The 57,671-nt window shown below is 39.8% G+C and carries 47 protein-coding genes, 1 other RNA gene and 6 pseudogenes (2 of these 54 only partly in view); 17 read left to right on the top strand and 37 right to left on the bottom strand.

Features of this window, described 5'->3' with window-relative positions; all coding sequences use genetic code 11:
* On the bottom strand, nucleotides 1-442 hold the 5' portion of the coding sequence (gene pdhR, locus AAFX60_011875; GenBank protein ID XDF77349.1) for a pyruvate dehydrogenase complex transcriptional repressor PdhR. The gene continues 329 nt to the left of window position 1, outside the view; the window shows 442 of its 771 coding nt (coding positions 1-442); its start codon is at nucleotides 440-442; its stop codon lies off the left edge, out of view.
* A 286-nt stretch (nucleotides 443-728) separates the two neighbouring features.
* A pseudogene (gene ampD / locus AAFX60_011880) lies at nucleotides 729-1,279 on the bottom strand (1,6-anhydro-N-acetylmuramyl-L-alanine amidase AmpD).
* A 113-nt stretch (nucleotides 1,280-1,392) separates the two neighbouring features.
* On the opposite strand from ampD, the gene nadC reads away from it, so the two are divergent.
* From nadC to yacG, 8 genes and pseudogenes are all read left to right on the top strand, one after another.
* Nucleotides 1,393-2,280, top strand: a complete 888-nt coding sequence (nadC, locus tag AAFX60_011885) for a carboxylating nicotinate-nucleotide diphosphorylase (protein XDF77350.1) — start codon at nucleotides 1,393-1,395, stop codon at nucleotides 2,278-2,280.
* A 341-nt stretch (nucleotides 2,281-2,621) separates the two neighbouring features.
* Nucleotides 2,622-3,020 (top strand): pilin, encoded by a 399-nt coding sequence (locus tag AAFX60_011890; protein XDF77351.1) that lies wholly within the window; start codon nucleotides 2,622-2,624, stop codon nucleotides 3,018-3,020.
* Between the two features lie 3 nt (nucleotides 3,021-3,023).
* Complete coding sequence (gene pilB / locus AAFX60_011895; GenBank protein XDF77352.1) at nucleotides 3,024-4,712, top strand: type IV-A pilus assembly ATPase PilB; 1,689 nt, start codon at nucleotides 3,024-3,026, stop codon at nucleotides 4,710-4,712.
* A gap of 19 nt (nucleotides 4,713-4,731) precedes the next feature.
* Complete coding sequence (locus AAFX60_011900; GenBank protein XDF77353.1) at nucleotides 4,732-5,970, top strand: type II secretion system F family protein; 1,239 nt, start codon at nucleotides 4,732-4,734, stop codon at nucleotides 5,968-5,970.
* Nucleotides 5,971-6,074: 104 nt separating this feature from the next.
* On the top strand, nucleotides 6,075-6,962 hold the full coding sequence (locus tag AAFX60_011905; protein ID XDF77354.1) for an A24 family peptidase: 888 nt from the start codon (nucleotides 6,075-6,077) through the stop codon (nucleotides 6,960-6,962).
* Nucleotides 6,959-7,582, top strand: a complete 624-nt coding sequence (gene coaE / locus AAFX60_011910) for a dephospho-CoA kinase (GenBank protein ID XDF77355.1) — start codon at nucleotides 6,959-6,961, stop codon at nucleotides 7,580-7,582. Before AAFX60_011905 ends, coaE begins: the two co-directional genes overlap by 4 nt.
* Nucleotides 7,583-7,587: 5 nt before the next feature.
* A pseudogene (zapD, locus tag AAFX60_011915) lies at nucleotides 7,588-8,333 on the top strand (cell division protein ZapD).
* 7 nt (nucleotides 8,334-8,340) lie between these two features.
* Nucleotides 8,341-8,550: a DNA gyrase inhibitor YacG gene (gene yacG, locus AAFX60_011920; GenBank protein XDF77356.1), complete on the top strand. Its 210-nt coding sequence runs from the start codon at nucleotides 8,341-8,343 to the stop codon at nucleotides 8,548-8,550.
* 69 nt (nucleotides 8,551-8,619) lie between these two features.
* On the opposite strand, the gene mutT is transcribed toward yacG, so the two are convergent.
* Both mutT and secA read right to left on the bottom strand, forming a co-directional pair.
* Nucleotides 8,620-9,021, bottom strand: coding sequence for an 8-oxo-dGTP diphosphatase MutT (mutT, locus tag AAFX60_011925; protein ID XDF77357.1), 402 nt, complete (start codon nucleotides 9,019-9,021; stop codon nucleotides 8,620-8,622).
* A gap of 90 nt (nucleotides 9,022-9,111) precedes the next feature.
* Complete coding sequence (gene secA / locus AAFX60_011930; protein ID XDF77358.1) at nucleotides 9,112-11,835, bottom strand: preprotein translocase subunit SecA; 2,724 nt, start codon at nucleotides 11,833-11,835, stop codon at nucleotides 9,112-9,114.
* A gap of 335 nt (nucleotides 11,836-12,170) precedes the next feature.
* Between secA and AAFX60_011935 the strand changes: the two genes are divergently transcribed.
* Nucleotides 12,171-12,638 (top strand): DciA family protein, encoded by a 468-nt coding sequence (locus tag AAFX60_011935; protein XDF77359.1) that lies wholly within the window; start codon nucleotides 12,171-12,173, stop codon nucleotides 12,636-12,638.
* A 69-nt stretch (nucleotides 12,639-12,707) separates the two neighbouring features.
* Here the strand turns inward: AAFX60_011935 and lpxC are convergent, their stop codons facing one another.
* The 16 genes and pseudogenes from lpxC to rsmI form a co-directional block, all read right to left on the bottom strand.
* Nucleotides 12,708-13,625 (bottom strand): UDP-3-O-acyl-N-acetylglucosamine deacetylase, encoded by a 918-nt coding sequence (lpxC, locus tag AAFX60_011940; protein XDF77360.1) that lies wholly within the window; start codon nucleotides 13,623-13,625, stop codon nucleotides 12,708-12,710.
* A 105-nt stretch (nucleotides 13,626-13,730) separates the two neighbouring features.
* Nucleotides 13,731-14,981, bottom strand: coding sequence for a cell division protein FtsZ (ftsZ, locus tag AAFX60_011945; protein XDF77361.1), 1,251 nt, complete (start codon nucleotides 14,979-14,981; stop codon nucleotides 13,731-13,733).
* A 32-nt stretch (nucleotides 14,982-15,013) separates the two neighbouring features.
* On the bottom strand, nucleotides 15,014-16,276 hold the full coding sequence (gene ftsA, locus AAFX60_011950; GenBank protein XDF77362.1) for a cell division protein FtsA: 1,263 nt from the start codon (nucleotides 16,274-16,276) through the stop codon (nucleotides 15,014-15,016).
* Between the two features lies 1 nt (nucleotide 16,277).
* Nucleotides 16,278-17,030: a cell division protein FtsQ/DivIB gene (locus AAFX60_011955; protein XDF77363.1), complete on the bottom strand. Its 753-nt coding sequence runs from the start codon at nucleotides 17,028-17,030 to the stop codon at nucleotides 16,278-16,280.
* Nucleotides 17,031-17,254: 224 nt separating this feature from the next.
* Nucleotides 17,255-18,718, bottom strand: a complete 1,464-nt coding sequence (gene murC, locus AAFX60_011960) for a UDP-N-acetylmuramate--L-alanine ligase (protein ID XDF77364.1) — start codon at nucleotides 18,716-18,718, stop codon at nucleotides 17,255-17,257.
* A 15-nt stretch (nucleotides 18,719-18,733) separates the two neighbouring features.
* The gene (gene murG, locus AAFX60_011965; protein ID XDF77365.1) at nucleotides 18,734-19,798 is read right to left on the bottom strand and encodes an undecaprenyldiphospho-muramoylpentapeptide beta-N-acetylglucosaminyltransferase; all 1,065 of its coding nucleotides are present in this window, start codon (nucleotides 19,796-19,798) and stop codon (nucleotides 18,734-18,736) included.
* Nucleotides 19,782-20,912 carry a cell division protein FtsW gene (ftsW, locus tag AAFX60_011970; protein XDF78943.1) on the bottom strand — a complete coding sequence of 377 codons (1,131 nt, stop codon included), beginning with the start codon at nucleotides 20,910-20,912 and terminating at the stop codon, nucleotides 19,782-19,784. The genes murG and ftsW overlap by 17 nt, the downstream gene beginning before the upstream one ends.
* Before the next feature lie 74 nt (nucleotides 20,913-20,986).
* A complete protein-coding gene (gene murD, locus AAFX60_011975) occupies nucleotides 20,987-22,309 on the bottom strand; it encodes a UDP-N-acetylmuramoyl-L-alanine--D-glutamate ligase (GenBank protein ID XDF77366.1) in 1,323 nt (440 codons plus the stop codon).
* A 1-nt stretch (nucleotide 22,310) separates the two neighbouring features.
* On the bottom strand, nucleotides 22,311-23,393 hold the full coding sequence (gene mraY / locus AAFX60_011980) for a phospho-N-acetylmuramoyl-pentapeptide-transferase (GenBank protein XDF77367.1): 1,083 nt from the start codon (nucleotides 23,391-23,393) through the stop codon (nucleotides 22,311-22,313).
* Nucleotides 23,393-24,751 carry a UDP-N-acetylmuramoyl-tripeptide--D-alanyl-D-alanine ligase gene (gene murF / locus AAFX60_011985; protein ID XDF77368.1) on the bottom strand — a complete coding sequence of 453 codons (1,359 nt, stop codon included), beginning with the start codon at nucleotides 24,749-24,751 and terminating at the stop codon, nucleotides 23,393-23,395. The genes mraY and murF overlap by 1 nt, the downstream gene beginning before the upstream one ends.
* Nucleotides 24,748-26,229 carry a UDP-N-acetylmuramoyl-L-alanyl-D-glutamate--2,6-diaminopimelate ligase gene (gene murE, locus AAFX60_011990; protein ID XDF77369.1) on the bottom strand — a complete coding sequence of 494 codons (1,482 nt, stop codon included), beginning with the start codon at nucleotides 26,227-26,229 and terminating at the stop codon, nucleotides 24,748-24,750. Before murE ends, murF begins: the two co-directional genes overlap by 4 nt.
* A 7-nt stretch (nucleotides 26,230-26,236) precedes the next feature.
* Nucleotides 26,237-27,975: pseudogene (locus AAFX60_011995) on the bottom strand (penicillin-binding transpeptidase domain-containing protein).
* On the bottom strand, nucleotides 27,972-28,298 hold the full coding sequence (gene ftsL / locus AAFX60_012000; protein XDF77370.1) for a cell division protein FtsL: 327 nt from the start codon (nucleotides 28,296-28,298) through the stop codon (nucleotides 27,972-27,974). Before ftsL ends, AAFX60_011995 begins: the two are co-directional and overlap by 4 nt.
* Nucleotides 28,295-29,245, bottom strand: a complete 951-nt coding sequence (gene rsmH / locus AAFX60_012005) for a 16S rRNA (cytosine(1402)-N(4))-methyltransferase RsmH (GenBank protein ID XDF77371.1) — start codon at nucleotides 29,243-29,245, stop codon at nucleotides 28,295-28,297. The genes ftsL and rsmH overlap by 4 nt, the downstream gene beginning before the upstream one ends.
* Nucleotides 29,246-29,410: 165 nt before the next feature.
* Nucleotides 29,411-29,818: RNase P RNA component class A (gene rnpB / locus AAFX60_012010), an RNA gene on the bottom strand.
* A gap of 54 nt (nucleotides 29,819-29,872) precedes the next feature.
* A complete protein-coding gene (gene rsmI / locus AAFX60_012015) occupies nucleotides 29,873-30,736 on the bottom strand; it encodes a 16S rRNA (cytidine(1402)-2'-O)-methyltransferase (GenBank protein XDF77372.1) in 864 nt (287 codons plus the stop codon).
* 178 nt (nucleotides 30,737-30,914) lie between these two features.
* Between rsmI and AAFX60_012020 the strand changes: the two genes are divergently transcribed.
* The 4 genes and pseudogenes from AAFX60_012020 (at nucleotide 30,915) to AAFX60_012035 (ending at nucleotide 34,260) form a co-directional block, all read left to right on the top strand.
* A complete protein-coding gene (locus AAFX60_012020; protein XDF77373.1) occupies nucleotides 30,915-32,726 on the top strand; it encodes a penicillin-binding protein activator in 1,812 nt (603 codons plus the stop codon).
* The gene (locus AAFX60_012025; GenBank protein XDF77374.1) at nucleotides 32,707-33,078 is read left to right on the top strand and encodes a YraN family protein; all 372 of its coding nucleotides are present in this window, start codon (nucleotides 32,707-32,709) and stop codon (nucleotides 33,076-33,078) included. The genes AAFX60_012020 and AAFX60_012025 overlap by 20 nt, the downstream gene beginning before the upstream one ends.
* Nucleotides 33,079-33,081: 3 nt before the next feature.
* Nucleotides 33,082-33,672: a phosphoheptose isomerase gene (locus AAFX60_012030; protein ID XDF77375.1), complete on the top strand. Its 591-nt coding sequence runs from the start codon at nucleotides 33,082-33,084 to the stop codon at nucleotides 33,670-33,672.
* 4 nt (nucleotides 33,673-33,676) lie between these two features.
* Nucleotides 33,677-34,260 (top strand): annotated as a pseudogene (locus AAFX60_012035) (BON domain-containing protein).
* Nucleotides 34,261-34,333: 73 nt separating this feature from the next.
* On the opposite strand, the gene sspB reads toward AAFX60_012035, so the two are convergent.
* The 8 genes and pseudogenes from sspB to zapE all read right to left on the bottom strand — a co-directional run bounded on the left by sspB (nucleotide 34,334) and on the right by zapE (nucleotide 40,788).
* Nucleotides 34,334-34,798, bottom strand: coding sequence for a ClpXP protease specificity-enhancing factor (gene sspB, locus AAFX60_012040; GenBank protein ID XDF77376.1), 465 nt, complete (start codon nucleotides 34,796-34,798; stop codon nucleotides 34,334-34,336).
* Nucleotides 34,799-35,434 (bottom strand): stringent starvation protein SspA, encoded by a 636-nt coding sequence (sspA, locus tag AAFX60_012045; GenBank protein ID XDF77377.1) that lies wholly within the window; start codon nucleotides 35,432-35,434, stop codon nucleotides 34,799-34,801.
* 143 nt (nucleotides 35,435-35,577) lie between these two features.
* Nucleotides 35,578-36,315 carry a cytochrome c1 gene (locus AAFX60_012050; GenBank protein XDF77378.1) on the bottom strand — a complete coding sequence of 246 codons (738 nt, stop codon included), beginning with the start codon at nucleotides 36,313-36,315 and terminating at the stop codon, nucleotides 35,578-35,580.
* Complete coding sequence (locus tag AAFX60_012055; GenBank protein ID XDF77379.1) at nucleotides 36,312-37,580, bottom strand: cytochrome bc complex cytochrome b subunit; 1,269 nt, start codon at nucleotides 37,578-37,580, stop codon at nucleotides 36,312-36,314. Before AAFX60_012055 ends, AAFX60_012050 begins: the two co-directional genes overlap by 4 nt.
* A complete protein-coding gene (gene petA, locus AAFX60_012060) occupies nucleotides 37,580-38,173 on the bottom strand; it encodes a ubiquinol-cytochrome c reductase iron-sulfur subunit (GenBank protein XDF77380.1) in 594 nt (197 codons plus the stop codon). The genes AAFX60_012055 and petA overlap by 1 nt, the downstream gene beginning before the upstream one ends.
* 394 nt (nucleotides 38,174-38,567) lie before the next feature.
* Nucleotides 38,568-38,960: a 30S ribosomal protein S9 gene (gene rpsI, locus AAFX60_012065; protein ID XDF77381.1), complete on the bottom strand. Its 393-nt coding sequence runs from the start codon at nucleotides 38,958-38,960 to the stop codon at nucleotides 38,568-38,570.
* Between the two features lie 15 nt (nucleotides 38,961-38,975).
* Nucleotides 38,976-39,404: a 50S ribosomal protein L13 gene (rplM, locus tag AAFX60_012070; protein XDF77382.1), complete on the bottom strand. Its 429-nt coding sequence runs from the start codon at nucleotides 39,402-39,404 to the stop codon at nucleotides 38,976-38,978.
* A gap of 279 nt (nucleotides 39,405-39,683) precedes the next feature.
* Nucleotides 39,684-40,788, bottom strand: a pseudogene (gene zapE / locus AAFX60_012075) (cell division protein ZapE).
* A 150-nt stretch (nucleotides 40,789-40,938) separates the two neighbouring features.
* Here zapE and zapG point away from each other — a divergent pair.
* From zapG to degS, 3 genes are all read left to right on the top strand, one after another.
* Nucleotides 40,939-41,394, top strand: coding sequence for a Z-ring associated protein ZapG (gene zapG, locus AAFX60_012080; GenBank protein ID XDF77383.1), 456 nt, complete (start codon nucleotides 40,939-40,941; stop codon nucleotides 41,392-41,394).
* Between the two features lie 79 nt (nucleotides 41,395-41,473).
* Complete coding sequence (locus AAFX60_012085) at nucleotides 41,474-42,841, top strand: Do family serine endopeptidase (protein XDF77384.1); 1,368 nt, start codon at nucleotides 41,474-41,476, stop codon at nucleotides 42,839-42,841.
* Nucleotides 42,842-42,955: 114 nt separating this feature from the next.
* Nucleotides 42,956-44,020, top strand: a complete 1,065-nt coding sequence (gene degS / locus AAFX60_012090; protein ID XDF77385.1) for an outer membrane-stress sensor serine endopeptidase DegS — start codon at nucleotides 42,956-42,958, stop codon at nucleotides 44,018-44,020.
* A gap of 62 nt (nucleotides 44,021-44,082) precedes the next feature.
* Here the strand turns inward: degS and parC are convergent, their stop codons facing one another.
* The 6 genes from parC to nudF form a co-directional block, all read right to left on the bottom strand.
* Complete coding sequence (parC, locus tag AAFX60_012095; protein ID XDF77386.1) at nucleotides 44,083-46,359, bottom strand: DNA topoisomerase IV subunit A; 2,277 nt, start codon at nucleotides 46,357-46,359, stop codon at nucleotides 44,083-44,085.
* A gap of 2 nt (nucleotides 46,360-46,361) precedes the next feature.
* Nucleotides 46,362-48,242: a DNA topoisomerase IV subunit B gene (parE, locus tag AAFX60_012100; protein XDF77387.1), complete on the bottom strand. Its 1,881-nt coding sequence runs from the start codon at nucleotides 48,240-48,242 to the stop codon at nucleotides 46,362-46,364.
* A gap of 144 nt (nucleotides 48,243-48,386) precedes the next feature.
* On the bottom strand, nucleotides 48,387-48,971 hold the full coding sequence (gene yqiA / locus AAFX60_012105) for an esterase YqiA (GenBank protein ID XDF77388.1): 585 nt from the start codon (nucleotides 48,969-48,971) through the stop codon (nucleotides 48,387-48,389).
* Entirely contained in the window at nucleotides 48,971-49,795 is an 825-nt protein-coding gene (cpdA, locus tag AAFX60_012110; GenBank protein ID XDF77389.1) for a 3',5'-cyclic-AMP phosphodiesterase, read from the bottom strand. Before cpdA ends, yqiA begins: the two co-directional genes overlap by 1 nt.
* Nucleotides 49,796-49,810: 15 nt before the next feature.
* A complete protein-coding gene (locus AAFX60_012115; GenBank protein ID XDF77390.1) occupies nucleotides 49,811-50,242 on the bottom strand; it encodes a DUF1249 family protein in 432 nt (143 codons plus the stop codon).
* Between the two features lies 1 nt (nucleotide 50,243).
* Nucleotides 50,244-50,882: an ADP-ribose diphosphatase gene (nudF, locus tag AAFX60_012120; GenBank protein ID XDF77391.1), complete on the bottom strand. Its 639-nt coding sequence runs from the start codon at nucleotides 50,880-50,882 to the stop codon at nucleotides 50,244-50,246.
* A gap of 232 nt (nucleotides 50,883-51,114) precedes the next feature.
* Here nudF and tolC point away from each other — a divergent pair, with 232 nt between their 5' ends.
* Nucleotides 51,115-52,440, top strand: coding sequence for an outer membrane channel protein TolC (gene tolC / locus AAFX60_012125; protein XDF77392.1), 1,326 nt, complete (start codon nucleotides 51,115-51,117; stop codon nucleotides 52,438-52,440).
* A 93-nt stretch (nucleotides 52,441-52,533) separates the two neighbouring features.
* Here the strand turns inward: tolC and hldE are convergent, their stop codons facing one another.
* From hldE to AAFX60_012140, 3 genes and pseudogenes are all read right to left on the bottom strand, one after another.
* Complete coding sequence (gene hldE, locus AAFX60_012130) at nucleotides 52,534-53,964, bottom strand: bifunctional D-glycero-beta-D-manno-heptose-7-phosphate kinase/D-glycero-beta-D-manno-heptose 1-phosphate adenylyltransferase HldE (GenBank protein ID XDF77393.1); 1,431 nt, start codon at nucleotides 53,962-53,964, stop codon at nucleotides 52,534-52,536.
* Between the two features lie 135 nt (nucleotides 53,965-54,099).
* Nucleotides 54,100-56,956, bottom strand: a pseudogene (gene glnE / locus AAFX60_012135) (bifunctional [glutamate--ammonia ligase]-adenylyl-L-tyrosine phosphorylase/[glutamate--ammonia-ligase] adenylyltransferase).
* Nucleotides 56,957-57,161: 205 nt separating this feature from the next.
* A protein-coding gene (locus AAFX60_012140) for a methyl-accepting chemotaxis protein (protein XDF77394.1) crosses the window boundary here: on the bottom strand, nucleotides 57,162-57,671 show its 3' portion. Its footprint extends 1,092 nt past the window's final position; the window shows 510 of its 1,602 coding nt (coding positions 1,093-1,602); its start codon lies off the right edge, out of view; it ends in the stop codon at nucleotides 57,162-57,164.

The raw sequence follows: 57,671 nt of genomic DNA on the forward strand, positions 1-57,671 counted from the left end.
AAGCTTCCGCTTCAAGATCACCATTTTTTTGTGCTTGTTGGATCAAACGATGTGACTCTTTGATCCGTTTAAAATCTTCTTCGTTACCACGTAAAGCGGCATAGTAGGCTGAAATACCTTCTAATGCGTGGCGTGACTCAAGTAAATCAAATTGCGTTTCAGGGTGAGTGGCTAATAAATCCAACAAAGGCTCAGAAAAACTTTGCCATAACCCTTTATTTACAAAGGTTCCGCCCCCTTGACGCCGAGTCAATAAATGCTTCGCTTCTAAACGTTGTATCGCCTCTCGAACTGACGGCCGAGAAACATCAAACTGTTTTGCTAACTCTCTTTCTGCCGGTAACTTCTGGCCAGGAGAAAGGATTCCTTCTAATATCAGCCTTTCTAACTCTTGTTCGATTACATCGGACAGTTTTGGCTGGCGTATCCTTTGATATGTCATCGTAGCTCAACCTAATTTAAGTTGATTACTTCCCACATTTCCGTGAGTCATTCGTCACTTTAATAATTGGTATTACCAATTTTATTTGATGCAAAAGTTATCATGAAAAAAGGGATACTGTCTAGATAAAAATTGATTTGAATCATAGAAAGGGATTAGCGCATACATTTAGTTAACATTCACTGTACGCGCTAATAATAATTGGTAAGACCAATTTGAAGATTTCAGTTAACAAAGCGTGTCATAAATAAGAAAAACAAAATTCTCTACTTTAAAGTAAATCCTTTTATTTCCTTAACTTATGGTATTTTTTCCAATCAAATGAAAGGCCGGGATCTGTCTTTCGCAATGGTGCAATATATTGATGCCCCGTAATTCGTTCATTAACTATTTGGGGTAAGCGGCTTGTAGCACGTTTGTTACAACCGCTAAGGCTTCATATTGTTTTTGAGTATAAGCCGTAAAATCCGTTCCTTCTAACTCAATTCCGATACTGTAATCGTTACATCGTTCACGTCCAGCGAACGAAGAAACACCTGCATGCCAAGCTCTTGCATTAAAAGGAACAAACTGAATAACACTTCCATCGCGGCGAATTAGGCAATGTGCAGATACTTTAAATTGATGAATGACTTTAAAGAAAGGATGTTCATTTGGATCAAGCTTACCGGTAAATAATTGCTCTATATAAGGACCACCAAATTGCCCCGGTGGTAAGCTAATATTGTGTACAACGAGCAATGAAATATCATCTTCATCAGAGCGCTCATCATAAAAAGGAGAGGCAACATGTTTTGCTTCGTTTAGCCAGTGATCTGCTGATAAAGTAAATTTCATGTTCATTCCTGCGTAAATTGAAGTAACTTTGAGTATCTTATGATGAAATTCTACTCTAGCGCGAGTATTATTATTGCCATAAACATATTTCAAATAATTCAATGGACTTCATCATGATCAAAACTCACGACAGCGCATCTCGTCTTGAATATTTACAACAGCAACTTCCTACTGAAATTACTCGTGCCGTTGCAGATACCCTACGTGAAGATTTAGGCGGTACATTAGATGTAAGTACAGACATCACAGCTAGCCTAATTGCTGAAGACACGCAATCTGTTGCAACGATTATTACTCGTGAGCATGGTGTTTTCTGTGGCCAAATGTGGGCTGATGAAGTGTTCAAACAACTGGGTGGCACAGTAAGCATTGAATGGCATGTTAAAGATGGCGATAAAGTTGAACCAAACCAAACGCTATGTACCTTAACAGGACCTGCTCGCACACTATTAACTGGTGAGCGAAATGCAATGAACTTTATTCAAACGCTATCTGGTTGCTCAACAGTAACAGCAACCTACGCTGAAAAAATTGCACACACTAACTGTCGTCTACTTGATACTCGTAAAACCATTCCAGGTTTGCGCAGTGCATTAAAATATGCCGTAGCGTGTGGCGGTGGTTTCAATCACCGTATTGGCGTGTTCGATGCTTACCTAATTAAAGAAAACCATATCATTGCGTGTGGCGGCATAGAAAAAGCCATCTCAACCGCAAAAGAGCTTAACCCTGGTAAACCAGTAGAAGTTGAAACTGAAAGTCTAGAAGAGCTACAGCAGGCGATTGATGCAGGTGCTGACATTATTATGCTAGATAACTTCACAACAGACATGATGCGTGAAGCAGTAAAAATTAACGCTGGTCGTGCCGCACTAGAAAACTCGGGTAACGTGACTTTAGATACTATTGCTGAATATGCAGAAACAGGCGTTGATTACATCTCTGTTGGCGCATTAACCAAGCACCTTAAAGCCATGGATTTATCGATGCGTTTTAAATAAATCGTAGAATTATCGATAAACAGAAAGCCAGCAAATTTGCTGGCTTTTTTATTTTTAGTACACAAAGACTCTCTTATATCTTTGATACTATTCACATAATCAACAGCTCACCTAACAAGTTAAACAGGCGTATCTAAATTAAGACTTGCGATCAGCAACAAGGTTTAATTTATGACTTCTTGAAGTGAATCGTATTTGATTTTGATATTTACATTTATCACAGTATAAATTTATTACTCACTCGAAAGCCTCTCTTTTCTCCCTACCATATCTCTCTATTCGTTTTATTATTTTACGCATCAAATAAAACATGAATCACCCGATTCATCTTGGAGAGAAAAATGAAAAAGCGTCAAGGACAGAAAGGTTTTACCCTAATTGAGTTAATGATTGTAGTTGCCGTAATTGGTGTGTTGTCAGCGATTGCGATTCCTCAATATCAGAATTATGTAAAAAAAGGGGCGTTAGGTGCAGCTTTAGCATCAGCAAGTGCTTTAAAAACTAATGTAGAAGATGTTATAGCAACAACTGGAAATTTCCCTGCTGGAACTTCTGCTGCATTTAATATCGGAACGATTGAACTTGATTCTACTGCGAGTGATGCTTCAGGCACAATCAAAGCAAGTATTACTAAAGGTGCAGGTAACGGTAGTCATATAACTTTAAGCAGAAGTGATGATGGGATTTGGACATGTACAAACTCTGAACATTCCAATATAGAAATAACGGGCTGCTCATAATAAATGCACACCAACCTCGCCTCTATCTTGCGTCAAGCTGAGTTAATCAGTGCGACGCAAGAAAGTAGTATCATAGAGTTAGTCCAAGCAGAAACGCACACCGTGCCTTCTGCTCTTTTAGCTCAAGGGATATTTACCCCTGATGAACTCGTAAGTCACCTCGCTCAAATCTTTGGGCTTGAGGTAATCAACGTAACTCAATTTGATTATGCTGCTACTTGTCAAAAGCTGGGACTGCGCGATCTAATTACCCGTTATCAAGCTCTTCCAGTAAGTCACGACAGTTGCACGATTCGTCTCGCCGTGGCTGATCCAAGTATTGCTCAAATAGAAGATGATTTTCGTTTTACCAGCGGAAAACAAATTGAATTAGTACTTGCGGATCAAGGACAAATCCAAGCCGCTATTCGACGAGTCTACGGTGCGGGATTGTCTGCAAATGATAACCAACATAAAGAGATAACCCAAGATGAGTTAGCCTCACTGGTTGACGTTTCACTTGATGAGATAAGTGCTACAGAAGATCTCAGTCAAGACGATGCGCCCGTCACTCGCTTTATTAACCAAATTTTATTAGAAGCGGTTCGTAAAGGAGTGTCGGATATTCACTTTGAACCCTATGAAGATAACTATCGTGTGCGTTTTCGCTGCGATGGAATCTTAGTGGAAAACAATCGTCCATCCGCTCACTTAAGCCGTCGTTTATCTGCTCGTCTCAAAATCATGGCAAAATTAGACATTGCAGAACGTCGTCTACCACAAGATGGGCGTATCAAACTCAAATTAAACAGTACCACTTCGATTGATATGCGTGTTTCTTCACTGCCAACCTTATGGGGTGAAAAGATCGTACTGCGTTTATTAGACAGCAGTGCTGCTAATTTAAATATCGATAAATTAGGTTACAGCGATCAACAAAAAAACCTATATTTAGAAGCCCTAAAACGCCCTCAAGGCATGATATTAATGACAGGTCCTACAGGTAGTGGGAAAACCGTCTCTCTTTATACTGGTCTTAATATCCTCAACACCACGGAACAAAACATTTCAACAGCGGAAGATCCAGTTGAGATTAACTTAAATGGGATCAACCAAGTTCAAGTAAATCCAAAAATCGGCCTTACTTTCGCTCACGCTTTACGATCTTTTTTACGTCAAGATCCCGATATCGTCATGGTAGGTGAAATACGAGATCTCGAAACTGCTGAGATTGCTGTCAAAGCCGCACAAACTGGACACTTAGTTCTTTCTACCCTACATACAAATTCCGCAGCAGAAACCGTCGTTCGACTAGGAAACATGGGGATTGAAAACTTCAACTTAGCTTCTTCTCTTAGTTTGATCATTGCCCAACGATTGGCTCGTCGTCTCTGTAATTTATGCAAACAAGAAGATCATTTAAGTGATGAGTTGCGAGAAGAATATAACATTTCACCTTCGACCATTATTTATCAAGCCAATAAAGAAGGGTGCAATGAGTGCACTCATGGTTACTCAGGGCGTATTGGTATTTATGAAGTGATGCCGTTCACCCGAGAACTGTCTGTTGCCATTTTAAAGGGGGCGACCGTTAGACAAATAGAACAAATTGCCATTCAGCAAGGTATGGATAACCTAAAAACCTCAGGAATTAAACGATTAGAAGATGGCACAACCAGCTTACAAGAACTAAACCGTGTGCTCTATTTTTAAAGATAAGTAGATAATTCAAATGCCTAAAACAAAAAAGAAATCCAAAGCAGTCGTATTAAAAAGCTTTCAATGGCGTGGCATTAACAGTTCAGGGAAAAAAGTGTCTGGAAAACAGCTCGCGTTAAGTGATGCTGAAGTCAGAACAAAATTAACTGAGCAGAATATCCAGATTAAAAAAATTAAAAAGCGTAGTATTTCTAGCTTTGAAAAAATGAAGCACGCTGTTAAGCGCAAAGACATCACCCTCTTTACTCGCCAACTGTCTACCATGCTCGCCTCTGGTGTTCCAGTTGTTCAGTCACTGCACCTCATCGCAGAAAACAACACAAAAGCGGAAATGAAATCCATTTTACATCAAGTTTGCTTATCCATCGAAGCAGGTACTCAACTATCTAAAGCCCTCTCTACTAGTTGTTCTCATTTTGATTCATTTTATATCGATCTTATAGCGACCGGTGAAGAGACTGGCAGCTTAGCTCAAGCTTTCGCTCGCTTGGCAGAGTATAGGGAAAAAAGTGATGCTTTGCGTTCTAAAGTAATCAAAGCCATGATTTATCCAACCATGGTCTTTTTAGTTGCAATCACCGTAACTATTTTAATGCTTACTTTTGTTATACCTGAATTCGAGAATATTTTTAAAGGCTTTGGCGCTGAATTACCTTGGTTTACCCAACAAGTGATTAATATCTCTCATAACTTACAAGAGTATGGTCTACATATTCTTTTACTTATTATACTCACTACCCTAATGCTCAGTGCATTAAAGAAGAAATCCTACTTTTTCAGAATGAAAGTGAGTCGTCATAGCTTACAAATTCCCATCATTGGTACCGTACTGTCTAAAGCTGCCATTGCCAAATTTTCCCGTACCTTAGCAACCAGTTTTAGCTCAGGTTTGCCGATTTTACACAGCTTACAAACCACCAGTAAAACCGCCGGTAATCTTTACTATCAAGAAGCCATCTTATCTGTACAACAGCACACCGCTGCAGGTATGCCCCTTTATATTGCTATGCGACATACCGAAGTTTTTCCTGAAATGGTATTGCAAATGGTCATGATTGGAGAAGAATCAGGAAAGCTAGATGACATGCTAAATAAAATTACTCATGTTTATGAGGAAGATGTTGATAATACCGTAGATAACTTAGGTAAAATTCTAGAGCCTTTTATTATCGTTTTTCTTGGTACCATGATTGGTGGTTTAGTGGTGTCTATGTATCTTCCAATCTTTAACCTTATGAGTGTTATTGGCTAAAACGTGTAATAAGTGCGTTAAGTTTATACTCTTAACTACTTCATTTTAATGAATTCTGATACCATCAGCTAAATACGTTAATTACTGATATTGGACGCTTTTACATGGCTGTTTTTGATTATTACCCTTGGCTTTTCCCTCTATTTGCCACCCTATTTGGTTTGCTTGTTGGTAGTTTTTTAAATGTCGTAATTTATCGTTTACCCATCATGATGGAAAAGGAATGGAAAAAAGACTGCATTGATTGCTTTCCAGATCTTGCCCCTAAAAAAACAAGTGAAGAAAAAGAAGAAACCTTTAACTTAAGTGTTCCTCGCTCTCGCTGTCCAAAGTGTCAAACTCAAATTAAATTCTATGACAACATTCCGGTCATTAGTTGGTTTTTATTAAAAGGAAAATGTCGTCAATGCAGTAACCCTATCAGTTTTCGATATCCTGCAATTGAACTACTATCAGGCGCAATGTGTTTTGCCGTTTCGTACTTATTACCTTTCTCATATTTTGCTATTGCTGCCATTCTATTTACTCTAGTTTTGATCGCATTAACCTTTATCGATATTGATACCATGTTACTGCCAGATCAAATCACCCTACCTCTACTATGGAGTGGTCTATACTTAGCTCTAGTGGGTTGGAGTTCAGTGAGCTTAGTTGATTCTGTTGTTGGTGCAATGGCTGGCTATTTGATTTTATGGTCTATTTACTGGGGCTTTAAGCTGCTTACAGGCAAAGAAGGCATGGGTTATGGTGATTTCAAATTACTGGCGGCTCTTGGAGCATGGCTTGGTTGGCAGCAGCTGCCATTGACCATTCTATTATCTTCTGTTGTCGGAGCAATCATTGGCGTCATCATGCTAACCGCTCAAAAGAAAGGGTTTGATAAAGCAATTCCCTTTGGTCCTTATTTAGCTATTGCTGGCTGGGTTTGCCTATTATGGGGACAAAACATTAGCCAATGGTATTTTAATCACATTCTAGGTTTGCCACTATGAGTTATGTCGTAGCAATTACTGGTGGTATTGGTAGTGGAAAAACCACCGTTGCCGATCGCTTTCAAGCACTCTATAACATCAATATTGTTGATGCTGATATTATTGCTCGTGAAGTTGTTAATCCAGGAACCGAAGGATTAATCCAAATAGAGCAACATTTTGGATCACAGATCTTACTGGACGATGGTCATTTAAATAGAGCTAAGTTACGTGAGTGTATTTTTTCTGAACCAAGTGAAAAACAGTGGCTCAATGATTTATTACATCCATTAATCCATTCAGAGATGCAACGTCAAATAGCCTTATCTACTTCAGAATACACATTGCTTGTAGTGCCTCTTTTAGTTGAGAATAAGTTACAATATTTAGCAAATCGTGTACTTGTTGTTGATGTTTTGGAGCAAACTCAAATTAATCGCACTGTAAATCGTGATAAAGTAAATCATCAACAAGTTAAAGCTATTCTTGCTTCCCAAGCATCAAGAGAAGAACGTTTAGCGGCTGCGGATGATATAATTAATAACGATCAACAAAATAATGACTTAGATATGAAAATATCTCTGCTACATGAGAAATATCTGCTATTGTCTCTGGCATCTATAAATAAAGAGAATGAATAACGACTATGAATGGATTGGGTATGCAAAAATTTGAACACCCTTTAAATGAAAGGACTCGAATTTATTTACGAATAGAATCTCTATTTCGTAAATTAGGGCATTCCGCTGATTTAACACAACCATTTGAATACCAAGTTTTTTCAGTTCTTTATTTAATATGCTTGATATCTTAGAACAGGTACAAGTAAAAGCAGAGCTAGGTAAAGATCTAGAAAAGCTTCGCTTACAATATCGAGCTTGGATGGACATTGAAGGCGTTGATCAATCAGCACTACTTTCTGTACTTGAACAGATCAGTCAGGTACATCAAAACTTAATGCAAACCACTCGCCCAGGTCACTCTTTAAAAGAGGATCGCTTCCTTTCTGCATTAAAACAACGCTTCTTTATTCCTGGTGGAGATTGCTGTTTTGACTTACCAGCTCTACATCATTGGCTACATTTACCATTAGAAGTACGCTGCCGTAATACGCATAATTGGATGGCACAGCTCCTTTCTCTTTCTGATGCATTATCTTTATGGTTAAGACTAACTAGAGAAACAGCACGCTTTGAGCCTCAAATCGCTCGTAATGGATTCATGCAGAGTGAAATGGAAAATGCCAACTTACTTCGTCTGGAAATACCAATTGATCAAGGTGTTTATCCAATGATCTCTGGGCATAAAAGTCGTTTTGCGTTACGCTTTATGTCTTTTGAAACAAATAAGAATTGCGAAAAAGATATCGAGTTCACGCTTGCTGTCTGCTGAGGAAACTATGACAAAACTAACGACAGAGCAACCAACTACAGTTAAATGTCCAACATGTCAGTCTGCTGTTATTTGGAATGCTGAAAGCCCATTTCGTCCATTTTGTAGTAAAAAATGCCAAATGATTGATTTTGGTGAATGGGCTGATGAAGAAAAATCGATTCCGGGGGCTCCCGATATGTCAGACTCTGATGGTTGGTCTGAAGATCAATACTAATACCGATTCCAAATAAAAAAGCGATCATCATGATCGCTTTTTTTGTACCTATTATATGAAGTCAGAGAATTATGAACTAAATTGCTCTACGACTTTATTTAATACAGGTACATTCGCTTCAGGAAACTCATACTCTTTAAGCGAGGAAATAGATACCCATAAACCTTCTTGGCCTTCTTTACAATAAGGTTGATTATCAAACTGAGTTACCGTAAAAAAATCAAAATAAAGCGATTTATCAGGATAGTCATGAGATAAAGATTCAAATATATCAAGCTCAATTGAGTTAATGCCAACCTCTTCATTCAACTCTCTTATCAGAGCTTGTTTTGCACTTTCTCCTGCTTCAACTTTTCCTCCAGGAAACTCCCAAAAGCCTCCTTTATGTGCTTTATCTGGACGCTTAGTAATAAAGACTTGGTTCTTTTCTGCATTTAAAATGATTGCAGCAACTATATGTAATCGTTTCATGTATAACCTTTTCTATATCCATATCACGCTTATAAAAAAGCCGCTAATGATAGCGGCTTTTATTTTTCAATTAAGAACAATAAGTATCAACTAGATCTTACCGTGACATTGTTTGTATTTCTTACCTGAACCACATGGGCAAGGTTCATTACGACCCACTTTACGTTCTTCACGAACCATTGGAGAATGAGCGTCTTCTGCACCTTCGCCATCATCTAGCTGATTTTCAGCATTTTGATGTTGTAGCTGTTGACGTCGAGCGGCTTCTTCAGCTTGTAAACGACGTTGCTCTTCCATACGCTCTACATCTTCTTGCTGTTGAACTCGAACTTTACTTAAAATCGAAACAACATCAAATTTTAACGTATCAAGTAAACCTTCAAACAACTCAAACGACTCACGCTTGTACTCTTGTTTTGGGTTTTTCTGAGCGTAACCACGTAAGTGAATACCTTGACGTAAGTGATCCATTGCAGCTAAGTGCTCTTTCCATAGGCCATCAAGTGTTTGTAACATAACCGCTTTTTCAAAGTTACGTAGAACTGATTCGCCAACAGACTCTTCTTTTTCTTTGTAAACTTGTACAGCAGCTTCGATGATTTTTTCACGTAGGTTATCTTCATGAAGTTTATCATCGTTATCTAGCCACTCTTGAAGCGGAAGATCCAAATCAAAATCAGCACGTAGACGAGTCGTTAGTCCTTCAACATCCCACATTTCTTCTAAAGATTGAGGTGGAATGTATTGACCAAATAGACCTTCAAGAACTTCTTGACGGTTGTAACCAATCATTTCGCTGATATCATCAACATTCATTAACTCGTCACGCAGTTCATAAACAACTTTACGCTGATCATTTGCTACATCATCGTATTCAAGCAGTTGCTTACGAATATCAAAGTTACGACCTTCAACTTTACGTTGTGCATTTTCAATCGCTTTAGTTACCCATGGGTGTTCGATTGCTTCACCTTCTTCCATACCTAACTTCTTCATCATGCCTGATACACGATCCGAAGCAAAGATACGCATTAGTGCATCTTCCATTGATAGGTAGAAACGAGAAGAACCAGCATCACCTTGACGACCAGCACGACCACGTAATTGGTTATCAATACGGCGAGATTCATGACGCTCAGTACCGATAATATGTAAACCACCAGAAGCAAGAACAGCATCATGTGCTTCTTTCCATTTCGCTTTTACTGCTTGGATTTGCTCTTCTGTTGGATCTGATAATTTAGCAACATCTGCCTGCCAACTACCACCTAATACGATATCTGTACCACGACCAGCCATGTTAGTCGCGATAGTGACAGCGCTTGCTGTACCTGCATTAGCAACGATATCGGCTTCTTGTTCGTGGAATTTCGCATTAAGTACGTTATGTTTAATTTTTGCTTTTTTCAGTGCATTTGAAAGCAGTTCTGATTTTTCAATCGAAACCGTACCAACAAGAACCGGTTGGCCACGCTCAGAACAGCCCTTAATGTCTTCAATGATAGCCGCAAATTTTTCTGCTTCTGTCATATAAACTAAATCACCCATGTCATTACGAGCCATTGGGCGGTTAGTTGGAATAACAACCGTATCTAAACCATAGATTGATTGGAATTCAAATGCTTCTGTGTCCGCAGTACCTGTCATACCTGACAGTTTGTCATATAAACGGAAGAAGTTTTGGAATGTAATAGAAGCCAATGTTTGGTTTTCGTTCTGAATCTTAACACCTTCTTTTGCCTCAACAGCTTGGTGTAAACCTTCAGACCAACGACGACCAGGCATTGTACGACCTGTATGCTCATCAACAATGATTACTTCATCATCTTTTACAATGTAATCGACGTCTTTTTCAAATAACACATGCGCACGTAAAGCAGCATTAATATGATGAAGCAGGCTAATATTTGCAGGAGAATACAACGTATCATCTTCTTCCATTAAGCCAGCATCTTTAAGCAGTTGCTCAACAAACTCTTGACCGTTTTCTGTTAAGTGCGTTTGTTTGCCTTTTTCATCTAGTGTGTAGTGACCTTCACCACGGTACTCTTCACTGTCTTCTTCGTCTTGCTTAACAAGTTGAGGGATAAGAGTGTTGATACGGATATACAGTTCAGAACTATCTTCAGCAGGACCAGAAATAATTAGAGGAGTACGAGCTTCATCGATTAAGATTGAATCCACTTCATCGACTACTGCAAAATAACGCTCACGTTGAACACGATCTTCCGCACGGAAAGCCATATTATCACGTAGGTAATCAAAACCAAATTCGTTGTTTGTGCCGTATAGAATGTCACATAAGTAAGCTTGTTTCTTCTCTTGAGGTGGCATGTTTGGAACGTTTACACCAACAGTCATGCCTAAGAATTCAAATAACTCACGGTTTGTTTCAGCATCACGCTTAGCTAAGTAGTCATTCACGGTAACAACGTGAACGCCTTTACCAGTTAATGCATTCAAATAACATGGCAATGTTGCTGTTAGTGTTTTACCTTCACCTGTACGCATCTCTGCGATTTGGCTATCGTTTAATACCATACCGCCAATCATTTGAACATCAAAGTGACGCATACCATATAAACGCTTAGATGCTTCACGTACTGTAGCAAATGCTTCTGGAAGTAAACTGTCTAAATCTTCACCTTGCTCTAAACGTGCACGGAACTCGATTGTTTTCGCTTTTAATTCTTCATCTTGTAGTGATTCGAATTGTGGTTCAAGTTTATTAATTTGGTCTACGATTTTACGTAGCTTACGTAATGTACGATCATTACGGCTACCAATAACTTTAGTTAGAATTTTAGAAAACATGATTCCGTTGCTTCTCTTTATCTCTTGATCATTAATGATCTGGTTTAATCTGAAATGTGAATCAATCGCCTAGAGTTTACTCTAAGAAAAATACTTCTTTTATATACTTACCTTATGGGGATGAGGCTTTGATTTTTCAAGGCCACATTAGATAGTTGTGTTGCTTGTCATCATAAGTAATAATTAAGAAAGTATAAGCGATAACGTGAAGCAATCCTAAGGTAAATCTGTAGAGTTTGATTTCAATTCTGAAAAATTCAGATCTAATTGGCATTTATTACTTTTTCTTTAGTACTCACCACCAAATAACGCACGATTTATAAGAGTTTTTAGTGATGCGAGACCATAGACCACAACCGGCAAACGATTTTTTCAATAATACTCGTTTTAAAGATCTGCAAGAAAAAGCGATCATTTTGTCAAAGCTATCTCATGTACTTGAAGATGCACTGCCTACAGGCTGTGAAAATCATTGCCGTGTGGCAAATTATCGCCAAGGATCATTGCTGATCGAGGTATCAAGTAGCGTTTGGGCCACAAGAATAAATTACGAAAGATTAACTTTATTGTCTGTTTTTCGTAAGCACGGCTTACCTGGGCTTTCTAACTTAGAAGTAAAGATCAATCCTGATCTTGCTCGATCTTTTGTCGGTGAAAAGCCTGTCGTTTATAAATCAGAGAAACAGGCAAAACGCGAGCTATCTGCTGCTGCTGCAAGTGCATTAGAGATGGTAGCTGAAACAGCATCTCCTAAATTAAAAAAACGTTTAGAAAGTCTCGCTGCATTAGCAAATAAGAAGTAAAACGAAGAAAATATTAGATACAAAAAAGCCAAGCATTCGCTTGGCTTTTTTAATTTGATGATGTGTTACTTACGCAAGTACCATTCCTGGCTGCATAAATGCAACTGGAGACTCTTGCTCATCCTCAATGGTCGTCCACTCCCATGCTTCTTGATCTGCAAGAACTGCACGAAGTAGCTGATTATTCAAAGCGTGACCTGATTTGTATGCACGAAGTTCACCTAGAATACTATGACCTGACATATATAGGTCACCCACAGCATCTAGAACTTTATGCGTTACAAATTCATTATCAAAGCGTAAACCGTCTTCATTTAGGATTCGGTAATCATCAAGTACGATTGCACAATCAAAGCTACCACCTAAACATAGGTTTTGCGATTGTAAGTACTCGATATCACGCATAAACCCAAAAGTACGAGCTCGTGAAATATCTTTGATAAACGATTGGCTTGAAAAATCAAACACTAACTTTTGGTCATCTGATTCAATCGCAGGGTGATTAAAGTCAATAGTGAAATCTAAACGGAAACCGTTGTAAGGACGAATTTCAGCCCACTTATCACCATCTTCTATGCGAACAGGTTTCTTAATACGAATGAATTTCTTCGCTGTATTAAGTTCTTCAATACCTGCAGATTGTAAAAGATATACAAAAGGACTTGCACTGCCATCCATAATTGGAATTTCAGGAGCATCAACCTCGATAACAACGTTATCAATGCCCATGCCTGCTAAAGCAGCATTCAAGTGCTCAACCGTTGAGATACGTACGCCTTCATCATTAACTAACGCTGTACATAGCATCGTGTCACGAACTGACTCTGGATCCGCAGGGAAATCAACTGGCGGATTAAGGTCTGTACGACGATAAATCACACCTGTGTTCGCAGCTGCTGGACGAAGAGTAAGCGTAACTTTACGGCCTGAGTGTAAACCCACGCCTGTCATTTGTACGATACTTTTCAGTGTACGTTGTCTGATCATATGCTCATCTCAACTATAAATATGCTTAATTTCAAACCAATTCTAAGAACTGGTCTGACATTCTAGCACACAATTTTTCATAAAACCAAATCGTTTGATGATTAATTAGTCAGCTTGGCGTCGTAAAAACGCTGGGATATCTAAATAATCTTCTTTCTGATCTGGCTTAGCTTGTGCCGCACCCGCATTCTGAACACCAGCCGCTGGTGATGTAGATGGCGCAGATGGTTGTGCTGCTGGTTTAGTTACTTGCACGTTTTGTGCCGCTTTTTCAACCACAGGTTCAACTGGAGCTTCAACTTTTGGTTTTACTTGTGCTTGAACCGCAGGTTGCGCTGCTGGAGCCGAGTGAGCAGGAGCCGCTGCTTTATTCGTCACTAACGTGATTTCAGGCTTTTTTTCAGTACCGATACCTGTAGCAACAACCGTTACGCGAATTTCGTCACTCATATCAGGATCAAGAGAAGTACCAATAACAACCGTTGCGTTATCTGATGCAAATGCTTTCACTGTATTACCAACAGTTTCAAATTCATCAAGACGCATATCTAAACCTGCAGTGATGTTAACAAGAACACCACGAGCACCAGCAAGATCGATATCTTCAAGTAACGGACTTGAAATCGCTTCTTCTGCTGCTTGTTCTGCACGATCTTCGCCTACTGCGATACCGCTACCCATCATTGCATGTCCCATTTCAGACATAACTGTACGAACATCGGCGAAATCGACGTTGATCATACCAGGACGAGTAATAAGTTCTGCGATACCTTGAACAGCATTACGAAGAACATCATTCGCTTTTGCAAATGCTTCTAATAACGTAATACCACGGCCAAGAACTTTTAATAATTTTTCGTTTGGAATCGTAATTAATGAGTCAACATGTTTTGATAACTCTTCGATACCTTGCTCAGCAAAAGCAAGACGCTTACGACCTTCAAAGCTAAATGGTTTTGTAACCACAGCAACTGTTAGAATATTTAATTCTTTAGCAACTTCAGCAATAATAGGAGCTGCACCAGTACCTGTACCGCCGCCCATACCAGCTGCGATAAATACCATATCAGCGCCCGCTAACACTTCTTTCAGTGCTTCACGGTCTTCTAGAGCTGCATCACGGCCTACTTGCGGGTTTGCACCAGCACCTAATCCTTTAGTGATGTCGCCACCAATTTGAATAACGGTGTTCACGCTCGTTTTACGAAGCGCTTGTGCATCAGTATTTACACTGATGAACTCAACACCTTCAATTGATTCTCGTACCATGTGCTCGATAGCATTACCGCCACCGCCACCTACACCAACAACTTTAATTACTGCGTCGTCGGACATTTCCATCATCGGCTCAAACATTTGTTCTCTCCGTTTCTTCCTGTTCGCTCAGGTTAAAACTCTTTTAGTATCCAATTTTTAAATTTCTTTATTACGGTAGTAAAAGATTGGCTCTTACTTGGCACATAATCTTCATCGTCATGTAGCTGACTTTCTTTACCGTAATGTAAAAGCCCTACAGCTGTTGCTTGATAAGGTTCTTTTACGTAATCTGTTAGGCCTGTCACCTCTAAAGGTTGACCAATTCTAACTTGAGTTTGGAACACACGCTCAGCGCAGTCAACCAAACCTTCAATCTGTGACCCACCACCAGTCAATACAATACCAGCAGCAAGATGATGTTTTGTACCTTCAGCACGTAATTGGTCTTGAATTGAGACAATTCGCTGATTTACAAGACCAAGCAGTTCAGAATACCTTGGTTCGATAACTTCTGCTAGCATTCTTCGCTGTAAACTTCGAGATGGACGTCCGCCAACACTTGGAACATTGACCGTTTCATCTCGATTAATATGCTCACTTATCGCACAACCATATTTTACTTTTAATTTTTCAGCATCGTTAAATGGCGTACCAAAAGCATAAGCTATATCACTTGTTACTGCATTTCCGGCATAAGGTAATACTTCAGCATGGCGTAATGAACCGTCAGTCCAAATTGCGATATCCATTGTGCCAGCACCGATATCAACAACACAAACACCTAAATCACGCTCATCTTCTGTAATAACTGCATTACTTGAAGCTAAGCCAGAAAAAATAATATGTTCAACTTTTAAACCACAACGTTCTACCGCTTTCACTATATTACGTGCCATATCATTATGGCAGGTAATAAGATGAACGCTAACTTCCATTCTCATTCCTGATAACCCAATAGGGTTTCTGATCCCTTTTTGAACATCAATAGAGAATTCTTGTGGAATTACATGCAATGTACGCTGTTCATCACCTATCTTAACAGATTTTGCAGTATGAATAACGCTATCCATGTCATCTTGAGTCACTTCTTCTTCAGAAATTGACCCCATACCTTTCTCGATTTGGCTAGCAATATGTTTGCCAGAAAGAGAGATAAACACTGATGTAATGGTACATTCAGCCATCAATTCAGCTTGATCAATCGCTCTTTGAACCGATTTTACAACCGATTCTAGGTCGTTTACACCACCTTTATCCATACCACGAGATGGACATGAACCAGAGCCGATAACACTCACTTGGCCATCAGGTAAAACTTCGCCAACTAACGCTGAAACTTTGTTTGTACCAATGTCTAAACCAACAATAATACTGCCTTCTGGCGTTTTACTCATGTCAATTCTCTTCTTTATTTTCTACATCATCGGATTTCCATCCAACGGCAGCACCAGTGTCATAACGAAGATCTATATAATCTATCGAATCTTTTTTACTTTCTAATTGTTTATATAAAGCAATAAAACGTTCAACTCGTTCTTCTCTTGAGTCACGCCCTAATTCTAAACGGATACCGTTATCAAGAACGACCTGCCAAGATAATCGTTCAGTCAATGCTACGCTATGAACGGTTACATGTATTGGTTCAAATTGCTTTTGTAATTGGTGCCAAAAATCAAGTACATCTTTACTACTGGTTTCAGGGCCAAATAACGCAGGTTTAGGTTCGCGTAAATCACTCATAGGAGCATTAAAAACAACACCTTCTGGATTAACGATAACTCGATTATTCCATGTTGCCTCAGGCTGATGCTCAACAACAAAAACCTTAATAGTTTCAGGCCACTGTTTACGTACTGATACTTGGGCTATCCAAGGCAAAGATAATAAAGCATCTTGCAGTTTATTCACATCTTGCGTCATAAAAGTGCCGATGGAATCCATAGAATCTATTGCTTCACGAATATCATCAGCCGTAATGTGCTTCAACTGCCCTTGAATAATCATATGTGATAATGGCAATCGGTCTTCATCTGTCATCCAACTTATCGTTGAAATAACCAACCAAAGCGAAGTAATCACGACTAAAGAAAGAAAAATAGCACCTGGTAGATGTTTTCTTACTTTTTCTTTATCAAATGAAGTATTCATTTTGACAGCTTTAATCATATTAACGTCACAACAATGCCAAAAATAATGTCATATCAATCAATTTAACCAATAAAAATAGAGATATAACATTTCAATTAATTTATATAATAATTATAGGGTGCAAAAACCCTCTATCCAAACTCTGATAGCATATTATTAATACAATGAGGATTCTATCCCATTATTCGTTTTTTTATTAGAAGTTCTAACTAATTAAACAATAATTATCCTAACTTTTTCATTGTTTCAATATTTAATTTCATTGAAGCCAATTGCTTAGCTAATTTACCAACATCTCCAGCGCCTTGCGTCAGGATTAAGTCACCTTCTTGAATTATATTCGCTAAAACAGGTGGTAATGCCTCTATTGTTGGTACAAATACCGGATCTATTTTTCCACGACCACGGATAGTACGACATAACGCTCGCCCATCAGCACCTGCAATTGGCGTTTCACCCGCTGAGTAAACATCAAGCATGATTAATACATCAACATTATCTAATACATTTGCAAAATCATCGTATAAATCACGAGTTCGGCTATAACGGTGTGGTTGGAAAATCATAACCAAACGCTTCTCTGCCCAGCCAGCACGTGCAGCTTTAATGGTTACGTCAACTTCTGTTGGGTGATGACCGTAATCATCTACTAACATTGCTGAACCATTGCCAGTTTCAAATTCGCCAAGTTGATCGAAACGACGACCCGCACCTTCAAAGTTTAATAGCGCAGTAAGAATTGCTTCATCTTCAACATCTTCTTCTGTTGCTACTGCAATTGCAGCGGTAGCATTCAACGCATTATGTTTGCCAGGGATATTCAAAACAATATCTAAATCAGTACGATCTTTTCTTTGAACCGTAAAGAAACTTTGCTGACCAACTTGACGATAATTAATTAAACGTACATCTGCATCATCAGAGAAACCATAAGTAATCACCTGACGGCTCACTTGCGGTAATAATTCTCGAACAACCGGATCATCAACACACATTACCGCTTGACCATAAAATGGAAGGTTATGTAAAAAATCGATAAACGTTTGTTTTAACGTTTCAAAATCACCACCATACGTGTCCATATGGTCTGCTTCGATATTCGTAACAATACTAACCATAGGTTGTAGGTGTAAGAATGACGCATCACTTTCATCCGCTTCAGCAATTAAGAATCGGCTCGAGCCTAAACGTGCATTTGTACCTGCATTCTTAACTAACCCACCATTTACAAATGTTGGATCTAATCCTGCTTCAGAATAAATCTGCGTAGTTAACGCTGTTGTTGTGGTTTTACCGTGAGTACCAGCGACAGCAATACCATGACGGTAACGCATCAATTCAGCTAACATTTCTGCACGACGAATCACTGGAATACGATTTTCTTTCGCCGCTACAATTTCAGGATTACTTGGATCAATGGCAGTAGATACAACTACAACACTCGCTTTTGCAACATTACTTGCTTGGTGTCCAAAGAAGATCTCAGCACCTTTTTGTGCTAAACGAACAGTGACTGTGTTCTCAGCCATATCGGAACCACTGATGTGATAACCTTCATTTAAAAGTACTTCCGCAATACCACTCATTCCTGCGCCACCAATACCAACGAAGTGAATGCACTCAACACGACGCATTTCAGGGATCATGGTTCTTATTTCAGCTAATTGCAGTTTCTGTTCTTTTGTCATTCTTAATCTCAATTCTTATTTAGCGAGGCTTTTTATTGCATTAGCAACACGCACATCAGCATCAATAATTGCTGCGTCTCGAGCATTACATGCCATTTCGAGTAATTGTTTTCGCTCTAAACCGTTCAGTGTATCAACCAATCCCTGAACTGTTAAATCTTGTTGTTCAATCATTTGCGCTGCGCCACATTGTACTAGATGATCAGCATTCAATGCTTGCTGGCGATCTTTATGCATAAATGGAATAAATATAGAACCAACACCAGCTGCAGATACTTCCGAAACCGTCAATGCACCAGAACGACATACCAATAAATCAGCCCACGCATAAGCTTCTGCAACATTATCAATAAACTCAGTTACTTTCGCATCAGCAATACCGTTATCACGATACGCTTGTTCTACGGTTTCTTGTGAGCCTTTACCTGCTTGATGCCAAATTTCAATCTCATGACTTAATTGAGGTAATGCTTCTGGTAATGTCGTATTTAAAATACGAGCACCTTGACTACCTCCCATCACTAATAAACGGATAGGGCCAGTTCTCTGTGCAAATCTTTCTTTTGGATGAGGTAATTGACATACATCCTCACGAACCGGATTCCCTACAACTTCAGCATTAGGGAAAGCGCCAGGAAATGCTTGGAACACACGTTTTGCTATTTTAGATAACCATTGATTAGTTAAACCAGCAACCGCATTTTGTTCATGCAATACAACAGGAATACCTGATAACCAAGCAGCGATACCACCAGGACCACTTACATAGCCCCCCATTCCTAGCACCACATCTGGTTGCCATGCTTTAATGTGTTTTTTCGCTTGAGATATTGCACCTAAGATTTGAAATGGTGCAGCTATTAACTTTTTAAGTCCCTGCCCACGAAGGCCTTTGACTTTAATAAAATCAATTTCAATACCATGTTTAGGAACTAAATCTGCTTCCATTCGATCAGCGGTTCCCAACCAACGGATCTCCCATCCTTCACTTTGTAATTGCTTTGCAACAGCAAGGCCTGGGAAAACGTGACCGCCAGTACCACCAGCCATCACTAATAAACGTTTATTTTTGTTCTTCATTTTCACTCCGAGGAGGCTCATTTTCTAAATAGAGACGACATTCATGATCAATACGGATGAGTAACGATACGGCAACTGACATAATAATCAAACTGGAACCACCATAACTGATGAGTGGTAGTGTTAGGCCTTTTGTCGGAACAATACCTGCTGCGGCACCAACATTAACCAAAGTTTGAAATGCAAACCAAATCCCAATACCAAAAGCTAAAAATCCACCAAAGCGTTGATCATGTTGAAGACATTTTCGCCCAATAAGTAATGCTTTTAATACTAAAGCGAAAATTAAAACCAAAATCAGAGTGACACCAACAAAACCTAATTCTTCAGCAACCACAGCAAATACAAAGTCAGTATGAGCCTCAGGTAGGTACTCTAGCTTTTGAATCGAATTACCTAAACCTTCACCAAACCAACTACCACGACCAAATGCCATAAGAGATTGAGTTAGTTGGTAACCACTACCAAATGGGTCTTGCCATGGATCTAAGAAAGAAGTCACACGGCGCATACGATAAGGTTCTGCAATAATCAGAACAATCACTAATGAAATGCCACTCATCACTAAAGCAATAAATTGCCAAAGCTTTGCACCCGCAATAAATAGCATACCGATAGTAGTGACAAACATTACGATCGTGGTACCTAAATCGGGCTGCAATAATAAGAAAAATGCTAGAGTGATAAGTACGATTAATGGTTTAACAAACCCTTTGAAACTTTCTCTCACTTCACCATGGCGGCGAACTAAGTATCCCGAAATAAAAATAAATAGAGAAAGTTTTGCAACTTCGGCTGGCTGCAAGTTGAAGATACCAAGAGGTAACCAACGGGCAGCACCATTTACCGATTTACCAACCAGCAACACCGCAATTAATAATAAAATGGATACAAATAAAAATTTGCCACTGTATTTTAACCAAGTATCTAATTGGATTCGCAATACAACAGATGAGGCACCAAGAGCCAAACACACAAACAACATGTGACGAAGCATAAAGTGAAAAGGCTGATCAGTTAAGCGTGTACTAATAGGAAACGACGCAGAACCTACCATGATCAATCCAGTAAGCATTAAACCTAAAGAAATCCATATCAACTGACGATCGAACATGACTTTAGGTGACGGTGTTAAACACCAATCTTGAATGGAAAAGATCCCTTGTTTAATTCGCTCAAATGCCAAAATTAACTCTCAATTGAATACTGTTTTGCTAACTGGGTGAATGCATCCCCTCTAGCCATAAAATTTGCGTATTGGTCGAAGCTTGCACATGCTGGAGATAGCATCACCATATCGCCTTTATTTAAAGTCGGGTATAGAGTAGCGATGGCTTCATCCATGGTTTCACATAAGAGTGAACGAGGATCAAGTGATACAAATTGGTCGCCATCTTCACCAAAGCAATACATCATTAAATTTAAATCATGCAGCGCTGGTGATAATTCTGAAAAATCAGCACCTTTGCCTACACCACCAACAAGTAGGTGTAATTTACCTTCAAGTTGTAAACCAGATAAGGCTGCCAATGTACTTGCTACGTTTGTCGCTTTTGAATCATTGACCCAGCGAATACCATTATTATCTGCGACAACTTGGCATCTATGTGTCAATCCATTGTAAGTTCTTAATGTATCTAGTGTTGCATCTAAATTGATACCAGCGGCATCAAGTAATGCAATTGCAACTAGGCTATTTGCAATATTGTGCTTTCCGACTAAGCCTAATTCATTTGCAGCAAGCAGTGGCACTGTATTTTTAGCTAAATACTCAATGCCATCTTTTTCAATACAGCCATAATCGCCTTGGTCAAATCCAAAGCTTTTTAATGTTTTTTCAACGTCAGGATAAGTTTGTTTATCGTCACGATTAACAATACATACTTCTGCATGCTCAAAGATACGTAGCTTAGCTTGGCGATAATCCGCCATGCCTTGATAACGATCCATATGATCTTCAGACAAATTAAGAAAGGCAGCGGCTTTCAGCTTTAATGTGGATGTTGTTTCAAGTTGGAAGCTCGAAAGCTCAAGAACATAAAGCTCCGCATCTTGCTCTAGTAAATCAAGAGCAGCAAAACCAATGTTTCCACCAACGGCTGTTTTTACTCCAGCCGCTTTTGCCATTTCCCCAGTTAAATCAGTCACCGTACTTTTGCCATTAGACCCGGTGATCGCAATAACAGGTGCATTCACTGCCCAAGCAAATAACTCGATGTCACCAACAATTTTAATTCCTTTATCAATGGCAGGTTTAAGTTGAGGTGACGCTAAGGCGATTCCAGGATTCGTGACAATCAGATCAGCGTTAATCAGCCAATCTTGTTGCCATCCTCCAGAATGCAGTTCTACATTTTCAGGCAATTGGTCATGGCCTGGCGGTGTATCACGAGTATCAATCACTTTAATTGTTAACGCTTCTGGTTGTCTTAGTAAATGCTTAACAACAGATAAACCTGTCATACCTAAGCCAACTACGACAACATTTTTTACACCACCAAAACCACTCATATTAACGTACCTTCAATGTCGCTAATGCAATAAGAACCAATAACATAGAAATAATCCAGAAACGCACAATAACGCGAGGCTCTGGCCAACCTTTTAATTCGTAATGGTGATGAATTGGTGCCATACGGAAAATACGTTGACCACGTAGTTTGTATGAACCCACTTGTAAGATTACCGATAACGTTTCAACAACGAATACACCACCCATGATAACCAATAGGAACTCTTGACGAACTAACACTGCAATCGTACCTAGTGCTCCACCAAGAGCCAGTGAACCTACATCACCCATAAATACTTGTGCTGGATACGTGTTGAACCATAAGAAACCAAAACCAGCGCCAACAATCGCAGCACACACAACCACTAACTCACTCGCTAACGGAATATGCGGAATATGTAAGTAGTTTGCGAATTGCACGTTACCTGTTGCCCAAGCAATAAAGGCAAAACCTGCAGCAACAAATACCGTAGGCATGATTGCAAGACCATCAAGACCATCGGTTAAGTTCACCGCATTACTGGTTCCTACGATAACAAAGTAGGTAAGAAGAATATAAGCAAGACCAAGTTGAGGCATTACTTCTTTAAAGAAAGGAACAACTAACTGCGTTGCTGCCGTATCTTTTCCGTAAGCATAAAGAGCAAAAGCGACAACTAATGCAATAGAAGATTGCCAAAAATACTTCCAACGAGCGATTAGACCATCTGTATTTTTACGAACAACTTTACGGTAGTCATCAACAAAGCCAACAGCACCATAGCCTAGTAGTACAAACATAACAGCCCATACATAAGGGTTAGTTAAATCTGCCCACAAGAACACTGTCACTGTAATTGCAGTTAAAATCATGATGCCGCCCATCGTTGGCGTACCACGCTTACTAAAATGTGATTCAGGACCGTCATCACGTACCACTTGACCAATTTGAAGGTTTTGCAACCAAGCAATCAGTTTTGGTCCCATCCATAAAGAGATCGTTAATGCCGTGATAATGCTTAAGATGGCTCTAAAACTTAAATATTCAAATAAGCGAAAAAATGGAAAATATTGCTCTAGAAAATTGGATAACCAAATAATCATTACTGACACTCCTTAAGAGCTGAAACCACTTCGCTCATTCGTGAACTGTTGGCACCTTTAACTAACACGGTAACCTCATTATGTTTAATTAATTGTAATTCTTTAAGTAAGTATGCATTCAAATCAGAACGTGTTTCAAAATGACGGCCATTACATAGCTCGCTAATCACTTTTGTATCATCACCAAATGTCACTACTTGCTCAAATTGATATGGGGCAGCATATTCCCCAACTTCACGATGAAGTGCAAGGCTTTCTTCACCTAGCTCAGCCATATTCCCTAAAACAAGCCAACGCTGACCTTTAAATCCACCCAATAAATCCACTGCGGCTTTCATAGCAGGAACACTGGCGTTATAAGTGTCATCGATAACCTTCAATCCAGATGCTAATGTTTCGACAGCAACACGCCCTTTCACACTACCCAACTCTTGTAGACCTTGTTGAATGTCATTTAATGATGCATGCGCTTGAATGGCTAACGCAGCAGCTGCAACGGCATTCGCTACGTTATGCTTACCAATAATCCCTAAAGAAACTTGAATATTTCCTTTCGGCGTATTTAATTGAAAACTAGGTTCACCAATCGCATTTACTTCAATATTTGATGCATAAAAGTCAGCACTAGAGTCATCCATAGCAAAACTAACGACTTGTTTACCTTCAAATAGTGATGACCATTTTGGTAAGCCATTACTATCTAGGTTATAAATAGCAATACCGTTTTCTTGTAGCCCTTCAAAAATCTCGCCTTTTGCTTTTGCAACCCCCTCAATAGAGCCAAAACCTTCTAAATGCGCCGCTGCAATATTATTGACCAGTGCAACATTAGGTTGTGCTAACTGAGTAGTGTATGAGATTTCATTTTGGTGGTTTGCACCCAATTCGATAACGGCAAAATCATTACTTAGTTGAGAGCGTAACAACGTTAACGGAACGCCGATCTCATTATTAAAGTTACCTGCGGTTGCTAACACTTCGCCAGAACGAGTTAAAATAGAAGCGAGCATCTCTTTTACTGTGGTTTTGCCACAACTACCCGTTAAGGCAAATGTAAAAGTATGACAAACTTGATGTACATATTTCGCTACTAAACCTAACGCCTTTTGTGTATCAGAAACAATTACTTGAGGAAGTGTCGTATCGACTTCTTTTGATACAAGAAGTGCAGTTGCTCCTTGCTCTTGTACTGCTGGTATAAAATCATGGGCATCAAAGCGTTCACCGATAAGAGCAACAAAAAGCCCTTGCTCATCAATAAGACGACTGTCTGTTGATACTGACGATATTTGACAATCAGCCCCAACCAAACGCCCATCACACGCTTTTGCTATTTCGCTAAGTAACATAGTTATCATGATTGTAGCCCTAATAATGTTTGTGCGGTTTCACGATCAGAGTAATGAACTGTCTTATCCGCTAACACTTGATAATCTTCATGCCCTTTACCGGCAAGTAAAATGATATCGTTCTCATTTGCTTGAGATAATGCGAACTGACAAGCTTCAAAACGATCATGAATAACATGTGCAAATTCGGCGTTTTTTAATCCAGCTAACATATCATCCGTAATCAAGCTTGGTTCTTCTGAGCGAGGGTTATCATCACTTAAAATAATCGCATCCGCTTGTTGCTCAGCAATGCTTGCCATTATTGGTCGTTTGCCTGTATCTCTATCGCCACCACAGCCGAAAATACACCACAACTTACCTTCGCAGTGAACTCGTAATGCTTGTAATGCCTTATCTAAAGCATCAGGCGTATGCGCATAATCGACAACCACTTTAGCTTTATTATCAGCAGTAAACAGTTCCATTCTACCAATAACCGCATTTAACTGAGATGCAGTTTGAGCTAAGGCATTGATGTCATAATCAAGAGAAAGAAGTGTCGCGAAAGCAACAAGAATATTACTTGCATTAAATGCCCCAATTAAAGGCACAGAAAAAGCAACATCACCCCAATCAGAAGAGATTGAAAGCTTTATGCCTTCGGTTGAATAAACAACTGATGTCGCAAATACTTTCTTACCGGAATGAAAAGAGATGTTTTCTTTATTTAAAGAAACCGCGACAGCATGAGGCATCTCTTTTAGCCATTGGCAACCCACTTGATCATCCCCATTGATGATTGAATGTTTTGGATTGTGAGAAGTAAATAGTAACTTTTTAGCTTCCGCATAATTGGCCATATCACCATGATAATCAAGATGATCACGACTTAAATTAGTAAATACTGCTGCATCAAAAGATAACGCATTAACACGCCCTTGAACTAAACCATGAGACGACACTTCTAATGCCGTCAGTTTAGCTCCGATATTTTCAAGCTCCGTCAGTGTTTGTTGGATTTCAATTGGACTGCCAGTTGTGTTCAAAGCTGGCTTAAGATCCGACAGTAAGCCATTACCCGTTGTTCCCATTACGGCAGCAGGTTGTTCTAATAATGTCGTCCATTGTGCAATGATCTGAGAAATCGTCGTTTTACCATTAGTACCTGTGATACCGACGAGTTGCATGTTTCTCTTATCCGCTTGATAAAAAGCTCCTGCAATCGCACTTAACTGCGTATAAAGAGAATCAATGTAAACAACAATAGCGTTATCGATAATCTTTACCGTTCCAGCAATATTCTCTTTATCAGCATCAGCAATAACTGCTACAGCGCCTTGCTCAATTGCCGACGAAATAAATTGACGGCCATCCACTGCATGGCCTTTAATTGCTACAAATAAACAGCCTGGAGAAACTTGGCGACTGTCCAATGTCATAGATGAAATTGCCACAGATTGATTTAAATCGCACCAAGGCAACAGTAATTCAGATAACTGCATCATCACTTTCCTAATTCAATACATCGATATGTTTTACGGTACTTTCATCTGGCGCTACATTTAAAATCTGTAGTGCATCTTTCATTACTTGACCAAAGATCGGTGCCGCAACTTGACCTGCGTAATACTCATCACCTTGTGGTTGGTTCACGATAGTAACTAACGCAATTCGAGGATTACTAACTGGTGCAACACCTGCTGTTACTGTCATGTATTCATCACTATAACCACCACGAACCGCTTTTCGTGAAGTACCGGTTTTAGCCGCTACTCGGTAGCCAGGTACAGCTGCTCTTGTTGCTGTACCGCCTGGTTGAGTTACGGTTTCCATCATTTCTAATACCGCTTTTGCATGCTGTCGATTAACCACTTGCTTACCCGGTGTTGGTCCCGTAGTTTTCAAAATTGAAAGTGGTCTATATTCACCATAAGCCCCTAATGTGGCATAAGCGTGCGCTAATTGGATTGGCGTAACCGACAAACCATATCCAAAGGCTAATGTGGCGATTTCAAAATCAGACCAACGACGACGATCAGGGAAAATACCCGTGGCCTCACCAATTAAGTTTAAGCCTGATGGGTCAGCAAGACCAACAGCAGCGTATTCCGCTAACAATTCTTGCAAAGGCATTCCTAACGCTAAGTGCGCAACACCGATGTTACTTGATTTCTTCAAGATAGTAGTTAGATCGGCTTTACCAACTTTCGAGCTATCACGCACACGACTACCACCAATACGCATGATGCCATTACCAGTATCAATAATCGTATCTAAGTTCGCAGTTCCACCATCTAAAGCAGCTAATACAACAAAAGGTTTTACTGTAGAGCCTGGTTCTAACGTATCGGTAATCACACGATTACGCATTCTAAAGCTTTGTAACTGCTCACGATTGTTCGGGTTATAAGAAGGGCATTTACCATTGCAAGTACTTCGCCCGTCTTAATATCGATCATCACAACTGAGCCAGACATCGCTCTAAAGTCAGATACTGCTTGTTTAATTGCACGGTAAGCAATCGCCTGTAAACGCTGATCGATACTTAGAGTTAATGGCTTCCCTTCTTGTTTCTCTTTTAGAGAAATATTTTCAACCACTCGGCCATAACGGTCTTTACGTACAGTTCTGCGTCCCGGTTCACCAGTTAACCAACCATCATAACTACGTTCTACCCCTTCAAGGCCATGACTATCAATACCGGTTACACCAATAACATGGGCACTGATTTCACCAGTTGGGTAATAACGACGTGATTCAGCTTTTAAACCAATGCCCGCTAATTTTAGTTTTTTAATATAGGCTGCAACCGCTGGAGATATTTGGCGCTGAAGATAAATAAAACGACGTTTTTTGTTTTTTTCAATTTTAGAAATTAACTCTTTACGCTTAAGTCCTAATACATCCGCAAGCGCATACCAACGTTCAATCTCAACCAAACCACCTTCTTTATAGATCGTCACTGGATCAGCCCAAACTGCATCAACAGGCACACTTACAGCAAGCTGTTCATCATTACGATCAGAGATAATGCCTCTGGCAGAAGGGAGAGATTTAACACGGATAGAACGCATATCACCTTGCTTAACAAGGTTATCTGGTTCAATAACTTGGATATAAGCGGCTCGCGCAATAAGAATAGCTAAAGCAAGAAAGACAAAGAAAACAATAACGCCAAAGCGCCACTGGATAAAAGTTGGCGGCGCTTTAGTTATACGCTTATTGTTTTTTTTTCTATTTGGTAATTTCATCGTAGTTTTATGATTACTTCTTTATCTGGCGCTGGACGTTCCATATCTAATTCACGAACTGAACGAGATTGAACTCGGCTATGCTCAGCAAGAGCGCTTTCTTCTAAAATTAAATTACGCCATTCACCATCTAAAATATCTTTTTCAAGCAACAGGTTTTCACGTTGAACCGTCATTTGACGAGTGTTATGAGTTGCTAACACCACGCCTATAGCACTCAAAAAGATACAAATTAGTAGAATTGCATGAAGGCGGCCTACACCAAAAATGTCTAGGCCGATAAGTTTTGTAAGACTTGGTTGTGAAGCGGTATCTTTACTCATAAACGCTCAGCAATACGTAGAACAGAACTACGTGAACGCACATTCTCATTCACTTCATTCTTAGTTGGTTTGATGGCTTTACCAACAGGCTTCATTTTAGCACTGCCTAATGCTTTAATTTGTTCTTCCGTTAACGGCAAACCATGAGGTACTTGCGGTCCTTTACTTTCTTTACGAATAAAATGCTTAACCATACGATCTTCTAGTGAGTGGAAGCTAATCACTGATAAACGACCTTCAGGTGCCAATACATCTAACGCTCCTTTTAGCGCTGTATCAATTTCGTCTAACTCACTGTTGATATAAATTCGGAATGCTTGGAATGCACGCGTTGCTGGGTGTTTCTTCTCTTTAAAACTCTTAGGAGCAACCTCAGAAATCAACTTAGCTAACTGGCTAGTGCGAGTTAAAGGTTCATTTTCTTCATTTTCACGGTAAGCAACGATACCTTTAGCAATACGCCACGCATGTTTATCTTCACCAAACTCACGAATTACCCAAGTAATATCTTCAACATCCGCTTCTTGTAACCATTGAGATACAGGAATGCCTGATGTTGGATCCATACGCATATCCAATGGGCCATCTTTCATAAAGCTAAAACCACGTTCAGCATCGTCTAGTTGTGGAGATGACACACCTAAATCCAGTAACACTCCATCAATTTTACCAACAAGATCAAGCTCTTCTACATATTGTTTAAGACCTGAAAATGGACCATGAATGATAGTAAATTTAGGATCAGTTATTGTTTTTGCTTCAGCAATAGCTTGAGGATCACGGTCAATACTGTACAAGCGACCATTCTCACCTAATTGAGATAAGATCTGACGGCTGTGGCCACCACGACCAAACGTACCATCAATGTAGATACCATCAGGTTTGATAGCTAAACCATCAATAGATTCGTGAAGAAGAACGGATACGTGTTGGAATTGTTCAGACATAGTGAGTATTTACTACCGTAATTATATGAATAAGCAGTTAAAATTAAGCCAAAGCTTAACCTAAAAATGCAGAAATGTGTGTCAAATTAGTGATAATTCTAAACCAATGTAGCAGAAAGCACAAAGCCCACCATAACACTACCGAAATAGTACTATGGTGGGCTAAGTTAGAGCCGACATATAAGCCGGGTTCTGTCCCGCTTGCGCGGTGGTAACCATTCGTCTAGGCCTGCAATCGCTCACAGGCTCAAGCAATCTACCCGCCCCCAAACACGAGCAATGCTATGTGAGGGCCTATTTGATCTTGCTCCGGGTGGAGTTTACCTTGCAACGCACTATTACTAGACGTCCGGTGCGCTCTTACCGCACCCTTTCACCCTTACCTGTGCTTACTTCTCTACTCCGAAGAATAAAAGAAGATTAAGCCATCGGCGGTTTCCTCTCTGCTGCACTTGTCGTAGGCTTGCGCCCCCAGGCGTTACCTGGCACCCTGCTCTATGGAGCCCGGACTTTCCTCCCCTCCATCAGTCTCCCTAAGGACATCAATGAAGCAGCGATTACCGAGTCAGCTCATGGGGTGAATGATATAAGAGTCAGTTATAACTTACCACCCCTTTTCCAATTCTCTTAATCTAAATGCTCTAAACCCCATTTATATAGCGCATTTTTCTTCACAGCATGTATTTCCGCTGCCATTGCCGCTGCTTTTTTAAGCGGAAGTTCTTTTACAAGAATAGAAAGTGTACGTGTCGCTTCAAATGGAAGTTCATCTTTGGCTTCACTTCTAAAGCCGTGAATAAGTAAAACCATCTCTCCGCGCTTACGATTATCGTCTTCTTTTATCCATTCAATTAATTCACCTAATGGTGCACCATGAATCGTTTCATAAGTTTTTGTCAGTTCACGAGCTAATACAACTTGTCGCTCAGAACCAAGAACCGTCAACATATCATCTAATGAATCCATAATACGGTGTGGAGACTCATAGAAAATACAAGTGCGCTCTGCTTGTGCAATCTCTTCAAACTTATCACGACGACCTTTACTTTTTGGAGGGAGGAACCCTTCAAAGCTAAAGCGGTCAGAAGGAAGGCCAGCGGCTGAAAGTGCAGTAATAACAGCACAAGCACCAGGTAATGGCACAACATTTACATTCGCTTGACGACAACGATTGACTAAATGATAACCTGGGTCACTGATTAATGGTGTTCCCGCATCTGAGACAAGAGCTATAGATAGGCCCTGCTGCAATTTACTGATCAATAAGTCTGCTTTATGCTGTTCGTTATGATCATGCAGTGCAAATGTTTGACTCGCTATACCAAAATGAGACAATAACTTACCAGTATGTCGTGTATCTTCCGCGGCAATAAGGTCAACGGACTTTAAAACCTCGATGGCTCGCTGCGTGATATCCCCTAAATTACCGATTGGTGTAGGAACAATGTACAAAGTTGCAGTATTCACCACAGATAAATTGTGTTCTGTCATTTGTTTACTATCTCTTCTGCGATTAATATAGGGAATAATACCAATCTTAATGATACATTGTTTCATAGATTAGGTATTAGACTAAGCAATCACTATAATCAAAAATATATTTTAGCTGTTTGGGTGATGAGCATCCATAGTAACAACAGCCCTTTTAAGTAGGACCAGTATATTACCCATGGCAAATATGACCCCGAGAAAGAACAGTGTAACACGCTTGATTGCTCCTGTAGCCTTAGCTCTGACATTGGCTGCTTGTTCAAGCTCTCCAAAGGCACCTGATCGTCTGGATATTACTCAATCTCCAACTGAAACGAGTAATGCATATATTTTAAAAGCAGACCAGCAACAAGGGGCGCTTGAAGCTGATTTCTTAATCATGGCATTAAAAGCGGCAGTGCAAGAACAAAACTTTGATCTTGCTGATAAGTTGCTAACACGCTTAGCAACAATGCAATTATCCCCTGCACAAACAGCAGAAATGCAACTTGCACATGCAAAAATGCTTAAATCTCAAAGTCAATACGAAGAAGCATTAAACACACTAAATTTTGAGGCATGGTGGAAGTTAGAAAACAGCCAATGGATTGAGTATCACAAATTACGCCATGAGTTATATTTATCAAGCGGTGATAATCTAAACTCAGCTCGTGAGTTAATTAAATTAGAACCATTCACAGCAGAAGATCAAAAAGCACAGCTTTGGACTCAAGTTTGGACAAGTGTTTCTTCATTAAACAGTACCGCTCTTGAAGAAGTAAAACTTGATGAAACAGAAACTAATTTACATGGCTGGGTACAACTTGCTACTTACTTAGATACGCTGAAGCACTCTCCAATGCGTTTACAAGAAACCTTAAATGAATGGTTACTTGCAAATCCAACACATCCAGCAACGACTTACACACCTCAAGTCATCTTAGATATTCTAGCTCTTGAAATTGTTCGTCCTGAAAATGTAGCACTGCTATTACCTTTAAGTGGTCGCTTTGGACCTCAAGCTCTTCGTGTACGTGATGGTTTCATTAATGCCATGATGGAAGATAAAGAGCGAGACGAGTTTACTAAACTTAAAATCATTGATACTCAAGCGACATCAATGACAGAAATAATGGCCACATTAGAAAAAGAACAAATTCAATTTGTTGTTGGGCCTTTAGTCCGCAGTAAAATTGAAGAGTTCCAGTCTTTAAATTCAACTGAGATTGCACAACTAGCTCTTAATATCCCAAGTGAAATTGATACGGATATAAACAGTTGTTATTTCACACTATCTCCTGAACAAGAAGCAGAACAAGCGGCTGTACATCTATTTAAACAAGGCTTTAAACACCCACTGTACCTTGCACCACAAGGCACTATGGGAGAGCGACTAAGCCAAGCGTTCAGTGATAAATGGTTCCAACTAACAGCAAAACGTCCGTCAATCAGCTACTTTGGCTCAAAAGCGCAACTACAACAGAAAGTAAACAGTGTTTTTGGTATTGAAAGTAGCCAAGCTCGTATCTACCAAATGAACGCATTAGCGAACATGGAATTAGAGGCTCAACCTCGTAGTCGTCGTGACATTGATGCGGTTTACATGGTAGCTAAAAGCAGTGAGTTGGTTCTATTAAAACCTTTCATTGAAGTTGCGATTAATCCTGGAATTAAACCACCAAAACTGTATGCAAGTTCTCGTAGTAACAGTGGCCGTCAAACTCAGCTAGTTGAAATTAAAGGCATTGAGTTTAGTGACATTCCATTATTAACAAATGAAAACCACAGTTTTAAAGCGCAATACGATGAACTGTGGCCAAAAAGTAGCAACGGTGAAACTCGACTTCATGCTCTAGGTATGGATGCTTATCAGTTGGTTGCTGAACTACCTCAAATGAAAGCCGTTGATAATTACCGTATGGAAGGTAAAACAGGTGAACTAAGCCTGAACCAAGAGTGCGTAATTCAACGTAAAATGAGCTGGGCTGTTCATGGAGAAGAAACAGAATAAGCGAGCAAAGGGCGAATTTTATGAGTTGATGGCACAACGCTATTTAGAGCAACATCAACTCACATTCATTGCCCGCAATTTCCAGTCAAAAACCGGAGAACTTGATCTCATCATGCGAGATCAAGATTCTTTTGTGTTTGTTGAAGTAAAATACCGTAACACTTCAAATTTCGGTTCTGCGCAAGAAATGGTAACATGGCAAAAACAGCGCAAATTACAGCGAACCGCTCTCTTCTGGCTTATGAAGAATAAGCTCTCTGTTGAACATACATCTTTTAGATTTGATGTCGTTGCTATCCATGCTCAAGGTAAGGAAATCAACTGGATCAAAAATGCTATTGTTGAAGGGTAAACAATGCTAGAAAATATCAAAGAAAGCTTTACTGAAAGCATTCAAATCCAAATTGCCGCAGCGGAAGCTCTACCTGACCATATCATGCACGCATCCCAAGCGATGGTTGCAACATTATTAAACGGCAATAAAATTCTATGTTGTGGTAACGGTGGTTCTGCATCAAATGCACAACAATTTGCCTCTTGCCTATTAAATCGATTTGAGACTGAACGCCCTAGCCTTCCTGCAATGGCTCTTACTGCTGATACATCAACACTGACAGCGATTGCTAATGATTACAATTACTCTGAAATCTTTTCAAAGCAAGTTCGAGCACTAGGTCAACCAGGCGATATTTTATTAGCAATATCAACGAGTGGAAACAGTCAAGATATCCTAAAAGCAATGGAAGCCGCAGTAAGTCGTGATATGACGATTATTGCCTTAACGGGCATGGATGGTGGCGTTATGGCTGGTTTACTTGGTGAATCGGATGTAGAAATTCGAATACCTTCTCACCGTGTAGCTCGCATTCAAGAAGTTCACCTATTAACATTGCATTGCATTTGTGATCTTGTTGATCAGGTTCTTTTCCCACAACACACCGAGTAATAATATGAAATTAGTGAAATTAAGTGCTTTACTGCTTTCTGCGGTATTACTGCAAGGTTGTGCTGGCTTGTTCATTGCAGGAGCGGCAACAACCGCGTCTGTTGTAACAGATAACCGCACAGTAAAAGAGCAACTATCAGACAAAAACTTATCCCTTGAAGCTACTGGGCTTGCCAATAAAGCACCTTACCAATACAACATGCGAGTTAGTGCTGTTGCTTATGACGGTAAAGTTCTATTAATGGGACAAGCAAAAGATGCTCAAATGAATCAAGATTTTGAGAAAAAGATAAAAGATATGAAAGGAGTGAATACGGTTTATAACCAAATCAGAGTTCGCCCATTACTCACTTTTACTCAAATCAATAATGACAGCTGGATCACGACAAAAGTGAAATCTTCACTCCTTGCCAAAAGTGAATTAAACGGGATAAAAATCAGTGTATTTACTGAAGCTCAAGAAGTGTTCTTAGTTGGCTTTGTAACAGAAGAACAAGGCAACATTGCAGCAGACGTCGCTCGTAATATCAAGGCGTAAAAGGCGTAATTAAAGCATTTGAATACGGCCAAGGTGGCAGTGTCGAGTAATAGTTAATAAGCAAAGCACAATAAAAAAGCCTACATTTCTGTAGGCTTTTTAGTTTGATTCAATTGTTGCACTTTACTTAACGACTCTTAAACTCGGACGACCACTTGGACGCGGAGGTTCAGGCTCATCATCTGATGGCGTATTATCTTCAGAAACAGCATTTAAATTTGTTTCTTCTTCAAAAATACCTTCATCATCTGTCATCTCATACGCTTCTTCTGGTTCAAACATGGTTCCTGCACCGTTTTCACGAGCATAAATAGCTTGAATTGCGTACAAAGGTAAAATGATTGAATGTGGGCGACCACTGAAACGTGCATTAAATGTCACGGCTTCATTACCCATCTCCAAGTTACCAACAGAGTGTGGTGCTACGTTTAAAACGATTTGACCATCTTGAACAAACTCTTCTGGAACTCGAACACCATTCATTGTTGCATCAACAACAAGATGAGGCGTCAGCTCGTTATCTACGATCCATTCATAGAACGCTCGTAATAAATAAGGGCGACGCGGCATCATTGAACGAATATCCATTTAGTTAGTTAAACGTAGTTCACGTTCTGCTTCTGTTAGAGAAGCTAGGAATGAATCACGCTCAAATACTCGGTTCATGTATACTTTTAATTCTTTAGCACCAGGGCCTGATAATTCAATACCCATAGATGGCAAACGCCATAATAACGGAGCTAAGTAACAATCCACTAAGCTAAACTCATCACTCATGAAGTATGTGTATTCAGCAAAGATTGGGCCTAACATTAGTAGGTCATTGCGTAGCTTGTTACGTGCAGCTTCAGATTCTTCGAATGAACCTTTAACCACTTTCTCAGCTAGTGAGTACCAGTTTGTCTCAACACGGTGCATCATTAGACGGCTGTTACCACGAGCTACAGGGTAAACAGGCATCAATGGTGGATGAGGAAAACGCTCATCTAAGTATTCCATGATGATGTTAGAGTTGTATAGAGCAAGCTCACGATCAACTAGTGTAGGTACAGTTTTGTAAGGGTTTAATTCTACAAGTTCTGCAGGTAAGTTGGATGGATCAACCAATTCAACTTCAACACTTACTCCTTTCTCAGCAAGTACGATACGTACTTGATGACTGTACATGTCAGAAGCGTCTGAAAAAAGCGTCATTACTGAGCGTTTGTTGGCAGCAACAGCCATTGAGCCCCTCCGGTATTTATCTAGGAACAAAAGCACCACATTTAGGGTGCCGTCATCTATTATTACTATAAAAATAATAGTGACACAAAAACAATGGAGGCTGAGCCTCCATTGCGTACAATTAACGATCTAGAATATCACGATTAGTGGACATCACGCCAATATTCTTTCTTAAGTAAATAAGAAACAAAGGCGAATATCACTAAAAAGCCCATAACCCACCAACCTAAACGATGGCGTTCAAGTTTTACAGGATCACCTGAGTATTCTAAAAAGTTAACTAAATCGCGAACCGCTGTATCGTATTCACCAGAGCTAAGCTCGCCAGTGCCATCAGACTCAACCCCAACAACAACTTTATGCTCAACACCATCAACCGTTGTAGTTTCATAAACTGGTGTAGTTACTCCTTGTAGCTCTTGAAGTACATGAGGCATACCAACACTTGGGAACACCATATTATTCACACCAAATGGACGAGTAGGATCCGCATAGAAAGTACGTAAATAAGTATATAACCAATCGGTACCTCGCACGCGAGCTACAAGAGTTAAATCTGGAGGCGGAGCACCAAACCAGTTAGCTGCTTGCTTTTCAGGGATCGCACTCTTCATTAAATCACCGATCTTGGCGTCAGGATTAAACACTAAGTTTTCCATCATCAAATCAGGTGGAATCCCTAAGTCTTCAGCAACACGGTTATAGCGCTGATATTGTGTTGAGTGACAACCTGCACAATAATTCATGAAGATCTTCGCACCATTTTGTAGAGATGCTTGATCGCTAATATCATTATTCGCTTTATCTAATGGTACGTTTGCACCTGCTGCCATCGCCATTGATGGCAACAAAGCAAAAAGCACTAAAATCAACTTTTTCATTTGAATGTCACCCTCTCTGGTAATGGTTTTGTGGCTTCATTTTTACTGTAAATAAACAGAATAACGAAGAACATAAAGTACATCAGACTAAAGATTTGAGCTAACAGCGTATAAGTTGGTGTTGCAGGTAACGCACCTAATACACCTAATGCAATAAAGCTGATAGTAAATTGGATAATATTCAACAAGTGTAACTTGCTACGGTAACGATAAGAGCGAACCTTGCAACGATCTAACCATGGAAGTAAGAACAATACGACTATCGATGCCCCCATTGCTACTACCCCTAATAATTTATCAGGAACCGCACGCAAGATGGCATAGAATGGTGTGAAATACCAAACAGGCGCAATGTGCTCAGGGGTTTTTAGTGGGTTTGCAGCTTCAAAGTTAGGCGGCTCAAGGAAGTAGCCTCCCATTTCAGGATTAAAGAACAACACGTAACAGAAGAAAAATAAGAAACCAGCTACACCAATCATATCTTTAACCGTTCCATAAGGATGGAAAGGCACTGAATCAATGATGTTATATTTACTTGTGTAATATTCGTGGAACTTAAACTGTGTTTTATGCTCACCTTTATCATCTTTTGCTTTTGGTAGCTTAGTTTCAATACCATCAGGGTTATTAGAACCAACCTCATGCAAAGCTAAAATATGAAGAACAACTAAAAGTAATAAAACAATTGGTAGTGCAATAACATGAAGTGCAAAGAAACGGTTTAGCGTCGCTCCCGAAATAACATAGTCACCACGGATCCAAAGGGTAAGATCATCACCAATAACAGGAATTGCACCAAATAAAGAAATGATTACTTGAGCTCCCCAGTAAGACATTTGACCCCAAGGTAATAAATACCCCATGAATGCTTCAGCCATTAAAACTAAGAAGATCAACATACCAAATAACCACAACAGTTCACGCGGCTTTTGATAAGAACCATAAATTAGACCACGAAACATATGTAGGTAAACAACAACAAAAAAGGCAGATGCCCCAGTTGAGTGCATATAACGAAGTAACCATCCATAATCAACATCACGCATGATGTATTCAACAGAGGCAAACGCACCTTCACCAGAAGGAACATAGTTCATCGTTAACCAAATACCAGTTACGATCTGATTAACCAAAACCAACATGGCCAAAGAGCCAAAGAAATACCAAAAGTTAAAGTTTTTTGGCATTGGGTACTCTGATAAATGCTTCTTATATGCATTCATCGCAGGCAGACGCTTCTCTACCCAATCAAGTAACGGTTGCATTAGGCTTCCCCTCCTTCATCAACCCCAACTAGGATACGAGTATCACTAAGGTACATATGCTTAGGAACAACAAGATTCAGAGGTGCCGGAACACCTTGGAATACTCGACCCGCCATATCAAATTTAGAGCCATGACATGGGCAGAAGAAACCAGAATTAACCCCTTCAACTTGTTCACTAAAACTGTCAGGTAAATAGGTAGGTGAACAGCCAAGGTGAGTACAGATGCCAACTGCTAAAAAGATTTCGGGCTTAATTGAGCGATATGCATTTTGAGCATATTCAGGTTGTTGTTCTTCCCCAGAAGACGGGTCTCGAAGTTGACCCTCAATTTCAGTTAATGATTGTAAAAGTGCTTCTGAACGACGAACAACCCATACAGGTTTTCCTCGCCACTCAACACGAACCATCTGCCCATCCTCGAGCTTACTGATATCGACTTCAACCGGAGCACCCGCAGCTTTCGCTTTTGCACTCGGGTTCCAAGATTTAATAAAAGGTACGGCCACCGCAGCAGCTCCTAGCCCACCAACAACAGCAGTTGTGGCGGTTAAGAAACGACGTCGACCATTACTCACTGGCGCATTGCTCATCCAACTTTCTCCCATTTGCTCTATGTGGTTTTTATTATGTCCATACATTTACGAGCTACGGCTAACTTTCAATGGTGTGATACAACAGAACTTTACTATTCCAAACGCTCTAAAGAGGCTCAAAATTGATTCGTATATTATTAGGCTGCTGTTTTAACCCATAAATGATAAAGAAAACCTTACTTTTTGACAAGATAAAGCTACCTTTTTGCAACATTTGTGAGATATGTAGAGTTTTTGTAGTGAGATTGGAGAAAGGATAAAAAAAGAGAAAGGAATTCAAGACTTAAAAATGTTTTAAGCTCACAAAAACAACAAAAGCCCAGCATAAATGCTGGGCTTTTGACCACAATACCAAAGGAGTTTTGAAACAAAACTCCTTGGAAGCGTAAAATTAACGCTTAGAGAATTGTGGTTTACGACGTGCTTTACGTAGACCAACTTTCTTACGTTCAACGCAACGTGCGTCACGAGTAACGTAGCCAGCTGCGCGTAGTGCAGGACGTAGTGATTCATCGTATTGCATTAGAGCACGTGTGATACCGTGACGGATCGCACCAGCTTGACCAGAAATACCACCACCAGAAACAGTGATGTATAGGTCTAGTTTATCAGTCATTTCAACTAGCTCTAGAGGTTGGTTAACAACCATACGTGCTGTTGGACGACCGAAGTAAACTTCAAGGCTGCGCTTGTTGATTACGATGTTGCCAGTACCCGGTTTGATGAAAACACGAGCTGCTGAGCTTTTACGGCGACCAGTGCCGTAGTATTGATTCTCTGCCATTGCCATAATCCTCGATTAAATGTCTAGTACTTGTGGTTGTTGAGCAGTGTGGTTATGCTCAGCGCCAGCGTAAACTTTAAGTTTACGGTACATAGCACGACCAAGAGGACCACGTGGAAGCATACCTTTAACAGCTAATTCAATAACCATTTCAGGTTTACGATCGATCAGTTTCTCGAAAGAAATAGATTTTAGACCGCCTGGGAATTCAGAGTGACGGTAGTAGATCTTGTCAGATGCTTTCTTACCAGTTACTCGTACTTTCTCAGCGTTGATAACGATGATGTAATCACCAGTATCTACGTGAGGAGTGTATTCTGCTTTATGCTTACCGCGTAGGCGAGATGCGATTTCAGTTGCGATACGACCAAGAGTTTTACCTTCAGCGTCTACAACATACCAGTCACGCTTTACAGCGGCTGGTTTAGCAACGAAAGTTTTCATGCTAATGATACCCGTTATTAAATAATTTCACTGATTAGGAGCTTTCGCTCCCACTGTATATTTTTGAGCCCAGTCATCACCCCTTCGAGTGGTTGGCACTCTTGGCAATTAAGCCAGTACAGTAACGGTGGGTCGCAGGATTATAGAGAAGTGTGAGGAAAAAATCACCTTTTTTTTGAAGATATTTCACATATCGGCAAAAAAAATTAAAAAAACTGAGTTTTGAGCTCCATCACAGTAAATGAAGCTCTTAAATCATTAAAAAGTCCCTTTCTTTGACTAAGATAAATGTTCTTTTGATAAGTACTCATGGCTTTGCATTTCAATCAATCTTGATTGACAACGTTGAAATTCAAACGTTAAACGGCCTTTTTGGTATATAGAGGCTAAATCTACCTCCGCTGAGATGATCAATTTTACATTTCGCTCATAAAATTCATCAACCATAGCGATAAAACGACGAGCTGCATCATCATTTACCTCCCCCATTATTTTTACGTTAGAGAGCAAAACCGTATGATATAAACGAGAGAGTTCAATGTAATCATGCTGACTACGAGCACTTTCACATAGAGAAGAAAAATCAAAATGGACGACACCCTCTCCTTCAGCTTTTACCTCTATAAGACGATGATTAATTTCTATTTGAGTCGATTCGTAATCGCCACCAGAAACTAACTGTAAGAAATAACCTTTCATATTAGTTTCAGCATCGCTATCTAATGGGTAATGGTATATTTCGGCCTGCTCTAGTGTTCTAAGGCGATAATCCACCCCACTATCTACATTGATAATGTCACAATGCTTTTCAATTAAAGAGATAGCTGGTAAAAAACGAGCTCGCTGTAGCCCATTACGATATAAATCTTGAGGTAATATATTCGACGTAGCGACTAACGTTAGCCCTCTAGCGAACAACGCCTCTAGCAACGTTGCTAAAATCATCGCATCAGTAATGTCTGAAACAAAAAACTCATCAAAACAAATAATGTCGGTTTCTTGTTTAAATTTATCAGCAACAATAAGTAAAGGATCAGACTGCTGCTTTAGTTCTCCCAATTCATCATGCACTCGCTGCATAAAACGATGAAAATGAATCCGCATCTTTCTTTCTGTAGGTAAAGCATCATAAAAAGTATCGACTAAATACGTTTTTCCTCGACCAACGCCTCCCCAAAATACAACCCTTTTTCTGGAGTTAGCTTTTGTGGTTTCTCTTTTTTAAAAAATCGTTTCCATGATTTTTTTGCTGGCTCTTCAGGAACTTTTAATTCTAAAAAACGTCGATATAAATCATCAAGATGTTCTACAGCATTTTGTTGAGCGCTATCATGCATAAACCCTCTTGATTGAGGTCTTGCTGATATTTTTCTAATGGTGTCATCACTTTTAATCTTTTCTTTTGTTGATTGACTCCCTTCATAGTAGCATGTTCTCAACACACCCTATGAGTGGGCTAACTCACAGTTACACCAATCAGATTAACTCGTTAATCAGCCGACTCATATTAATAAAAAACGGTAAGGAGTATTTCATGGCGTGGACATACGCTTTAATTGGCTTAGCTGTTGGTATTACCATTGGCTTTATGATTTCTCGTTTTACAGTACCAGGTATTAAACACCAAAAGTCGTTAAAACAAGATTTAGAAAAATCTAAGTACGAATTGGAACAATACCGTCAAGAGTTGGTTGATCACTTCGCAACAAGTGCCACTATGCTAGAGGCATTAGCGAAAGACTTTAATAAAATGTATGACCATATGGCGTCTACATCAAAAGAATTAATGCCTAATCTTCCAGAGCAAGACAACCCGTTTTCAGCGCGTTTAGGAGAAATGACTCTCTCACCAGAGCTAAACAAAAAAGTGGCTCATGTAAAAGATGAAATTAGTAAGCAACCTAAAGATTACGCTAATGGAGCAACAGGCCTTTTAAAGGATGAGCACCGAGTTGATATCAACGCAAAAAAAGAAGATAAAATCGCTTAAAACCCGAAGTTATCAATGAACTTTCTCAAAGGTTTTTGAGTCGAATAAGTACACTTTGTTTAATTAAGAGTACATTTCGATGAAAAAACCTTTGCTCGTTTTAGGTGCTTTAACTTTAAGCATCAGTGCCATCCTTGCCCCTATTCAATCACAGGCAGCCTTACCTATTGCAGTTGATTCACAACAGCTGCCAAGTCTTGCTCCTATGCTAGAAAAGATCACACCAGCAGTAGTCAGTATCGCTGTAGAAGGTACTCAAGTATCTAAACGTCATATACCTGAACAATTTCGTTTTTTCTTTGGCCCAGACTTCCCCTCTGAACAAGTTCAAGAGCAGCCATTTAGAGGTCTCGGTTCTGGCGTTATTGTTGATGCAAAAAAAGGATATATTGTTACCAACCACCATGTAATTAATAACGCTGAAAAAATATTAGTTCAATTACACGATGGACGTGAATATACCGCAGAGTTGATTGGTAGCGATGAGTTATCTGATATCGCTTTACTAAAACTTGAAGAGGCAAAAAATTTAACCGAAATAAAATTAGCGGATTCAGATAATTTACGTGTCGGAGATTTTAGTGTTGCCATTGGTAACCCTTTTGGCCTTGGTCAAACCGTAACCTCTGGTATTATTTCAGCTTTAGGCCGCAGTGGATTAAACCTAGATAACTTTGAAAACTTTATTCAAACGGATGCAGCTATCAATAGTGGTAACTCTGGTGGTGCTCTCGTCAATCTAAATGGCGACTTAATTGGTATTAACACCGCAATATTGGGGCCTAATGGCGGCAACGTAGGTATTGGCTTTGCGATCCCATCAAATATGGTTCGTAATTTATCAGAGCAGATTTTAGAGTTTGGCCATGTTAAGCGCGGTATTCTTGGTGTTCAAGGTGGAGAATTAACACCAGAGCTAGCTGAAGCATTCGACTATGAAACCAACCATGGTGCTTTTGTTAGTCAAGTAGTTCCAGACAGTGCCGCTGATAAAGCCGGAATTCAAGCGGGTGATATACTTATCTCTATAAACGGCAAAAAAATCCAAACTTTCGGTGAGTTACGAGCCAAAGTCGCCACTTTAGGTGCAGGTAAAAAAGTGACCTTAGGCTTGATTCGTGATGGAAAAGAAAAAACAGTTACCGCAACACTAAAAGAAGCGGAACAAATTAAAGCACAAGCTGAAAACCTTCATAATGGATTAAAAGGAGCGGAACTACAAAACACCACTCAATCAGATCCAGTTAAAGGCGTGAAGATCAGTAATGTAGAAAAAGCATCCATGGCGCAACGTTACGGTTTACAAAAAGACGATATTATTATCGGTGTTAACCGCAAACCGGTGAAAAATTTACAGCAATTTAGAAAATTACTTGAAAGTAAACCGCCTGTACTTGCATTGAATATTCAACGTGGTGAACACACGCTTTATCTAGTAATTAAGTAACCTAGAAGCAAGCACTCATTCTTTGAGTGCTTGCTTCTCCATCCTCTACTTTTTAACTAGATTCAATGTTATCCTAATCAATTATTCTTTTTATTCATCAAGGTTAGGAAGCCAATGCTCTCATTCTTATTGCGTTCAGCTATGATAGGTATCGCAACAGCTGCGATATTGCTGTTTGCATTCCCTAACCTACGTTCAAACATCACGCTAGATCAAGGTGCGATAGAGCAAACTTCCCAGAACAGTAAGCAAATTTCATTTAATTATGCCGTTCGTCGAGCCGCTCCTGCTGTTGTCAATATCTATAGCCGTAAATACAACGATAATGACCGTCTACGTTTAGATACAGAAGGCTTAGGTTCTGGTGTTATCGTGAGTGATAAAGGCTACATCATTACTAACTATCATGTTGTTGCCGATGCTGATCAAGTTATTGTAGCTCTTCAAGATGGACGCTTATTTAACTCTCAATTAATTGGTAAAGATAAACGTACGGACTTAGCGGTATTACAAATTAAAGATGCTAACCTCCCTGTTATTCCATTAAACCCAAACTATCAAGCTGATATTGGCGATGTTGTGCTCGCTATTGGTAACCCATATAACCTAGGACAAACCACAACCTTTGGGATTATTTCTGCTACCGGACGAGCGGCGTTGAGTGCCGACGGTACACAAGGTTTAATTCAAACAGACGCAGCGATCAATAGAGGTAATTCAGGTGGCGCTCTAGTCAATACCAGAGGTGAACTCGTTGGTATCAATACCGCCTCATTCCAACAAGCCACTGAGCTAGAAACTTATGGTATTTCATTTGCTATTCCTTATGCTCTTGCGGATAAAATCATGCGTCGATTGATTGCAGATGGACAAGTGATTCGTGGTTATATTGGTATTGATGGAAGAGACATCAATCCAGCCATGGCAAGATTAATGAATGCAGATAATATAAACGGTATTTTAGTTTTAGGTGTTTCCCCAAATAGCCCAGCAGAAAAAGCTGGTATCATTACTCAAGATATAATCACCAGTATCGATGGTAAAAGTGTTACTAATAGACAAAGCGTCATTGATATCGTAACAGAGTTAAGACCCGGTACTGAAGTGGATGTTGATGTAATTCGCAAAGGGAAAACTGAGACGATTAAAGTAACTATTGAAGAAGACCCAAACAATTAATAAAAAAATAGCGCATTAAAAAATGCGCTATTTTGTATCTAAGCAATCGCAATGACTAAAGGTTATTCGCTTTCTTCTTCAGTCGTTGTGCTCTCACCATTAATATCAATACGAGTAACTCGTTGTAGGCCTCTTGGCAGTAAGCTACCACGGCGACCACGCTCCCCACGGAAGTTATCTAAATCCGTAGGTTTCAATCCTAACTTACGTTTACCTGCGTATAAGGTAATGGTTGCACCTTGAGGTAATGGTAATAAGTGAGACAAAAACTCTTCACGAGATTTCGAACGCGCTGCCGGAATATTAATGATCTTATTACCCTTACCTTTACCTAACTGTGGTAAATCTTTAATAGGGAATAAAAGCATTCGACCTTCGTTAGTGATAGCTAAAATCTCATCACTTTCTAAGTCAGATACCGCTTCTGGGTTCATTACTTGTGAGTTTTCAGGAAGCGTTAATAGGGCTTTACCGTTTTTATTTTTAGACAGTAAATCTGCACCCTTACAAACAAAACCGTAACCAGCATCAGAGCTGATTAACCATGTCTGCTCTTCTTCACCCATAACCACATGCGTAATTTGACTACCCGCTGTAATATTTAAGCGACCTGTAATTGGCTCACCCTGACTTCTTGCTGAAGGCAATGTATGCGACTCAAGCGCGTAGCTTCGACCATTACTGCCCATAAAGACAGCTGGCGCGTTACTCTTACCACGCGCATGGGCTAAGTATTTATCACCTGATTTATAGTTCAATGTTGTTGGGTCAACATCATGACCTTTAGCATGACGAATCCAACCTTTATCAGAAAGAACAACCGTAATCGCTTCACTTGGGATCAAATCACGTTCAGTCATCGCTTTAGCTTCTGCACGCTCAACCAATGGCGAACGACGATCATCACCAAACTTCTCAGCATCCGCTAAGATTTCTTTCTTAATTAATGTATTTAAACGACGTTCTGAACCAAGTAGTTTCTCAAGATAATCACGCTCTTTAGCTAACTCATCTTGTTCACCACGGATCTTAATCTCTTCCAGTTTAGCTAACTGGCGAAGTTTAATTTCTAAAATCGCTTCCGCTTGTTTCTCTGATAAATCAAAGCGAGTCATTAACTCATGCTTTGGATCATCTTCAGTACGGATAATTTCAATTACTTCATCAATATTTAAGTAAGCCGCTAAAAGACCTTCTAAAATATGTAGACGAGCCAATACTTTATCTAAACGGTGTTGAAGACGTTTACGAACGGTTGTACGACGGAATTCAATCCACTCAGAAAGAATAGAGACCAAACCTTTCACTTGAGGACGCTGATCCAAACCAATCATGTTTAAGTTAACACGGTAGCTTTTCTCAAGATCTGTCGAAGCAAACAGATGATTCATTAATGGCTCAACATCAACTCGGTTTGAACGAGGAACGATAACGATACGTGTTGGGTTTTCATGATCCGACTCATCACGAAGATCATCTACCATTGGTAGCTTCTTCGCTCGCATTTGGTTAGCAATTTGCTCTAATAACTTACTACCCGATACTTGGTGTGGCAGAGCGGTAATAACAATATCACCATCTTCTTTATGCCATACCGCACGCATTTTAATGCTGCCTTTACCTGAGCGATAAATCTTTTTAATTTCACTTGATGGTGAAATAATTTCAGCTTTAGTTGGGTAATCTGGACCTTTTACAAAGTCCATCACCTCATCTAAATCCGCCTTTGGATTTTCTAATAGGTGGACTGTTGCATTCGCTACTTCACGTACATTGTGAGGTGGAATATCTGTTGCCATACCAACTGCGATACCAGTAATACCATTCAATAAAATATGAGGTAAACGAGCTGGTAAAATCGTTGGCTCTTTCATTGTGCCATCAAAGTTTGGTTGCCAATCAACCGTACCTTGACCAATTTCGCCTAGCAATACATCAGCAAACTTAGACAGTTTTGATTCCGTATAACGCATCGCAGCAAATGATTTCGGATCATCTGGAGCACCCCAGTTACCTTGACCATCAACTAGTGGGTAACGATAAGAGAAAGGCTGAGCCATTAATACCATGGCTTCATAACACGCAGAGTCACCGTGTGGGTGGTACTTACCTAATACATCACCAACGGTACGTGCTGATTTCTTATACTTTGCGTTTGCTGATAAACCAAGTTCAGACATCGCGTAAATAATACGACGTTGAACCGGTTTTAAACCATCACCGATATACGGTAATGCGCGGTCCATGATTACGTACATGGAATAATTTAGATAAGCGTCTTCTGTAAACTTGCGCAGTGGCAGCTGTTCAACACCTTCTAAGGACATTTCTGTACTCATTTTTATACCTCTGCCTGATCGCCGTTAGATTGTAGCCAAGAGCGACGATCGTCTGCACGTTTCTTGCCTAAAAGCATATCCATCATTTCATCAGTTTGTTCATCATCATCGATCGTTAACTGAACAAGACGTCGTGTGTTTGGATCCATCGTCGTTTCACGCAATTGAAGTGGGTTCATCTCACCCAATCCTTTAAATCGCTGTACGTTGATTTTTGCACGCTTATTACTTAAACGATCTAATACGCCTTCTTTTTCTTCTTCATCAAGTGCATAGAACACCTCTTTACCGCAATCAATACGATACAAAGGAGGCATGGCAACATAAACATGACCAGCTTGAACCAGTGCTTTGAAGTGTTTTAGATAAAGCGCACATAGCAAAGTTGCAATGTGAAGACCATCAGAATCGGCATCGGCAAGAATACATACTTTACCGTAACGTAAACCTGATAAATCATCGGAATCAGGGTCAATACCTAAAGCAACAGAAATATCATGAACTTCTTGAGACGCTAATACTTGGTCAGCCGACACTTCCCATGTATTCAGAATTTTACCACGCAGTGGCATAACAGCTTGGAACTCACGATCACGAGCTTGTTTTGCAGAACCACCCGCCGAGTCCCCTTCCACTAAGAAAAGTTCAGTACGAGCCAAATCTTGAACAGAACAATCGGTCAATTTACCAGGAAGAGCTGGGCCAGAAGCTATTTTCTTACGAACCACTTTTTTAGCTGCACGCATACGACGGTGCGCATTCGCAATACATGCTTCAGCAAGTTGCTCTGCAATTTGTGGTTTCTCATTCAACCATAAGCTGAATGCATCTTTTACCACACCAGAAACAAACGCTGCACACTGGCGTGAAGATAAACGCTCTTTAGTTTGGCCAGCAAATTGTGGATCTTGCATTTTCACCGATAATACGTAGGCACAACGGTCCCAAATATCATCAGCAGTTAGCTTAACACCACGAGGAACAAGGTTACGGAACTCACAGAACTCACGCATTGCATCAAGAAGACCTTGGCGCATGCCATTTACGTGCGTACCACCTTGTGCTGTAGGAATAAGGTTTACATAACTTTCAGCAACTAGCTCACCGCCTTCAGGTAGCCAAGTTACCGCCCAATCAGCCGCTTCACCAGTGCCAGAAAAAGCACCCGTAAATGGAATTTCTGGTAATAATGTAAAGCCAGTTACACCTTCAAGAAGGTAATCTTTAAGACCATCTTCATAACACCAGTTATGCTCTTTATCGTTAACTTTATCTTTAAAAACAATTTCTAAACCAGGACAAAGTACTGCTTTAGCTTTTAGATTATTAATAAGACGAGTAACAGAGAATTTTGCTGAATCAAAATAGCTCGCATCAGGCCAGAAATGAACACTGGTACCACGATTACGACGACCACAAGTACCTGTTACCGTTAGGTCTGATACTTTGTCGCCATTTTCAAAAGCAATTTCATATACCTGGCCATCACGACGAACTGTTACTTCAACTCGTTTTGACAAAGCATTTACAACAGAGATACCAACCCCGTGTAAGCCACCTGAGAATTCGTAGTTTTTACCTGAGAATTTACCACCAGCGTGCAACTTACATAAAATAAGTTCAACACCAGAAACTTTTTCTACTGGGTGGATATCAACAGGCATACCACGCCCATCATCAATAACTTCAAGTGATTGATCGGCATGTAAAATTACTTCAACTTTTTTCGCGTGTCCGGCTAGAGCTTCATCGACACTGTTATCAATAACTTCTTGGCCCAAATGGTTTGGACGAACAGTGTCGGTGTACATACCAGGACGGCGACGAACGGGCTCAAGGCCATTTAGAACCTCAATGGCTCCTGCATTATATTGTTCAGTCATATCTCGGAAGGCTTCTTAAAATTTGTCACATAGTCTGAAAGGGAGAAGGGAAAGTCAAGCAAACGCCCCTAATTCCACTCTAAATATGTGGCTTTGTATTAAAGATTGTATCGATACTGTGTCTCTTGCGTAGAGAAACAGTAACTATAAATTTAGAAATTGAATAATTTGTTCAGGATAACGCTCAAAGTTAACAAAACTATGATCGCCACCTTTTTCTATTGTCTGTTTACAAGCTGAATACTTATCTACAGCTTGTCGATAATCGAGGACTTCATCGCCTTCTTGTTGCAATAACCATAAGTCATCAACAGAATGTAACGTTTCTACTTGCAACGCTAACAGCTCTTCCATGTGCTTCTCTTCAAGAAAGTATTCTTCTTGAGTATATGGGTTTACTTGCTTTCCAAGGTAATCGGCGAGTAACTCATAAGGCTTAACCGCAGGGTTAACTAAAGCCACTTTAAAACCATATTGATGATTTAACCACGTAGATAAATACCCACCAAGAGAGCTACCGACCAAACCAATCTGATGCGTGTCTTTATATTCTTCAACAAGTTGAACTAAAAACTCTGCCGCTTGTGAAGGATAAGAAGGTAAACGAGGCACGATAACCTTGATATCTGGCCGATGTACTTTGCAATGCTCAGCCATGACTTGTGCCTTATGAGATAAAGGAGAGCTGTTAAAACCGTGAATATACAAAAGCAAACTTGGTTTATACATTAGTAGCCCCCAGCTTCACTATCCGCTGAAAAGTCACAATCTTTAAGTCGATATACCTGCGTTTCAATATCACCATTTGGTAATAAGTCTAATGTTCTCCAACCTGGAGCTTGAGAATCCAAAGCAAAATCATCTGAATCAGGAAGAAATTGCACACAAGTAGATGGTGTAGCTAATAAGCGAATACCGTTAACAACTCGGTCTAACTCTTGATGAATATGCCCGCAAACAATTCCATTCACATTATGATATTTTGCTAAGACAGACCAAAATTGCTCACTTTCTTTAAGTTGATGCTGATCTAACCAAGCACTTCCAGCAGGCAATGGATGGTGATGCAATAATACCAATGAATGACGTTGAGGGTGTTGAGATAATGCGTTATCTAATAATGTTAACTGCTCATCAGATAAAGCACCATGAGGAACACCTACAACTTGGCTGTCCAGAATAATCACTTGCCAATGCTGACCAATAAGTAAATGTTCACACGCACTAATCTGTGGAGAAGGTAAAACACCGCCCATGCTTGGCTTATAGTCATGATTACCAGGAAGCCAAAAACAAGGCTTTTTTAGAGGCATTATTCCCTTAACAAAGTGCTGATAAGATTCAACGGTATGATCTTGAGAAATATCACCCGTAGCAAGAATGGCATCAAAATCAGGAGTTCGCTGTAGTACTTGTTCTACAACGCTTTGAAAGCTTTTTCGTGTAGGTACGCCAAGTAATGCACCATCTTCTGGCGCAAACAAGTGGGTATCTGTTATCTGTAACAAGCGAATCGAATCGCTTTCTTCATTAAGTAATGTTTCAGAGAGCAAAATAGCTACAACCTTTTAATTCTTTTCTAAAAAAATGGGTTCTTGGCTTATCCCATTTTTTAAACAAAACGTCAGCCAGTCACTTAGGAACTGGTTTAATTGATGCTTTTCATCTTTCTGAAGCATCTTTCCATTTGGATAATCATATTTTGCTTTGATATAAGCAAGTTGCTGACTTGCACATACCTCAGCAACTCTCGCATCATGATAAAGTCGAACCGTTAATTTCGGAAGTGGATATATCGGTTGTTCATCAATCTGATAAACCTCAACCAATGTGGTATAAACAGTGACTTCCAAGACTTTTATCTGATACTGCTGCTGGCACACTTGATAGCTTGCTAATGCACCTATATTTTCTTTCTTTGGTAAAAGAGACACTAATTTAGCGTAATTAGTTTCATATACTCTCATCAAGCTCGCTAAATCTACATGGTATTTACGCATGTTATTGCGCATTCCACTGTGATCGCAAACGCGAAACATTTAATTCTAACCATTGAAGAGCAATAATTGAGGCTGCATTCTCAATTATGCCACGATTAACAAGGGCATACGCCTCTTCACGAGAAACAACATGTACTTGAATATCTTCGTTTTCATCTTCTAAACCGTGGATACCTTCGGCTTTAGAAGCATCAACACACCCAACAAAAACATCGATTCTTTCAGTACAGCCACCCGAAGATGGATAAAAATGCGATATTTTCTCTAAATGAGCAACGGTTATACCGGCTTCTTCATCGGCCTCACGAACGGCCACTTGCTCTGCTGATTCATCTTTATCGATCATTCCAGCGACAATTTCATACTGCCAAGGCGCGTTGGATTCTAATGCTCCAACTCGGATCTGTTCAATTAATACAACCTGATCCGTTTTAGGATCATAAGGCAATAATGCAACCGCATGACCTCGTTCAAAAAGCTCTCGTTCAATGACTTCACTCCAACCGCCGCTAAACAATTGGTGACGAAAAGCAACTTTTGTCATTTTAAAGAAACCATTAAACAAAGGCTCTTTCGATATTATTTCAACATCTTCAGAACCAAACTGATTCACTAGGTCTATATTTGATGATAAAACCATCGATTCCTCTCAATTTCTCGCTCTGTTTTATCACTCATTTTTACGAGCAACAATTTATTAACTCAACTTTTTTGATAATGCTTACATTTTTTTTATAAGCTTTCCATTATATTTCTTTGAAGTAATGCTTATAAAACGTAAAAAAACGTAATCTTTAGAGCCAGAGGGTGTCTAGATAAGGTACACTCTATGAACTATATTATATAAAACAATTTTTGCAGGACAAACCACCATGAGAAAACTGCTTCCACTCTTTATTGGAATGGCACTAGGTAGTTTCAGCTCTTTAGCTGCTGCCGATGATCTAGCACAAGTCTACAACCAAGCTAAAGAAAATGACCCTCAGCTATTAAGAGCTGCTGCAACGAAAGACGCAGCGTTTGAAGCGGTAAACTCTTCGCAAAGTTCATTGTTACCTCAAATCGACTTAACAGCAGGCTACAATATTTTACGTAGTGACAACGATACTCGTGATAATGATCGTTTAACTGCTGGTATTAACCTTTCTCAAGAGCTATACCAACAATCTAGCTGGGTTAGCTTAGACATTGCAGAGAAAAGCGCTCGCCAAGCAGACTCGGCATATGCAGCAGAACAACAAGGTGTCATTTTACGTGTCGCACAAGCTTACTTTGACGTGCTGCGTGCCAACGATAACCTAGAATTTGTACGAGCAGAAAAAGCAGCCGTTGCTCGTCAACTTGAACAAACAAAACAACGTTTTGATGTAGGTTTGTCAGCAATTACCGATGTTCATGATGCTCAAGCTCAATACGATAGCGTATTAGCAAATGAAGTATTAACAGAGAACCAATTAGTAAATAGCTACGAAGATTTACGAGTAATTACAGGCCAGGGCCATACTCACCTAAGCGTACTTGATACTAAACGCTTTTCAGCAAGCCCATCAGAGCAATCATCTGATAGCCTAATTGAAGAAGCACAAGAGAAAAACTTGAGTTTATTAGCCGCTCGTATCAGCGCTGATGTAGCAAAAGATAATATTTCTCTAGCAAGTTCTGGTCACATGCCATCACTGACATTTGATGCGGGTTATAACTACACGGATCAAAGTGGCACAAAAAATGGCTTTAATGATGATAGCTACGGCGACATCAATGCTGGTATTAATTTATATATCCCATTATATACCGGTGGTAATACAAGCTCACTAACAAGCCAAGCTGAATTCCAATATGTAGCAGCAAGCCAAGAGCTAGAAGCAACGTACCGTGATGTAACTAAAAATGTACGTGCATTTAATAACAACATCAATGCGTCAATTGGTGCTTTAAAAGCATACGAACAAACAGTTATCTCTGCACAATCAGCATTAGAAGCGACAGAAGCAGGTTTTGATGTTGGTACTCGTACTATTGTTGATGTATTAGACTCTACTCGTCGTTTGTATGATGCAAACCGTAACTTAGCAAACGCTCGTTACGATTACATTATTAGCGTACTTCAGTTAAAACAAGCAGTTGGCACACTAAGCGAACAAGATATCATGGATATCAACATGGGTTTAAAAGCAAATAAGACGACGCAAACCAAATAAGTTGATACCAATTATGTAATTACGACATAATTAGCACACAAACAAAAAAGCCACATTACTATAATGTGGCTTTTCTTTTATCCGTTGCCGCTATTAGCCGCGACCGCCTTTAATGGCTTCAATGATACCTGTTGTTGAACAGCCATCTTCAAAGTTTAATACTTTAACTTCACCACCCGCAGCAATCACTTCGGCACCACCAGCGATATCTTCAATCGCATAATCACCGCCTTTAACCAATAGCGATGGCAATACTTGTGAGATCAATCTTTGTGGTGTGTCTTCAGAGAAAGGAACAACCCAATCAACTGCACCTAAACCAGCCAATACCGCCATGCGACGATCTGTTGGGTTAATAGGACGACCAGGACCTTTTAATCGTTGTACTGATTCATTAGTGTTAACAGCAACAATCAAACGATCACCCAATTCAGCAGCATGATTTAAATAAGAAACATGACCTGCATGTAAAATATCAAAACAGCCATTTGTCATAACAACTTTCTCACCACGAGCACGAGCTTGTTTTACTGCACTGATCAGCTGTTCTTCACCGATAATACCAAAGCCAGAGTCTTGGCTACCATGAATTGCTTCTGCAAGTTCAATGGTTGATAGCGTAGAAGTACCTAATTTACCAACAACAACACCCGCAGCGGCGTTTGCTAATGCACACGCTTCATCTAACGGTTTACCTGTTGATACTGATGCAGCCAATACTGAAATAACCGTATCACCAGCACCTGTCACATCAAACACTTCACGTGCTTGAGTAGGTAAATGCAATGGTTCCATATTACGGCGTAGTAATGTCATACCATGTTCACTACGAGTAACAAGTAATGCTTCAAAATCAAACTCTTCGATAATCTGTTGGCCTTTTGCTACTAGATCATCTTCATCTTTAACTTTGCCAACTACCGTTTCAAATTCAAGCATATTAGGCGTTAATAACGTTGCACCACGGTAACGCTCAAAATCGGCACCTTTAGGATCAATAAACACAGGTACATTGACTTTACGTGCTTCTTGAATCATCAACTGAACGTGCTCTAAAGCGCCTTTCGCATAATCAGAAAGAACAACGGCTTTTACGCTTGATAGTGCTTGTTGCATACGGCTAATAATCGGTTCTGCAGCAACATCATGGAAGCTATCTTCAAAATCCAAACGAATAAGTTGCTGACCGCGACTCATCACTCGTAATTTAGTAATAGTTGGAAATTCAGGAAGAGCAACAAAGTCACAATGTACTTTTAATGACTCTAATGTTGTTGTTAATGCTTGTGCTGGCTCATCTTCACCAACCAATCCAACTAAGTGTGCATCACCACCTAATGCAGCAATATTCATTGCTACGTTTGCTGCACCACCTGGACGTTCTTCAATTTTTTCAACTTTAACAACAGGTACTGGTGCTTCTGGTGAAATACGACTCGTAGGGCCACCCCAGTAACGGTCAAGCATCACATCACCAACAATCAATACGCTTGATTGATCATAATTTGGAAGTGTCGGTTTCATTCTTTTCTCCGGCAATAAATAGCAAACTATCCACCATTATTGGTTCGAGCTATTTATAAAAAATCTACTGTTACAAATGGTAGCATTTACGCAAGTTCTACGCCAACTTAGTCGTTTTAAACCTAACGTTAACTATTATTTAAGCCAATGCTCCCAAGCTTTTATTACGGCGTTTCTTTCACCACTGAATTTATCGTCTTCTACGTCGGCATCAAAACCAAGTAAATTACGGTGGTGTATTTCATTTCTTAATGTGCAATAAGCCTCAATGAGCTCATTTGCAGTACCATTGTCCATCACATCTTGCTGAGCAAAACTTTCAAATATTCTAACGTTATCTGACCAATGGGTTAACTTTGGAAGCGTATGGCTGTATTTCAAAACAAGATATTGTGCCAAAAACTCAATATCTGTAATTCCCCAGCATCTTGCTTAATCATGAAGCGATGTGCTTTTTCCCACCAAGGTGATCACGCATTTTTTCTCGCATATCAAGAACATCTTGTTTTAGCTTTTCATCTTCTCGCTCTAAGCACAAAATCTCATGCCGTGTGACTTTAAACGCCTGCTGTAATTGCTCATCACCATAAATCATACGAGCCCGAACTAAAGCTTGATGCTCCCATGTCCACGCATCTTCTCTTTGGTATTCATCAAACGCCTCACTCGTACTAACGAGCAAACCCGATGCTCCAGATGGACGCAAACGAGTATCCACTTCATACAAAATGCCTGATGCGGTACGAACTGAAAAGATATGAATAATGCGCTGCGCTAATCGTAGATAAAACTGACGACCATCAATCTCTTTTTTACCATTGGTATACGTATTCACATCACAATCGTGCATGAATACGATATCGAGGTCGGAGTTATAACCTAGCTCCCATCCGCCCACTTTACCATAACCAATAACCGCAAAACCTTTACTATCTCTACCTTCTAAATGAGATGGTTCACCAAACTTCTCTGTTACTTGTAACCAAGCTTGGTTAACAACCGCTTCTACTATTGCTTCTGATAAATAAGTTAAGTGATCACTCACTTTCATTAACGATAACCCACCAGCAATGTCTGATGCAGCAATTCTAAGCAAGCATATTTGCTTAAACTGACGCAAAGCTTCCATTTGCTGTTCCATGTCATCTTCAGGAATACGAGCTAAAAACTCGCGCAATTCGACTTTATATTGGCTTAATTCAATAGGATTATAGAGTTGGTTAATATCCAATAGTTCATCTAATAATATTGGATATCGCGTTAATTGCTCTGCAACCATTGGACTTGCTGAACATAAACGAACCAAATGCTGCAGTGCACCATTATGTTCATCTAATAGTTCCAGATAAGTCGTTCGAGTTGCAATGGCCTGAATTAATTTAGTTAAGCGAGGTAAAGTATCAGCTGCGTCTTCTCGCTTAATCACAATATTGAACAATTTCGGCATTAAATGCGTAATCGCATCTCGCCCTCTTGGTCCTAAGGTTTTCTTTTTCAGCTCACCTTTAAAGTCAATAATCTGATTAGTGAGTTGTACTGATTGTTCTGGATTGAGCTCTTCAAGAATGTGTTCTAGTACTTCTTTGTTATGAGCCATATCCCATAACTCACGGTAGGATGAATCAATACTATTCTCTAACTCGTCATCATCATCGCCAATCAGATCATGAAACACCGCATGAATTGACGTCATATGTTGCTGTATTTCTGCATACAAGGTTGACCAATCTTGCATTCCCATGGCAAAAGCTAAACGCATTTGATCTCTTTCATCATCAGGTAGCGTCTGCGTTTGTTTGTCATTGATGGCTTGCAACAGATTTTCTAAACGTCTTAAAAAGCAATACCCTGCCATCAAGGTATCAACATCTGAAACAGAAAGTTGTCCTAATTCTTTAATCGCAGATAAGGTTTCTAATAACCCTCGACCACGCAATGATGGTTCACGCCCACCACGAATAAGTTGGAATACTTGAGCAATGAACTCAACTTCTCGAATACCACCTGCACCTAATTTAATATTGTTACTTAATCCACGACGGCGAACTTCACTGGTGATCATGGATTTCATTCGACGTAATGCTTGAATGGCACCAAAATCAATATAGCGACGGAAAACAAAGGGACGCAGCATTTGGCGAAGTTCTTGATAATGGCTATACGTTTCTTTACCCATTACTCGCGCTTTTATCATTGCGTAACGTTCCCAGTCACGCCCTTGCTCTTGATAATAGTCTTCCAACGCAGCGTAACTCATGACTAATGGTCCACTATCTCCAAATGGACGAAGTCGTAAATCAACTCGATAACAGAAGCCATCAAATGTTTTTTGATCTAATGCTTTAATCAGCTTTTGCCCTAATCGAGTAAAAAATTGCGCATTGGCAATGCTACGACGAGCACCTTCTGTCTCACCGTTTTCAGGGTAAGTAAAAATCAAATCTATATCGGATGAGAAATTCAACTCTCCACCACCCAATTTCCCCATACCGATAATGAGCATAGGTTGATCTTCACCTTTCGCGTTCTTAGGTGTTCCCCAATCAATACAGGCTTGCTTATATAACCATTGATAAGACTCAACAATTAAGGCCTCAGCCAGTAAAGATAGGTGAGATAAGCTTTTCTCTAATGACCAATTGGATATTTCATTGTGAGCTAAATTAAAATCCTGCCATGCAATGTAACTCATCTCTCGACGGCGAAAATAGCGAAGCTCCCGCATTAAGCTATTTTCATCGGCACACTTCGCTAATTGGGCTTGTAATAACTCTCGATATTGTTCACTACGGCACTCCACCTCGAATAAACTTGGAAAATGCTGACAAAGATATTCATCTTGTTCAAACGCTTCATGAAGAAAGTCACTGCATCCCAAAGCTATCATTAATTGAGTTTTAAACGCTTCTGGCCACGATTGAATATGGTCAAGATATGTAAGCTCTTGCAAACGATGTTCAGCGAGAGAAAGTAGAGATGATGGCAAAGACATGATATTCCTTATCGAAAATTCCATTCATACCAATTCAAGCGAATAGATGAATCGGTTATGTTAACAAGTAAAATAGCCATATACTTTTTTGGATTAGTTGCATAGTACATAGAGCAAATAACACTGTGCCAAATTTTAGTTTTAGCCGCAAACAAAAACGCCTACAACTGGAGTGTAGGCGTTATTAATTTTAAAACAGGATAGGCTAGATTTTAAAAACCTTCATTTTTGACTCTAATTCTTCTGCATTTTTCTGCATTTCTTCTGAGGTTTCAGTTAACTCAGTCATCACCACAACAGAAGCATCAACCAACTCTCTCACATTAGTTAGGTTTTGATCCATTTCCTCCGCAACACTGCTTTGTTGGTCGGCCGCACTTGCGATCTGGAAATTCATTTCGTTGATTTTATTTACTTGCTCAACAATACGATCGAGTTCAGATCCTGCATTCGTAACAAGTTCAACGCCTTCCGCAGCTTCAACTACGCTTTTTTCCATCAACTCTACAGCTTGATTAGCACTATTTTGAAGTTGCGTGATCATATCTTGAATTTCGACTGTTGCTCCTTGAGTGCTTTGAGCAAGATTTCTCACTTCATCGGCAACAACTGCAAAACCACGACCAGCATCACCAGCACGAGCAGCTTCAATTGCCGCATTAAGAGCAAGTAAGTTAGTTTGTTCTGAAATACCACGGATGGTTTCAACAACAGA

The sequence above is a fragment of the Aliivibrio fischeri genome (genome assembly GCA_038993745.2).
Taxonomy (GTDB): Bacteria; Pseudomonadota; Gammaproteobacteria; order Enterobacterales; family Vibrionaceae; genus Aliivibrio; species Aliivibrio fischeri_B.

What these genes read in the sequence shown, in the direction of transcription:
- nadC (XDF77350.1), top strand. Translation starts at nt 1,393, where the DNA reads ATGATCAAAACTCACGACAGCGCATCTCGTCTTGAATATTTACAACAG.
- AAFX60_011890 (XDF77351.1), top strand. Translation starts at nt 2,622, where the DNA reads ATGAAAAAGCGTCAAGGACAGAAAGGTTTTACCCTAATTGAGTTAATG.
- pilB (XDF77352.1), top strand. Translation starts at nt 3,024, where the DNA reads ATGCACACCAACCTCGCCTCTATCTTGCGTCAAGCTGAGTTAATCAGT.
- AAFX60_011900 (XDF77353.1), top strand. Translation starts at nt 4,732, where the DNA reads ATGCCTAAAACAAAAAAGAAATCCAAAGCAGTCGTATTAAAAAGCTTT.
- AAFX60_011905 (XDF77354.1), top strand. Translation starts at nt 6,075, where the DNA reads ATGGCTGTTTTTGATTATTACCCTTGGCTTTTCCCTCTATTTGCCACC.
- coaE (XDF77355.1), top strand. Translation starts at nt 6,959, where the DNA reads ATGAGTTATGTCGTAGCAATTACTGGTGGTATTGGTAGTGGAAAAACC.
- yacG (XDF77356.1), top strand. Translation starts at nt 8,341, where the DNA reads ATGACAAAACTAACGACAGAGCAACCAACTACAGTTAAATGTCCAACA.
- mutT (XDF77357.1), bottom strand. Translation starts at nt 9,021, where the DNA reads ATGAAACGATTACATATAGTTGCTGCAATCATTTTAAATGCAGAAAAG.
- secA (XDF77358.1), bottom strand. Translation starts at nt 11,835, where the DNA reads ATGTTTTCTAAAATTCTAACTAAAGTTATTGGTAGCCGTAATGATCGT.
- AAFX60_011935 (XDF77359.1), top strand. Translation starts at nt 12,171, where the DNA reads ATGCGAGACCATAGACCACAACCGGCAAACGATTTTTTCAATAATACT.
- lpxC (XDF77360.1), bottom strand. Translation starts at nt 13,625, where the DNA reads ATGATCAGACAACGTACACTGAAAAGTATCGTACAAATGACAGGCGTG.
- ftsZ (XDF77361.1), bottom strand. Translation starts at nt 14,981, where the DNA reads ATGTTTGAGCCGATGATGGAAATGTCCGACGACGCAGTAATTAAAGTT.
- ftsA (XDF77362.1), bottom strand. Translation starts at nt 16,276, where the DNA reads ATGAGTAAAACGCCAGAAGGCAGTATTATTGTTGGTTTAGACATTGGT.
- AAFX60_011955 (XDF77363.1), bottom strand. Translation starts at nt 17,030, where the DNA reads ATGAATACTTCATTTGATAAAGAAAAAGTAAGAAAACATCTACCAGGT.
- murC (XDF77364.1), bottom strand. Translation starts at nt 18,718, where the DNA reads ATGACAAAAGAACAGAAACTGCAATTAGCTGAAATAAGAACCATGATC.
- murG (XDF77365.1), bottom strand. Translation starts at nt 19,798, where the DNA reads ATGAAGAACAAAAATAAACGTTTATTAGTGATGGCTGGTGGTACTGGC.
- ftsW (XDF78943.1), bottom strand. Translation starts at nt 20,912, where the DNA reads ATGTTCGATCGTCAGTTGATATGGATTTCTTTAGGTTTAATGCTTACT.
- murD (XDF77366.1), bottom strand. Translation starts at nt 22,309, where the DNA reads ATGAGTGGTTTTGGTGGTGTAAAAAATGTTGTCGTAGTTGGCTTAGGT.
- mraY (XDF77367.1), bottom strand. Translation starts at nt 23,393, where the DNA reads ATGATTATTTGGTTATCCAATTTTCTAGAGCAATATTTTCCATTTTTT.
- murF (XDF77368.1), bottom strand. Translation starts at nt 24,751, where the DNA reads ATGATAACTATGTTACTTAGCGAAATAGCAAAAGCGTGTGATGGGCGT.
- murE (XDF77369.1), bottom strand. Translation starts at nt 26,229, where the DNA reads ATGATGCAGTTATCTGAATTACTGTTGCCTTGGTGCGATTTAAATCAA.
- ftsL (XDF77370.1), bottom strand. Translation starts at nt 28,298, where the DNA reads ATGAGTAAAGATACCGCTTCACAACCAAGTCTTACAAAACTTATCGGC.
- rsmH (XDF77371.1), bottom strand. Translation starts at nt 29,245, where the DNA reads ATGTCTGAACAATTCCAACACGTATCCGTTCTTCTTCACGAATCTATT.
- rsmI (XDF77372.1), bottom strand. Translation starts at nt 30,736, where the DNA reads ATGACAGAACACAATTTATCTGTGGTGAATACTGCAACTTTGTACATT.
- AAFX60_012020 (XDF77373.1), top strand. Translation starts at nt 30,915, where the DNA reads ATGGCAAATATGACCCCGAGAAAGAACAGTGTAACACGCTTGATTGCT.
- AAFX60_012025 (XDF77374.1), top strand. Translation starts at nt 32,707, where the DNA reads ATGGAGAAGAAACAGAATAAGCGAGCAAAGGGCGAATTTTATGAGTTG.
- AAFX60_012030 (XDF77375.1), top strand. Translation starts at nt 33,082, where the DNA reads ATGCTAGAAAATATCAAAGAAAGCTTTACTGAAAGCATTCAAATCCAA.
- sspB (XDF77376.1), bottom strand. Translation starts at nt 34,798, where the DNA reads ATGGATATTCGTTCAATGATGCCGCGTCGCCCTTATTTATTACGAGCG.
- sspA (XDF77377.1), bottom strand. Translation starts at nt 35,434, where the DNA reads ATGGCTGTTGCTGCCAACAAACGCTCAGTAATGACGCTTTTTTCAGAC.
- AAFX60_012050 (XDF77378.1), bottom strand. Translation starts at nt 36,315, where the DNA reads ATGAAAAAGTTGATTTTAGTGCTTTTTGCTTTGTTGCCATCAATGGCG.
- AAFX60_012055 (XDF77379.1), bottom strand. Translation starts at nt 37,580, where the DNA reads ATGCAACCGTTACTTGATTGGGTAGAGAAGCGTCTGCCTGCGATGAAT.
- petA (XDF77380.1), bottom strand. Translation starts at nt 38,173, where the DNA reads ATGAGCAATGCGCCAGTGAGTAATGGTCGACGTCGTTTCTTAACCGCC.
- rpsI (XDF77381.1), bottom strand. Translation starts at nt 38,960, where the DNA reads ATGGCAGAGAATCAATACTACGGCACTGGTCGCCGTAAAAGCTCAGCA.
- rplM (XDF77382.1), bottom strand. Translation starts at nt 39,404, where the DNA reads ATGAAAACTTTCGTTGCTAAACCAGCCGCTGTAAAGCGTGACTGGTAT.
- zapG (XDF77383.1), top strand. Translation starts at nt 40,939, where the DNA reads ATGGCGTGGACATACGCTTTAATTGGCTTAGCTGTTGGTATTACCATT.
- AAFX60_012085 (XDF77384.1), top strand. Translation starts at nt 41,474, where the DNA reads ATGAAAAAACCTTTGCTCGTTTTAGGTGCTTTAACTTTAAGCATCAGT.
- degS (XDF77385.1), top strand. Translation starts at nt 42,956, where the DNA reads ATGCTCTCATTCTTATTGCGTTCAGCTATGATAGGTATCGCAACAGCT.
- parC (XDF77386.1), bottom strand. Translation starts at nt 46,359, where the DNA reads ATGAGTACAGAAATGTCCTTAGAAGGTGTTGAACAGCTGCCACTGCGC.
- parE (XDF77387.1), bottom strand. Translation starts at nt 48,242, where the DNA reads ATGACTGAACAATATAATGCAGGAGCCATTGAGGTTCTAAATGGCCTT.
- yqiA (XDF77388.1), bottom strand. Translation starts at nt 48,971, where the DNA reads ATGTATAAACCAAGTTTGCTTTTGTATATTCACGGTTTTAACAGCTCT.
- AAFX60_012115 (XDF77390.1), bottom strand. Translation starts at nt 50,242, where the DNA reads ATGCGTAAATACCATGTAGATTTAGCGAGCTTGATGAGAGTATATGAA.
- nudF (XDF77391.1), bottom strand. Translation starts at nt 50,882, where the DNA reads ATGGTTTTATCATCAAATATAGACCTAGTGAATCAGTTTGGTTCTGAA.
- tolC (XDF77392.1), top strand. Translation starts at nt 51,115, where the DNA reads ATGAGAAAACTGCTTCCACTCTTTATTGGAATGGCACTAGGTAGTTTC.
- hldE (XDF77393.1), bottom strand. Translation starts at nt 53,964, where the DNA reads ATGAAACCGACACTTCCAAATTATGATCAATCAAGCGTATTGATTGTT.